Below are 40,679 nucleotides of genomic sequence, written 5' to 3'. Positions count from 1 at the left end.
CCCGCCGGTCTGCACCGTTCTCGGCGTCTGGTCTCCCCTCCATGGGATGCTGCTCCACAGCCGCCACAGGCGGTTGTACGCGTTACTCTTGCTGGCGGCCGAAAGCCCCTAAATCGATGCGTCATGCCCCTGTTGTTGCGGCCGACGCGGCAGCACGCTGCCGCCTTAGCGCACCCGAGGCATTGCAGTTGGCCGACCGAGGGCCTCAGGGGGTACGAGCAGTCAGGCCAAACTAGAGGTCAGACTTGAACGTGCTCCAGGCACGCATCCGCGCGCGCATATCGCGCTGCGGGATGTCCTTGCCGGGAATCAGCCGTGCGTAGGTGGTTTCATCGGCATAGAGGTCGGGGTTGTTGCGCATATCCTCCGCCACCAGTGGTCGGGCCTTGGCGCTGGAGGTGGGATACCCGGTGGCATTACTGATGGCCGCCATGTTCTCGGGACGCATGATGAAATTGATCAGCGCATAGGCATGTTCCGGGTGCTGGGCATCTGCCGGGATGGCCATGGTGTCCATCCAGATGGTGCTGCCCTGAACAGGTATGCGGTAACCAAAGGTAATCTCCGCGCCTGCTTCGTCAGCGGTGCGCTGAGCCTGGGTCATATCACCGCTGTAGCCGAGCGACAGGCAGATCTCGCCATTCACCAACTGCGTGACCGGCTGTGACTGGAACTTGCGGATATAGGGCTTGATGCTTTTCAGCAACGTCAGCGCCTCGGCCAGCTCATGCTCTTTGCCGCTGCGCGGTTCATGCCCCAGGTAATTGAGCACCACGGCCAGCACTTCATCGGGCGAGTCAATCATTGAGATGCCACAGTCGGCGAACTTGGCCGCCAGTTCAGGCTTAAACAACATGTCCAGACTATTGACCGGCGCATTGGGCATGCGCTGCTCAATCATTTGCGTGTTGTAGGTCAATCCGATCGAGCCCCAGGTGTAGGGCACCGTGGCGTGTCGCGAATACGGGTACTGGGTCTGCAGAGTACGCAAGCCAGGCTCGATATCGTCCAGATGCTCCAGCTTGCTCTTGTCCAACTTTTTAAGAGCACCGGCACGCATCAGCCGTTCGGCCACGGTGTCACCGGGGAAAATAAGGTCATAACCGCTGCGTCCGGACATCATCTTGGCTTCCAGCGTCTCACTGCTGTCCATCACGTCGTAGATCACGCGAATGCCCGTTTCACGGGTGAAGTTGGCCAGGGTGTCCTCGGCGAAATAGTCGGCCCAGTTATACAGACGCAGGGTCTTTTCCTCGGCCTGCGCCCAGGCCTGTGAGTACGACAGGGCGAAGCCCAGCGAGCCAATCAATAAGGCTTTTGCAGGTTTCATCATCAGACTCCTTGAGGGTTCCAGCGTACATGGGTGTGCCGTCCGTCCAGACCTAGCAGCGGCCCGTACATTTCCGGCCGACGGTCGCGGTAGACGCCCCAGGTCAGGCGCTCTTCGCGCATGGCTGCCAAGTCCAGTTCACGGACCAGCACACCGCTGGTGTCGCGGTCGGCTTCAGCCAGCAGCTTGCCCTTGTGGTCGGTGATAAAGGACGAGCCGTAGAAGCTCATCTGCAACGCCGGGTCGGTGGTCGCCACTTCACGGCCGACACGGTTGGCGGCAATCACCGGCATGATGTTGGCGGCCGCGTGGCCACGCTGGGTCAGCTGCCAGTGATCACGCGAGTCCAGCGCTGCAGCGCCCGGCTCGGAGCCGATGGCCGTGGGGAACAGCAACACTTCGGCACCCTGCAGGGCCAGGCAGCGGGCCGTCTCGGGGAACCACTGATCCCAGCAGATACCCACGCCGATGCGACCGAAGGCGGTGTCCCAGACACGGAAGCCGGTATCGCCTGGGCTGAAGTATTCCTTCTCCTGATAGCCGATGGCGTTGGGGATATGTGTCTTGCGATACACCCCGAGCAGACGGCCATCGGCATCGGCCACGGTCAGCGAATTGAAGTAGGCATTGCCGGCCTTCTCGAACCAGGACAGCGGCAATACCACACCCAACTCACCAGCCAGCGCGGCGAAGCGCTTGAGCAGCGGACTGCTCTTGTACTCTTCGGCCAGCGCCAGGTGCTTGTGGTCCTGCTCGATGCAGAAATACGGGGTGGCGAACAGCTCCTGCAGCAGGATCAGTTGCGCGCCTTTAGCAGCGGCTTCACGCACCAGGCGCTCGGCGTGGTCGAGGTTCTGCTCCAAGTTCCAGCTGCAGGCAAACTGGGTGGTGGCGACAGTCAGCTTACTCATGACCTCACCCCTTCAACGGCCAGGCCGGCTGCTGCTGGGTAATGCAATGCACACCGCCACCGCCATGGGCCAGTTGGTTGATCTGCACCGGAACCACTTCGCGGCCCGGGAAGGCCATGCGCAGGGTAGCGGCCGCCTCATCATCGGCGGCAATGCCGTAAGCCGGCATGATGATGGCGCCATTGCAGATGTAGAAGTTGGTGTAGGAGGCACAGAACACTTCCGCCTCGGTGTCCACGGCGTCGGTGGCCTCATACAGGTCGATCAGCTCGAACTGACGACCACGGGCATCGGTAGCCAGCTCCAGGGCGCGACGGTTCTCACGCACCACCTCGGCATAGACCGAACCCTTGTCATGGGTGGCGTCGACCAGCAGCGCACCCGGCTTGGCGAAGGCGCACACACCATCCACATGGCCGTCGGTCATGTCGCCGGTGACGTATTGCGGATCGCCCGGCAGCCAGATGGTCTTCTTCACGCCCAGCAGGCGGGTGAAGACCTCTTCCATCTCGGCCTTGCTCATGCCCGGATTGCGGTTGGGGTTGAGCAGTACCGATTCGGTGGTGATCAGGGTGCCCTCGCCATCCACATGGATGGCGCCACCTTCATTGCTCAGCGGTGTGCCGAAGCACTCCAGACCCAGGCCGTTGAGGATGCGCCGGGCCAGGCTCTCGTCCAGATCATGCGCGGACTTGCCACCCCAGGCATTGAAGCGCCAGCTCACACCGGCCAGCCCCAACTGCGGATGGCAGACAAAGCTGGGGCCGGAGTCACGGCACCAGCTGTCATTGATGGCCAGTTCGATCAGCTCGATATTGGCACCACACAGCTCGCGGGCACGCGCCACAGCTGACGGGTCGACCACCATTTTCACCGGTTCGAAGCGCGCAATGGCGTTGGCCACGCGGGCAAAATCAACCTGCACCTCGGCCAGAGTCACGCCCCAGCCCGACTCCCAGAGCGCTTTATTGTGCGGGAAGGCCATCCAGGTGGCGGCATGTGGAACCCATTCGGCGGGCATAAACCAGGAGTTTGCTGCGACTGCGTTATGCTGCATACAAGTGCCTTCAGTTAAGTCATTGTTATCACTTAAAACCGCGAATGCGGAGATGACTTCCATGCTAGGCCTGTAAAAATGCGGCAACAAACGATAGATTTTGCACACTTCTGATTAGCAGGACTTATCAATCATGCTCAAGCACTGGCCACCATTGAATGCCCTGCGCGGCTTCGAAGCCGCCGCACGTCTGGGCAGCTTCCACAAGGCTGCCGAGGAGCTGCACCTGACCCAGTCCGCTATCAGCCAGCAGATCCGCAGCTTGGAAAGCTTTCTCGAACAGCCGCTGTTCTTCCGCAGTGGCCGCAGCGTCAGCCTGACGGATGCCGGGCACGACTTGCTCAGCACCACGCAATCGCTGCTGCAGCAACTGGCCGTGGGCATCCGTCGCCTGGAGCAATACCGCAAGCCCAATCAACTGGTGGTCAACACCACACCTGCATTCGCTCGCCATTGGCTGGTGCCGCGCCTGGGCGAATTCCATCGCCTGCACCCGGAAATCGACCTGTGGCTGTTCACCAGCGATGACGTACCGGACATGGCCGCACAAACCATCGACATCGCGGTGCGCGACGACCTCAGCGCTCAAGCCGAATGCAGCTTTCGCGTACTGCTGGAAGATCGGCTCTACCCGGCCTGCCACCCGGCTTTATGGGCAACGGCGCACAGCGAACGCACCACCTTGCATGGCGAACGGGAAATGGACTGGAGCCATTGGGCGGTTCAAGGTGGCATGGACGTGGGCCAGCAGAGTCACGGGCTGAACTTCTCCGACCCCGGCCTGCTGCTGGATGCCGCCAGCCAGGGCCTGGGCATCGCCCTGGTCAGCCAGTTGCTGGCTGACCAGGTACGGCGTAACGGCCTGCTGCAACCGTTGGTGGAACAGACGGTGCGCGGCCCCAACTGGGCCTGGCTGGTGCACCGCGACAGCGAAAGCGACCCACTGACTCGCAGTTTCTGCATCTGGCTGCAGCAGGCTCTGAGCCACAGCGCAGATTAGCGGAACGGCGGCTCATCAAAGCTGCGCAGCTTGCGTGAGTGCAGCGAGTTGAGCTGGCTGCGCATCAGTTCCAGCGCGGTGATGCCGATGTGCAGGTGCTGGGTCACCGCGCGCTCGTAGAAGGCACCGGCCGCACCGGGCAGCTTGATCTCGCTGTGCAGCGGTTTGTCCGACACGCACAGCAGCGTGCCGTAGGGCACCCGCAGGCGATAACCTTGCGCGGCGATGGTGCCGCTTTCCATGTCCACCGCCACGGCACGGGACAGGTTGATCAACGGTCGTTCCTGCGCCCAGCGCAGCTCCCAGTTGCGGTCGTCATAGGTCAGCACGGTACCGGTACGCAGGCGCTTCTTCAGCTCATCGCCCTCTTCACCGGTCACCAGTTTGGCCGCTTCCTGCAACGCCTGCTGCACCTCGGCCAGCGCGGGTAGCGGGATATGCGGCGGCAATACGCGATCAAGGATGCCGTCGCGGCGCATGTAGGCGTGAGCCAGCACGTAGTCACCGATGGTCTGCGACTGACGCAGGCCACCACAGTGGCCAATCATCAGCCAGCAATGCGGGCGCAGCACGGCCAAATGGTCGGTGATGTTCTTCGCGTTGGACGGGCCGACGCCAATGTTGACCAGGGTGATACCGTGGCCATCGTCTGTTTGCAGGTGATAGGCCGGCATCTGATAACGGTGCCAGATGACGTTCTCGATGATGGCCTGCATCTCGCCTTCGGCCATGCCGCGCTCGATCACCACATTGCCCGGCAGCACCATGCGCGTGAAGCGCGATTCGCCCACCAGCATATCCAGACCATGGCGAATGAACTGGTCAACGTAACGGTGGTAGTTGGTCAGCAAAATCCACGGCTGCACATGCCGCCAGTCGCTGCCGGTGTAATGCACCAGACGGCGCAGGGAGAAATCCACCCGCGCCGCATCGAACAGCGCCAGCGGCAGCGGGTCGGTGTTTTCCCAGTCATACAGGCCGTCGGCGGTGCCATCGGTGGCGGCGGACAGGTCGGTGCTGGGGAATACGCGCGCCAGCTCGGCGGCGGTGACCCCGGAGCCGGCCAGCTCATCGCCCTGCTCGACCACGTACGGATACGGAATGTTCTGCTGGCTGATGCCGACTTCCACGCGCACGGTGAAGTCGCTCATCAAGGGGCGCAGCTGCTCCAGCAGGTATTTGCGGAATGCCGCGGGATGGGTCACGGTGACGCTGTAGGTGCCCGGCACTTGCACCTTGGCATAGGCGCGCACGGTCGTCGGCACTTCGCCCTGACACAGGTAGGTCAGACGTAATTCGGGGTAGCGGAACTGACACTGCTGCGCAGAGTCGGGTTTGCTGCGCTCTTTCAGGTAACGCTTGAGCGCCTGACTGAGCGCGCGGGTGGCCTGCTGGTGCAGCGCGGCGAGGCGGTCCACCGCCTCTTCGGCGGTGGTGGCGACAACGAAGTCATCGGAACAAAGGCTCACAAGGCATCTTCCTGGCTGATCGGACAGGCTCTATCTTGCCCTGATCCGCCGCGTTTGGGATAGCGCAAGATCACCCGTGGACACCCACCCGGCGGCAGCCGCCGGGTCTGGCGTCAGCCTCAGGCAGCCTGATGCAGACGCACGTTGAACAGCGGCCCACGGCTATAAGCGGACAGCGCCTTGGCGGCAGCCAGCACACCCAGATCGACCAGTGGCTCGATCAGAATGACGCTCATATAGGCCAGGCCGAAACTGCCCACGGCGGCCAGGTTCTCGCCGGAGAAACCATTCCCGTAGAACGCCCAGAAGCCGACCCAGGCGACAATGCCACCCTGATAGGCCGTCGACAGCGCCAGTGCCTGCTTGTAGGAAAGGTCCACATAGGCGGTACCCGGCGCGATGATGCGCTTGGCCAGCAGGCTGATCGCCCACAGCGGCACCAGCAGCGTCGTAACGTTCATGCCGTACTGCGGCAAGTCAAATTGAGCGAACAGCAGCCCTTGCAGCAACAGGCCGAACGCCAGCCCCATCGCCGCGGCACCTGCGCCGAACAGCAGCAGCAGGGTCGAACCGAGGATCAGATGCACCTCGGAAACCCCGACCGCGTGGTGCGGAAATACTTCGAAGAAACAGAACACCAGGGCAGTGGTCAGCACGCTGCGTAATGCCAGGGCGGCAGCGCCGCCATTGTTGCGCACGCTGTCGAGCGCAAGCTTGGCACAGAGGCCAAAGGCACCTGCAGCGGTGGCATAACTAAGAAAGATTTTGGCGCCAGTAACGACTTCTGGTTCGATGTGCATTGAGATTCCTGTACCGCGCCCACCGCGCGATGATCCGGATTGAGGGAATGGGCATAAACGCCCGGCTTCGATGGCAGGTCTCCTGGCTCACGGCTTGATACTCCACCCGCCTTCCCAACCTTGCGGTCAGTGGCATCCGGGCGTCGCTCGCCGTTTACAGTTGCGGGGGCAGCCAGGGCATTGGCGACGTGCGCTTCACCCTGTTCCCTTTTCATCCAGTCGCATCACACGAGCTGGAACCATCGGCGGCCACCTTACCCGGCGGCCGTGAGAAATGACAGAGCCCGGCGCAGAGGCCGGGCTCAAGGTGAAACGTTCAAGAAGTCAGTCCGCGCATACCGGCAAAGCAAACGCCTCAGAGCCGGCTTACGATCTAGTGGGCCAGAGTCCTGCAAGGCGTTACGTTAGCAACAGCCAACAGCGGCTCAAAACAGACAAGAAACGCAGCGCAGCAAAGTAACAGCCAACGGCTGGCCCTTAGGGTGAGCGCAGCGAATCAAGCGGACGGGGCTCGCACACGGGTGTACTTTTGTACACGAGCATTACGCGTTTCACTCGCCCTTCGGCGCGCGTTAACCGCACGCGGCCGCCGAGTCTGTTTTTAACGCTGAGGACCTGCACGCAGCAGATCGCAAGTCGGTGCTCAGATCAGGTGCGGTGTACTGCGCGCCACCAGCGCCTCGACATTCACCCCACGCGGCAGAGTGCCGTAGACCCGCCCACCCTGACCGCCCAGGCGGCTGGCGATAAAGGCATCGCTCACCACGGCATTGCCGGCTTCCAGCAGCAGTTTGGCTTGCAGGGCCAGGGCCACGTCTTCGGTCAGTTGCCGGGCGCGGTATTGGATGTCGGCAGTGTCGCGGAAGTCCACCTGGAGTTTTTCGATATGGGCGTTGAGGCGGGCATCACCGTGGCCATTGCCCAACTCGGCAAACAGCGCGTCGAGTACGCCTGGTTCCTTGGACAGCGCGCGCAGCACGTCCAGGCACTGCACGTTACCCGAACCTTCCCAGGTGGAGTTGACCGGTGCTTCGCGGTACAGGCGCGGCAGGATGGTGTCCTCGACATACCCGGCGCCGCCCATGCATTCGGCGGCCTCGTTGATCATGGCGGGCGCACGCTTGCAGATCCAGTACTTGCCCACGGCGGTGACCAGGCGGGCGAACTTGTCTTCCTGCTCGTCATGCGGGTTATCCAGCGCCTTGCCCATGCGCAGGGTCAGCGCCAGCGCCGCTTCGCTTTCCAGCGCCAGGTCGGCCAGCACGTTTTGCATCAGCGGCTGCTCGCTCAGCACGCGGCCACCGACTTGGCGGTGCGCACAATGGTGCGCGGCCTGGGTCAGGGCCTGACGCATCAGGGCGCTGGAGCCGATCATGCAGTCGAAACGGGTCAGCGCGACCATTTCAATAATGGTCGGCACACCCCGGCCTTCTTCGCCGACCATCCAGGCCAGGGCACCGCGGAATTCCACCTCACTGGAGGCGTTGGACCAGTTGCCCAGTTTGTTCTTCAGGCGCTGCACGTAGAACTCATTGCGCGTACCGTCCGGGCGGTGACGCGGCAGCAGGAAGCAGGTCAAGCCCTTGCTGGTGTACGCCAACGTGAGGAAGGCATCGCACATCGGCGCCGAGCAGAACCACTTGTGGCCGACCAGTTCATAAGCTTGACCAGGGCCACCGAAACCCACCGGGTAGGCACGGGTGGTGTTGGCGCGCACATCGGTGCCGCCCTGCTTCTCGGTCATGGCCATGCCGATGGTCGCACCGGTTTTCTGCTCGATCGGCAGGTTGCGCGGGTCGTATTGCGTGGCGAGGATTTTCGGCAACCAACGCTCGGCCACATCGGCCTGCAATTTGAGCGCCGGCACGCTGGCGAAGGTCATGGTCAACGGGCAACCGCTGCCGGCTTCGGCCTGGCTGTGCAGATAGCTCATGGCAGCGCGCGCCACCTGGGCACCAGCGCGCGGATCGGTCCAGGGCATGGACGGCAGGCCGTGTTCAATGGCGGCGCTCATCAGCTGGTGATAGGCCGGGTGAAACTCCACCAGGTCCGCACGGTGACCATAGCGGTCGTGACTCTTGAACACCGGCTTGTTCTCGTTGGCGAGAAAACCAGCGGCCATCAGCTCACCACCGGCCAGCGCGCCATACACATCCAGGCGCTGCTCGGCCCAACCGCCGCCGAAGCGCTTGCTCCACTCCTGCAGCGGCAGGTCAACGCGGTACAGGTTGGCACCATCCAACGGTGGCACCTGGTTGAACACTTCATGGGTTTCGGCGTGTTGACTGGCGTTCATGGCTGAGGCTCCTCTTCGGGCAATGGGGCGCCCACGGCGCGTAGACAAAAGGTGATCAGGGCCTGGCTGACTTCGGCCAGACTGGGGGCGGGATAACCGGCTTCGCGGGCCGCACGGGCGGGCGGCGATAACGGACCGACCAGGGCTTCGGCAATGGCGCCGACCAGGCAGGCAGCGGCCAGGTTGATTGGCTGCACACGGAACACGCCTTGACCGACGCCCTCCTGCAGCAATTCGACGAACAGATCGGCATAGGCTTCGCGGTAGAACAAGCGTTGTTCATCCACCTGCGGATCCACCGGCTCGGCAATCAAAGCGAAGGCCAACTGGCGACTGCCCCAAGCCCGCGCAGCAAACCGCTCCAGCCCATCGGCCAGGCGCTGCACCGGGCTGCCCGGCCCGCGCACGGTGGCCGCCAGGGCATCGACCTCACGTTGACTGGCCACGGCAAAAACTTCCGCCGCCAGCTCGCCCTTGTTCTGCACATGGCGGTACAGGCTACCGGTGGCAATGCCGACATCGTCAGCCAACGCCTGCATGGTCAGTGCGGCAAAGCCGCCGTCGGCGACCCGCGCCAGGGCGGCGTTGATGATGCGCTCGCGCAGCGCCTGATCGCGGTCGACACGCAGTGCAGTGGTACGGTAAGCCATGATCTGAATCCTGATTCACTATTGCGCAAGTGAATCAGGATTCAGAGTTTGGCTAAAGGGCGATTCCGGGCACAACAGCGGGCATATTGGCCAGCTGCTGGCGCATTCAACTCAATAATAAATTTACGACCTCGCGAGCTAGAGCCCTACAAGGCGCTACGTTAGTAACAGCCAATGGCTGGCCCATAGGGTAAGCGCAGCGAATCAAGCGGACTGGGCTCGCATCCGAGCCTGCTTTTAACGCAGTAGGGCCGACGCGCAGCAGAGCGCAAGATCAGGCCTCGCGGCAGAGCACCCAGTCATGCAGCAGGCTGCGCAACTGCTCGAACTTCACCGGCTTGGCCAGGTAATCGCTCATGCCAGCAGCCAGGCAGCGTTCGCGGTCGCCGCTGTGGCTGTGGGCGGTAATCGCCAACACCGGCAGCAACTGGCAGCCGGGCAGGTTGCGCAGCGCCCGACAGGTGGCAAAACCGTCCATCACCGGCATCTGGCAATCCAGCAGCACCGCGTCAATGGTTTCGTTACGCAGCACCTCAAGGGCCTCAGCACCATTATCGGCAGTGCGCACCTGATAACCGAGCTTGAGCAGCATGCCGCGAGTTACCAGTTGGTTGATCGCGTTGTCTTCGACGATCAGTACCGTACATTGCTCCGGCTGCCGCAGCGCCAGGCCCTTACTTCGTGGTGGCCGCGGTGCCGGAGCAGCCACCTGGACCGGCAAAGCCAGCGGCAGATCCAGGCGGAAGCAGCTGCCCTGCCCCGGATGCGACTCATGAGTGAGATCGCCACCAAGCAGATCAACCAGCTGCCGGCAGATCGCCAGGCCGATACCCAGACCGCCATATTCGCGGGTCATCGAGCCATCGAGCTGCTGGAAACGTTGATAGAGCTTACCCTCGGCCGGCACGCTGAAGCCGACACCGGTGTCGATCACCTCGATACGCAATGGCAGGCTCTCGTTGGCCACCCCGCGCCGCGAGACGCGCACCCGCACCTCACCGTGCGGCGTGAACTTGATGGCGTTATCCAGCAGACAATTAAGTGCCTGCAGCAATTTGCTGGCGTCGCCTTCAAGGGTGTCGGGCAAGCTGTCATCCAGCTCCAGGACAAAGCGCAGGCCCTTCTCTTCAGCGCGCGGCGCGTACTGCGCACGCAGGCTGTCAAACAGGCCGCGCAGGCTGAACGGCTCACGGCGTGGGTACAAACGCCCGGCCTGCAATTCGGTGAGGGCGAGGATGTCATTGACCATACGCATCATGTCGCGGGCCGAGCTCGCAGCGGTGCGTTGGTAATGCGCCAGCTCACCGTCGATCTCCAGCATCTGCATCAACTCCAGCGAACCAATCACCCCGTTCATCGGCGTGCGCAACTCGTGGGTGACGGTGGCGAGGAACTCATCCTTGAGGCGGTTGCTGTTGGCCAGTTCCTGGTTGAAGGCTTCGAGCTTGAGCCCGGCCTCCTGGAGGATGCGCGTGCGCTCCTCCTTCATCGCATTGATGCGGTCGGCCAGGGCCAGTGAGAGCAGACCGACCTCAAGCGCCGAGCCAATCTGGCTGGCGTACATGGTGAGAAACATGTTCGGCAGGTAGCCCAGTACCATCAGGGTGTTGATCACCCCTCCGGCCAGAAAGGCGGTCCAGGCAATGATGAAGTAACGCGCCACGCGCATGCCGCGCATCCAGGCAAGGATGCCGGCACTGAAGATCACCACGGTAAAGCCCAGCGCCAGGTAGGTGGCCAAACGCAATGACAGGGCATAACTGGCCGTCAGCGCCAGGGTCATCACCAACACACCAGACCCCATCATCAGCAACAAGGCGCGGTCGACCCAAGGGCTGTGCTCGGCGGTATGCAGAAAGCTGCGGGCGAACTGGCAACCAAACAACGCGGCCGCACCAATCAGAAACGGCGTGGCGGCGTTCGCCCACCAGGGGCTGTTGGGCCAGAAATACTCGATCGCCGCACCGTTGACCGACAGCTGGTAGAAGCCAAACGAGGCGATATACAGGATGTAATACAGGTAGCTGGTGTCGCGTACGCTGAGGAATATAAACAGGTTGTAGATCAGCATCACCAGCAGCACGCCATAGATGATGCCCAGCACATAGATACGCGCTGGCTGTTCTTCCAGGTAGGCGTTGGGCGCCCAGAGGGTCAGCGGCGCCTGGATCGAGCCCTGGCTTTCCAGACGCAGAAAGACACGCTGCGGCTGCCCTGCTGGCAGTTGCAGTTCGAACAGGTAGTTGTGCTGTTTGATCTCGCGGCTGGAAAACGGCAGGGCATCGCCGGTGTGCTGACGCAAGTGATAACGGCCTGCCGCATCAGGCAGGTATAGCTGCACATGGTCGAGCGGCGGGTAAGCCAACTCCAGCAGCCAGGGCTGAGTGACGCTGCCTTGCTGGGGGCGGTACTCAAGATCCAGCCTCAGCCAGAACACCGAGCGCGAATAACCGGCATTCAGTACACCCTTGTCATGCTGGCGAAAGCTGCCCTGCAGAGCGGGCGAGGTGATGTCGTCAATGCTCGCATCGCCTCGCACATCTTCGAACACCGCCATCGCCGTACCGAGCGGCAGGCTGCGGGTATGCTCATCAAAAACCAATGCACCGGCCAACCCTGGTACCAGCAAGAAGAAACACAAAAAGATGTAATGCATGCCGCTCAGCCAGGGTTGGCCAGCCGTGCCGTGACCGGCTGCTGGAACGATGTTTTAAGAAGGTAGGAACTCTAGCATAGGCATTTGCGCCTGAGACTCCGATCACCCGACAGACACTGAGACTTTTTCAACAGCACAAGCGCCCGCCGGCAATCACCGCCCTAGCGCTTTGATGTCGCGTCGGGGTCTGCAAAGCCTGGTTTGGTGGTAAGCTCGCGCACCATGAAAACGCCTACCTCTCGCCCCGTAGTGCTGTGCCTGTCCGGTCATGACCCCAGTGGGGGTGCCGGGCTGCAAGCCGATATCGAAGCCCTGCTCGCCCAAGGCTGTCACGCTGCCCCTACCGTGACCGCGCTGACCGTGCAGGACACCGTCAACGTTTCCGACTTCCGCGTGCTCGACCGCGACTGGGTCTTGGCCCAGGCCAATGCGGTTATCAATGACCTGCCGATCGAAGCGGTAAAGCTGGGCATGCTCGGCTCGGTCGAGATGGTCGAAACCGTACTGGAAATCATGCAGCGCCTGCCAGGTATTCCGCTGGTCTGTGACCCGGTGCTGCGTGCCGGTGGCGGCGGCGCATTGGGCAAGGACGAAGTTGGCTACGCCATGCGCGAGCGCCTGTTTGCCGTCTCGACCATCGCCACGCCCAATCTGCCGGAAGCGCGCATTCTCGCCGAGCTGCCGGACGGCAGTGCGGATGAGTGCGCCGAGAAACTCCTGCCGTATATCCAGCACCTGCTGATCACCGGCGGCCATGGCGATGAGCACGAAGTGCACAACCGCCTGTATTCGCGTGACGGCAGCCGCCACACCTTTACCTGCCAGCGCCTACCCGGCAGCTACCACGGCTCCGGTTGCACCCTGGCCAGCACCCTCGCCGGTCGCCTGGCACTGGGTCAGGAATTGGTCAGCGCCGTGCAGTTTGCCCTTGATTACACCTGGCGCACCCTGCGTGACGCCGAACAACCGGGCCACGGTCAGTACATCCCGCGTCGCCTGCCCCTGGACCTCTATTAATAGTAAGCCGCTGATGGAGTACCCGATGAAACTGCGTGGCCTGTATGCCATCACCGACAGCGAATTGCTCAAGGGCAGGCTGCTGCCCTACGTCGAGGCGGCACTCAAGGGTGGTGCAACGCTGCTGCAGTACCGCGACAAATCCAGCGATGACGCGCGACGCCTGCGTGAAGCCGAAGCCCTGCGTGAGCTGTGCAACCGCTATGGCGCTGCCCTGATCATCAATGACGACGCCGAACTGGCCGCGCGCCTGGGTGTAGGCCTGCATCTGGGCCAAGGCGACGGTTCGCTGTCCGCCGCCCGCGCGCTGCTAGGGCGCAAAGCAATTATCGGCGGCACCTGCCACGCCCAGCTGGAGCTGGCCGAAGCCGCCGCCAAGGAAGGCGTCAGCTATGTCGCCTTCGGCCGTTTCTTCAATTCCACCACCAAGCCCGGTGCACCGGCGGCTGATGTCGAGTTGCTGACGGCGGCGAAAACCAAGGTCAACCTGCCGATTGTCGCCATTGGCGGCGTAACGCTGGACAACGCCCCGGCGCTGATTGCCCACGGCGCCAGTATGGTTGCCGTGGTGCACGGCCTGTTTGGTGCTGACTCCGCCACCGAAGTCGAACGCCGCGCCCGCGCCTTTAGCGCCCTGTTCACCCCGAAATAATCCTTGTCAGGGGCAGCCCGACGCGCCCCAACACCCGCTTGAGAGGCCCTGCCATGTCCCGTTCCGAAACCCTCTTCGCCAACGCGCAAAAACACATCCCCGGTGGCGTCAACTCACCGGTGCGCGCGTTCAAAAGCGTCGGCGGCACGCCGCTGTTCTTCAAGCACGCCGAAGGCGCCTACGTCACCGATGAAGACGACAAGCGCTACGTGGATTATGTCGGCTCCTGGGGCCCGATGATCCTCGGCCACAGCCACCCAGAAGTCCTCGACGCAGTGCGCAACCAGTTGCAACACGGCCTGTCCTACGGCGCACCAACCGCCATGGAAACCGAGATGGCCGACCTGGTGTGCAGCCTGGTGCCGTCGATGGACATGGTGCGCATGGTCAGCTCCGGCACCGAGGCGACCATGAGCGCCATCCGCTTGGCCCGTGGTTACACCGGCCGCGACAACATCATCAAGTTTGAAGGCTGCTACCACGGCCATTCCGACAGCCTGCTGGTAAAAGCCGGCTCCGGCCTGCTGACCCAGGGCGTGCCAAGCTCGGCCGGCGTGCCGGCTGACTTCGCCAAACACACCCTGACCCTACCCTTCAACGACCTGGCGGCCGTCGAGCAGATGCTCAGCGAAGTCGGTTCGAGCGTCGCCTGCATCATCGTCGAGCCGGTGGCCGGCAACATGAACTGCGTGCCGCCTGCGCCAGGCTACCTGCAGGGCCTGCGCGAGCAGTGCGACAAACACGGCGTGGTGCTGATTTTCGACGAAGTGATGACCGGTTTCCGCGTTGCCCTCGGCGGTGCCCAGGCGTATTACGGCGTCACTCCGGACCTGACCACCTTCGGCAAGATTATCGGTGGCGGCATGCCGGTCGGCTGCTTTGGCGGCAAACGCGAAATCATGCATTGCATCGCCCCGCTCGGCCCGGTGTACCAGGCCGGCACCCTGTCGGGTAACCCGCTGGCCATGGCCGCCGGCCTGACTACTTTGCGCCTGATCAAACGCCCGGGCTTCCACGCCGAGCTGACCGACTACACCCGCCGCATGCTCCAGGGCTTGCAAGACCGCGCCGATGCGGCCGGCATTCCGTTCGTCACCACCCAAGCGGGCGGCATGTTCGGCCTGTACTTCAGCGGCGCCGACGACATCGTCACCTTTGAGGACGTGATGGCCAGCGACGCCGAGCGCTTCAAGCGTTTCTTCCACCTGATGCTCGATGGTGGCGTGTACCTGGCGCCCAGCGCCTTCGAGGCCGGTTTCACCTCCATTGCCCATGGTGATGCCGAGCTGAACATCACCCTGGACGCCGCTGAGCGGGCCTTTGCCGAGTTGAAGAACGCCTGATGCAGTACAGCACGGCACTCTCCGATGGCGTGCTGGCTTTAGCCTGCCTGGCCTGCGCAATCGCCATCGGCAAAGCCCGCAAGCAGTATGGCGAGAGCGATCAGCCGGCGTTGTTCTGCGCACTGCTGGGGTTTCTCCTACCGACCGCTGCTGCGACCGTTGGCGTGATTCGCTTTGGCATCGACCCCAGCGCGCAAGCCGCGCACCTGTGGCTAAGCCAGGCCAGCAGCTTTCTCGGCTTGCCGCTACTCGGCGCCGCCGCACTGGCCTTGGGCCGGGGCTGGCAATGGAGTCGCGTCAATTGGGGGCGCATCCTGCTCGGGTTGTGCGCGTTCTTCGAGTTATTCCGGCAGCTGAACCAGCTGGAGGATTACCGCCTGCTGCTCAACCTGGCGACCCTGCTGCTGATCCTCTACGCCGGCGCCATGCAATGGCCTGCACGCGCGCCTCTGGCGGCGGCGCTTGCGGTAGTCGGGTTGTTTCTGCTGGCCGGCCTGGCGGTGGGCACGGATGGATTTATCGGCTCGTTACGCCGGGTAGACCTGTTCCACGCCCTGCTGACGCCGGCCTATCCGCTGCTGGCCTGGCTGCTACTGAGTCTGCCCGCCAGCGCGAAAGATGGCCGCACGGAAGAAAACCGGTAAAGACTTTGTAAGAACGTCGCTGCTTATTTCATAATGTGACGGCTGCCGCGTCCCGGTGGCCAGGCACACCGCCTGTTGTGCATCCCGAGGTAAACGGATTTTCATGAAACGCACCGGCCGCACCCTGTCCCTGGGCTGCCTGTTGCTCCTGCTGCCACTGCTCGCCTCGGCGAGCGGTAACTCCTTGCTGATCCCCGCGCTTGGCAGCTGCTCACTCAACACCGCCCCCGAAGAACTGCCCGCCGCCCTTGAGGCCTGCCAACAAGCAGCGAGCAATGGCGATCTTCAAGCAGAGTTCGAACTGGGCGAGTTCTACTACGACGGCAAGCGCATCGAACGTGATCTCAGCCAGGCGCTGAAATGGTTCGAGCAGGCCTCGTTGCAGGGCCATGCGCAATCGCAGTACCGCCTGGGCATGATGTTCTTCCGTGGCGAAGGCGTACCGGCAAACGCCGTGCAGGCTTATATCGTACTGAAGATGGCGGCGGTGAACGGCTCGGACGAAGCCATGGACAGCGCCGACCTGATCGCCGCGCAGATGCCCCGCGATGAGCTGGAAATCGCCAGCCAGGTGCTCGGGCAGATCTTCCGCAACTACCTGCTGGAGTTGCAGAACGCCGATACCCTTACCTCGCCGTTCGCACCGCTGCCGTAGTCAAACCGTTTGGGCGTGAAGCGTAACGAGCAAAGAGCAGGCAAGGCGCTGCGTTAGTAACAGCCTTCGGCTGATCAAAACTGGCGAGGCAGCGGAATTTACTGGTGTAAATGAGCATGCCGAGCCAGTTTTTAACGCCGCATGGTCGAGCGCTGTAGCTTCACTTGTCAGGCATCGGCATAGGGAAGGGCATCACATTGCCACCGCCCTTGGCATCACTGATCTTCGGCGTACCCAGGCGTTCGACCTCATCGATGCGGATGATCGCATGCATGGGGATAAAGCTGCGTACCACACCGTCGAACTGCGCCTTGAGCTTTTCCTCGCTGGGGTCGACAACCACCTGGGTACGCTCGCCAAAGACGAATTCTTCCACTTCCAGAAAGCCCCACAGATCGCTCTGGAAAATCTGCTTGGCATACATCTCGTACACCTGACCCTGGTTGAGGAAAATCACCTTGTAGATGGGCTCGCGTTTGCTCATGGCTATACAGTTCGTACCGAGGGGGTTAATCGAAAGGGCGCGGATCATAGCATAGCCGCCGAGCAGCCAATGCTAGGAAGGCGCGCCTTCGCCCCCTATAATGCGCGGTTCTTCAACCCCCTTGTTGAGCACGCATGACCAAGAAGCTTTATATAGAAACCCACGGTTGCCAGATGAACGAGTACGACAGCTCGCGCATGATCGACCTGCTGGGTGAACATCAAGCCCTGGAAGTCACCGAACAGGCGGCAGATGCTGACATCATCCTGCTCAACACCTGTTCGATCCGCGAAAAAGCCCAGGACAAGGTGTTCTCGCAACTCGGCCGCTGGCAAAAGCTGAAGATTGCCAACCCCGACCTGGTGATCGGCGTTGGTGGCTGTGTGGCCAGCCAGGAAGGCGCGGCGATTCGTGATCGCGCACCCTACGTCGACGTGGTCTTCGGCCCGCAGACCCTGCACCGCCTGCCGGAAATGATCGACGCCGCGCGCAGCACCAAGATCGCTCAGGTGGATATCAGCTTCCCTGAAATCGAGAAGTTCGACCGCCTGCCCGAGCCGCGCGTGGATGGCCCAAGCGCTTATGTGTCGGTAATGGAAGGCTGCAGCAAGTACTGCACCTTTTGCGTGGTGCCCTATACCCGCGGTGAAGAAGTCAGCCGGCCGATGGCCGATGTACTGGCCGAGATCATTCACCTGGCCGAACACGGTGTGCGCGAAGTCACCCTGCTCGGGCAGAACGTCAACGGCTACCGCGGCGCAACTGCGAATGGGCAGATCGCCGACTTCGCCGAGCTGCTCTACGCCGTGGCCGCCATCGATGGTATTGACCGCATCCGCTACACCACCAGCCACCCGCTGGAGTTCTCCGACGCACTGATCCAAGCCCACGCAGAGATCCCGGAGCTGGTGAAGTACCTGCACCTGCCAGTGCAATCAGGCTCTGACCGCATTCTCGCGGCCATGAAGCGCAATCACACGGTGCTGGAATACAAGTCACGCATCCGCAAACTGAAAGCCGCCGTGCCGGACATTCTGATCAGCTCGGACTTTATCGTCGGCTTCCCCGGTGAAACCGAGAAAGACTTCGAGCAGACCCTGAAGCTGGTCGAGGATGTCGGTTTCGACTTCTGCTACTCCTTCGTCTACAGCGCGCGCCCCGGCACCCCGGCGGCCGACCTGCCCGACGACACCCCGCTGGAGTTGAAAAAACAGCGCCTGGCACTGCTGCAACACCGCATCACCCAGCAGGGTTTCGAGAACAGCCGACGCATGGCTGGCACTGTGCAGCGCATCTTGGTCAACGATTACTCGAAGAAGGACCCCGGCATGCTCCAGGGGCGCACCGAGAGCAATCGCGTGGTCAACTTCCGCAGCGACAACCCACGCCTGATCGGCCAGTTTGTCGACGTGCATATCGACGAAGCCATGCCCAACTCGCTACGCGGTACGCTGATCAGCGAAACCGTCTGCGACTAAAGGTGCAGCGGCCTGAGCTTCCCCCTCGCGGCCGCTGGCGCTATTCTTCAGTCCACTACCCCAGCCGACTGGCGGCCATCACACGACCTTGAACGCGCCCATAGAACCGCTTCGCTTTATCCTTGAACCCTTTGAGGCCCGCCGCTTCGCCAACCTGTGCGGCCAATTTGATGAGCACCTGCGCCTGATTGAACAGCGCCTGGGCATCGAATTGCGCAATCGCGGCAACCAGTTCGAACTGGTCGGTACCGCAGGGCAGACCCGCGCCGCCGAGCAACTGCTGCGCCGCCTCTACCGCGAAACCCAAAGCACCGAACTGTCGCCTGACCTGGTGCACCTGTTCCTGCAGGAATCCGGTATCGAGGAGCTGAGCAACCCGACCGTCGAAGCCAGCGTCGCCCTGCGCACCCGCAAGGGCATGATTCGCCCGCGCGGCGCCAATCAGCAGCGCTACGTCAAAGCCATCCTCGACCACGACATCAACTTCGGCATAGGCCCAGCCGGTACTGGCAAGACCTACCTGGCGGTGGCCTGCGCCGTGGACGCCCTGGAGCGCGAGCAGATTCGCCGCATCCTGCTGGTGCGCCCGGCGGTAGAGGCTGGCGAGAAGCTGGGCTTTTTGCCCGGCGACCTGTCGCAGAAGATCGACCCCTACCTGCGCCCCCTGTACGACGCGCTCTACGAGATGCTCGGCTTTGAGCAGGTGGCCAAGCTGATCGAGAAACAGGTGATTGAAGTCGCGCCGCTGGCCTATATGCGCGGCCGCACGCTGAACAACAGCTTTATCATCCTCGACGAAAGCCAGAACACCACGCTTGAGCAGATGAAGATGTTCCTCACCCGCATCGGCTTCGGCTCCACTGCAGTGATTACCGGCGATATCACTCAGGTCGACCTGCCGCGCGGCACCAAAAGTGGCCTGGCCCACGTGATCGACGTGTTACGTGACGTCCCAGGCATCAGCTTTACCCACTTCAAGCCCAAGGACGTGGTGCGCCATCCGTTGGTGCAACGCATCGTTGAAGCCTACGAGCGCTACGACAGCCGCGCCCAGGGCATGCCAGACAATGGCCAGAGTGATCGCAATGCTTGAACTTGATCTGCAGATCGCCAGCGATGCCGCCACCCTGCCGAGCGAAGCGCAGTTCCGCGCCTGGTGCGAGATCGCCCTGCGCCTGCGCAGCGCTGACTCCGAACTGACCATTCGCCTGGTCGATGAAGCCGAGGGCCGCGAACTCAATCACACCTGGCGTCATAAAGATTACGCCACCAACGTGCTCTCCTTCCCTGCGGATGTACCGGACGAGTTTTTGGATATCCCGCTGCTGGGCGACCTGGTGATCTGCGTACCGGTGGTCGAGCGCGAAGCCCAGGAGCAAGCGAAAACCAGCGAAGCGCATTGGGCGCATCTGGTGATCCACGGCTGTTTGCACCTGCTCGGCTATGACCATATCGAGGATGAGGAAGCCGAAGAGATGGAAGCGCTGGAACGAGAATTGCTGGCTGAGTTAGGGCATCCCGACCCTTACGCCGACCACGAATAAATGCCCCTCTACGCAAACCCAACTGAAATTACAAAAGGTTCCTGAGTAACCACCATGAGCGAAGACCGATCGAGCAACGAGCAGAAGTCCTGGTTTAACAGACTGACCCAGGCTTTTGCTCATGAGCCGAAAAACCGCAAGGAATTGCTGGAAGTGCTGCGCGAAGCGCACCAGAACAAGCTGCTCGACAGCGAAGCACTGGCCATCGTTGAAGGTGCAATTCAGGTCGCCGACCTGCAGGTTCGCGACATTATGGTGCCGCGCTCACAAATGATGAGCATCAAGGCCAATCAGTCGCCCAAGGAATTCCTGCCGGCGATCATCGAAGCGGCGCACTCGCGCTACCCGGTGGTGGGCGAAAGCCTCGACGATGTGGTCGGCATTCTCCTGGCCAAGGACCTGCTGCCGCTGATCCTCTCGGGCGAGCAGCCCAATTTCAATATCAAGGACCTGCTGCGACCGGCCACCTTTGTGCCCGAGTCCAAGCGCCTCAACGTGCTGCTGCGCGAATTCCGCGCCAACCACAACCACATGGCCGTGGTGATTGATGAGTACGGCGGCGTCGCTGGCCTGGTGACCATCGAGGACGTGCTTGAGCAGATCGTCGGCGATATCGAAGACGAGCACGACGTGGAAGAAGACAGCTACGTCAAACCACTGCCCTCCGGCGACTTCCTGGTCAAAGCGCTGACACCAATCGACAGCTTCAACGAAGCCTTCGACACCGCATTCTCCGACGATGAATTCGATACCGTCGGTGGTCTGGTGATGAGCGCCTTCGGCCACCTGCCCAAACGCAATGAAGTCACCGAGATCGGCGAGTTTCGTTTCCGCGTGCTCAACGCCGACAGCCGGCGCATTCATCTGCTGCGCCTGACGCCGATCAATAACTGATCCGCAGCCGGCCATCGACAACGGTGGTCGGCGGGCGACACTTCCCCCGCCTGCGCCTGCGCTTTACCCTTGCGCCACCGCAATCCAAGGATCTGCACCCATGCATTGGATAACTCGACCTGGCTGGCCCGGCACCCTGCTCGCACTTGTAGCAGGGGCGATCACACCACTGGCGCTGGCGCCCTATGACCTGTGGCCGCTGGCGCTATTGTCCATTGCCCTGTTCTACCTCGGCCTGCGTGACCTCACGCCGCGCCAGGCAGCTCTGCGCGGCTGGAGTTATGGCTTTGGCCTGTTCGCCGCAGGCACCAGCTGGGTGTATGTGAGCATTCACGATTACGGCGCCGCCTCGCCCGCACTGGCGCTGCTGCTAACCCTGCTGTTCGTGGCCGGGCTGGGATTGTTTTTTGCGCTCGGCGCATGGGTATGGGCACGCTGGCTGCGTCGAGTAGAAGCCCCGCTGGCCGACGCCCTGGCGTTTGCCGCGCTATGGCTGGCACAAGAGGCTTTTCGCGGCTGGTTTCTCACCGGTTTCCCCTGGCTTTATGCCGGTTACAGCCAACTCGACGGCCCGCTGTCCGGATTAGCGCCAGTGGGCGGTGTCTGGCTGCTGTCATTCAGCCTGGCCCTGAGCGCCGCCCTGCTGGTCAACCTGGCGCAGCTGCGGGCGCGCAAGGCGTTTCTCGCCATCGGTGTTGTGCTGTTAGTCGCGCCATGGATTGCCGGCCTGACGCTCAAGGGCCACGCCTGGACCCAGCCGCTGAGCGAGCCGCTGAACGTTGCCGCCATGCAAGGCAATATCGAACAGAACCTGAAGTGGGACCCCGAGCAGCTCAACGCCCAGCTCGCGCTATACCGCGACATGACCTTCAGTGCCAAGCCAACCGACCTGATCATCTGGCCGGAAACCGCCATCCCGGTGCTCAAGGACCGCGCTCAGGGTTACCTGGGCGTGATCAATCGCTTCGCCAACGAGCGCAATGCCGCGCTGATCACCGGCGTGCCGATTCGCCAGAGCAACGAGCGTGGCGAGCAGCGCTACTACAACGGCATCAGCGTGGTCGGCCAGGGCAGCGGCGATTACCTCAAGCAGAAGCTGGTGCCCTTCGGTGAGTACGTGCCACTGCAAGACCTGCTGCGCGGACTGATTGCGTTCTTTGACCTGCCCATGTCCGACTTCGCCCGCGGCTCCGCCGAGCAGGGCTTGTTGCAAGCCAAAGGTCACGCCTTGGCTTCGCTGATCTGCTACGAAGTGGTCTACCCCGAGTTCGCCGCCAGCCTGGCAGCGCAGAGTGACCTGCTGCTGACCATCAGCAACGACACCTGGTTCGGCCGCTCCATCGGCCCGCTGCAGCACCTGCAGATGGCGCAGATGCGCGCCCTGGAAGCCGGCCGCTGGATGATCCGCGCAACCAACAATGGCGTCACCGCACTGATCGACCCGCAAGGCCAGATCACCACGCAACTGCCGCAGTTCGAGCAGGCGGTGCTCTACGGCCAGGTGCAACCGATGCAGGGCCTCACGCCTTACCTCTACTGGCGCGGCTGGCCGATGCTGATCATCTGCCTGGGGCTATTTGCCTGGGCGCTGCTGGCCAGCCGTATGGCCAAAACCCTGTAGAGACACGCGCAACACACCCACTCGTAGGGTGGGTTAGGCGCATAACCGCAGACTACAAGCTGCCGCTAGCCCGTTGCGCCGCAACCCACCAGGCGGTTGAAAGATCGACTAGCGCTTGGTGGGTTACGCAGCGCTCAAGTCCGCATAGGCCTGCACATCGTGGCCATGCGCGACTAACCCACGCTACAAAAGCGCCTATAAGCGACGAAAAAATCGGTAAAACTCACGCAATTCAGCCTGGGCGTCGCCGATGCTGACCGGGGTGAACCGCAGTGGATGGTGCGCCGGGCATTGCGCCAGACGACCTTGATCGAGCGGATGCAGCCAACCGAGCAACGGGTAACCGCCCATGCTCTGGTGATCGGCCTGCAGGATGATTGGCTGCCCATCCGGCGGCACCTGAATCGCCCCACGACCAACCCCCAATGACCACTGCCGCACGGGCGGCTGCACAGCCTCGCCAAGCAGCCGCGCGCCCATGCGATCGGAGTGCGGGCTGAGCTGCCAGGTCTGGGCGAAAAAGCCCTGTAACTGGTCTTCCTCGAAACTCGCCGCATCGCCGCCGGTAATCACCCGCAGCAAGGGTTTGCAGTGGTAATTCGGCAGATAGGGCCAGGGCACGCTGGCCGCGTGAGTAAAATGCGCGGGGCGACAAGCCAGCAGATCCCCCGCCTGCAAGGCCCGGCCCAGCCCCTCGCGCAGCTGCACGCTGACGCTACCCAGCAGCGCCGCCGCAATAAAGCCGCCAGCCACCGCCAGATAGGCACGCTGGCCGCTGCGGGCAAAGCCCAGACGCAGCCGTTGCCCTTTGCGCAGCGGCAAACGCGTCCACAGCGGCTGCGGCTGATCATCCAGACTTAGCGGCACCTGCGCGCCGCACACCGCCACCCAGGTGTCGACCTCAGCCTGCAACTCGACGCCGCCCAGGGCGATCTCCAGCAGCGGCGTGCCCCAGGGGTTGTTCAGCAGATGATTGGCCCAGGCCGCACCATGCCAATCCAGCGGTCCGGCGGGCGATACGCCCACGTGTTGCCAGCCGCGCCGCCCGGCATCCTGCAGCAGGCTCTGCGGCCCAGGTTTGAGCACCCGCAGGCCGCTCATAACTGACCACCTTCGCCAATAAAGTCACGCTCATCAATGCTGCGAAAGCGCACCTGATCACCCAGCGCCAGCGGGCATGGCGGCGTTCGCCCAGCATCGAACAGCGCCCAGGGGCAGCGACCGATCAGGTGCCAGCCGCCGGGCGAATTGTGTGGGTAGATCGCCGTCTGCCGCTCGGCAATTGCCAGGCTACCGGCCGGCACAGCGATGCGCGGGGTGGCGCGGCGCGGCAATGCAAGGCGCGCATCCAGCTTACCGAGGTAGGCAAAGCCTGGGGCAAAACCAATCGCGCCAACGCGGTACTCGGTCGCCGCATGCAACTCGATCACCTGAGAGACAGTGAGCTGACATAGGCGCGCGACCTCGACGAGGTCTTCACCGTTATACAAGATAGGGACTTGATGCAGCCGCCCGGCCTGCGCGACAAAAGGCTCGGCCAACCAGCGCTCCAGCAGCGGCTTGAGCCGCTCGGCCAGTTGCAGGTGATCGGTACGCAGCAGGTCATAGTGCAACAGCAGGCTGGTCCAGCCCGGCACCAGGTCGGTGAGGTCCTCGTCCAGCTCGCTACGGATGCGCTCGGCCAGCAGGGCGATACGCTGCGGCAGCCGCGCATCCGGCTGTTCGGCCAACACCAGCAGCAGCGCTTCGGCACCGGCCGGTTCGAGGCGGATCATAGAGCGTCCAGGCTGGCCCGCAAGCGCCGCAGCACAGCCAGGGAGTCGGCGTTATCGCCATGTACACAGAGGCTGTCGGCGCGCAGCTGCAGCGGCTTGCCATCGATATCGGCAAACGGCTCGCCTTGGGCAATCGCCAGGGCCTGCTGAAAAATCCGTTGAGGATCATGGTGCACCGCGCCGCTCAAGCGCCGTGGCGCCAACTGCCCGTCGGCCAGGTAGGCGCGGTCGGCAAAGGCCTCGAACATCAACGGCACCTCCGCAGCATCGGCCAGGCGCAGTTCGCGGCTGTTGTCGGCCAGCGCCAGCACCATCAGCGGCAAGCCTTTGCGGTAACTGGCGCAAGCCTCAAGCACCGCATTGAACAGCGCATCATCGCGCACCAGATCGTTGTACAGCGCACCATGCGGTTTGACGTAGGCCAGCTGAGTGCCGGCTGCGCGACAGAAGGCATCCAGTGCGCCGAGCTGATACAGCACCAGCGCAGTGACCTCCTCGGGCGAGCAGGCGATATGCCGCCGGCCAAACCCGAGCAGATCCGGATAGGCCGGGTGCGCGCCAATGCTCACCCCATGCTCTACCGCCAGGGCGACGGTGCGTTGCATGGTCAGCGGGTCGGACGCATGAAAGCCGCAGGCCAGGTTGGCCTGATCAATCAGCGGCATGGCATGCACGTCATCGCCCATACGCCACACGCCGAAGCTTTCACCCATGTCGCAGTTCAGCAGGATTGTTTTCATGCCATCAGCTTAGTGGCGCATTGCCGTGACGGGAAGCCCGCAACGCAGTTCGCGCCGTCATAGGGCAGACCTGATGCCAGGCCGATACGCAACGCCCCAATAGGAATGTATATTGTTTGTAAATAATCCTACTTAGCATTAAAAATTCACTACAATCGCCCTCCCACACACCCACACCTACTGACACGTCGCGTCTATGCCTCATTCCTTCTGGCTCGGCACCCTGCGCCAATGGCACTGGATCAGCTCCGCCTTGTGCCTGGCCGGCATGCTGCTGTTTGCCGTCACGGGCATCACCCTCAACCATGCCACGCAGATCGAAGCAAAACCCCAGGTGATCAGCCATCAGGCGCAATTGCCCGAGGCGCTGCAGGCCGCGCTACAAGACAAACAGCCAAGCCAGGGCCTGCCGCTGAATCTGCGCCAGTGGCTGGAAGCCGAACTGGCAATTCGTCTGGATGGCCGTGACGCCGAATGGTCGGATGGTGAGCTGTATATCGGTTTACCGCGCCCCGGTGGCGATGCCTGGCTGAGCCTGGATATCGAATCCGGCGCACTGGAGTTCGAGTCCACCGACCGTGGCTGGATCGCCTACCTGAATGACCTGCACAAGGGCCGCAACACTGGCACCGCGTGGGCCTGGTTTATCGACGTATTTGCCGTGCTCTGTGTGGTGTTCAGCCTCAGCGGCCTGCTGTTGCTGCAACGCTACGCCGGTAACCGCCCCAGCACCTGGCCGATGCTCGGCCTGGGCCTGGTGCTCCCCGTTCTGCTGGCGCTGTTGTTTATTCACTAAGGACATTGTTATGCCAAAACGCTTGCTATTGCCCCTGTGCGCCCTGTTAAGCGCGCCCGTTCTGGCTGCCGAGTTGCAGCTTGACGTGGAAATCCCACGCCTGCAGGTGGCCGAGTACCACCGCCCCTATGTGGCCATCTGGCTGGAGCAACCGGACCAGACGCATGTCGCCAACCTGGCGGTGTGGTACGACCAGAAGCTCAAGGACAAGGAAGGCGAAAAGTGGCTCAAGGACCTGCGCCAGTGGTGGCGCCGCAGCGGCCGCAGCCTGGAGATGCCCGTTGATGGCGTCAGCGGCGCAACCCGTGCGGTGGGCAAACAGAGCCTGAGTTTCAGCAGCGCCGCGGCCCCCTTCAAGCAGTTACCCGCGGGTGAATACCGCGTGGTGGTGGAAGCCGCCCGTGAAGTGGGCGGCCGCGAACTGCTGCGCCTGCCGTTCACCTGGCCACCCAAGCAAGCCGCCAACCACAGCGCCCAGGGCAGCAGCGAGCTGGGTCAGATCACCCTGCAACTGACGCCTTGAACCTCAGCCCCTTGAATCACTGCCCTTAAGGAAGACCGCCATGCACCCACTCGTAAAATGGACCGCCCTGACCCTGGCCATCTGCCTGCCGCTGTCCGCCCAGGCCCACCGCGCCTGGATGCTGCCGTCGGCCACCGTACTGTCCGGTGAAGACCCGTGGGTCACCGTCGATGCCGCCGTGTCCAATGACCTGTTCTATTTCGAACACTTCCCGCTGCGCATTCAGGGCATCGGCAACCTCGACAGCGCCCCCGCTGGCGGCCCACCCGGGATGCGTCCGCGTCCGGCCGCCGTGCTGCAACTGTTCGCCCCGGATGGCAGCGCCGCCAAAGCCGAGAACGGCAACATTGGCCGTTACCGCAGCACCTTCGACCTGCACCTGACTCAGAAAGGCACCTACAAACTGGCCATCGCCAACAGCGGCCTGTTCGCCAGCTGGAAAGAAGGCCAGGAAAACAAACGTTGGATGGGCAAGGCCGAGGACTTCGCCAAGCAGGTACCGGCCAATGCCGCCGAGCTGAAAGTGGCACAGAACAACAGCCGCATGGAAGTCTTCGTCACCTCCGGCAACCCGACCACTACGGTTCTGAAAACTACCGGCGTGGGCCTTGAGCTGGCACCGATTACCCACCCCAACGACCTGTTCGCCGGTGAAGCCGCCGAATTCACTCTGCTGCTCGATGGCAAGCCGGCCGCTGGTGTTGAAGTCAGCGTGATCCCCGGCGGTAACCGTTACCGCGACGAGTTGGGTGAAATCAAAACCACCAGCGACGCCAACGGCAAGATCAGCATCACCTGGCCGAACGCCGGCATGTACTGGCTGGAAGCCGAGCTGAGCAGCAAGGAAGGCGTCATTGCCCCCGCCACCGAGCGCCGCGCCGCCTACAGCGCAACTCTGGAAGTGCTGGCGCCCTAATGCCCGCCCGAACGCTGTCGCCACCCGGCGGCAGCGCTTTCCAACTCTTGGCTGACGACTCGACTTGATCACCGCCCCGCGACTTCACGCCCTGTGCCACTGGCCCCTGCCAACCTGCCTGCTCCTGGCCGGCCTGTTGTTCTGGCTGCAACCGGCGCGCGAACTCAGCGCGGGACTGATCAGCGCCACCTATCTCGCCCTGTGCCTGCACTATTGCTGGCCACAGCGGCGCATTCCATCCGGCCAAACCGGCGAACTGCTGATTGCCTACGCCAGCCAAGGCGGCCAGGCACTGGCACTGGCCGAACGCAGCTGCGCGCAATTGCGCGATAGCGGCATGCCAGCGCGCTGCATCGCCCTTAACCAACTCGGTGACGCTCAACTGGCGTCCCTCGAGCGCCTGCTATTGGTGGTCAGCACCTACGGCGACGGTGAAGCACCGGATAACGCCGCACGTTTTGAGTGCAGCCTGCTTGAGCAGGCTTCACTGCCACAATTGCACTTCGCCATCCTGGCCCTGGGCGACAGCAGCTACCCGCAGTTCTGCGCCTTCGGCCAACGCCTGCAGCTGCGCCTGCAAGCGCTCAAGGCGCAACCGCTGTTCGACCTGTTGTGTGTCGACAACCTTGATGCCGGCACCCTGCGCCACTGGCAGCAACAACTTGGTCACCTCAGCGGCAACAGCGATTTTGTCGACTGGCAGCCCGCACACTACCGCCCTTGGCAACTGGAGCAACGCCTCTGCCTCAACCCCGGCAGCATCGGCGCACCAATCTTCCAACTGCGCCTGAGCAGCCAAGAGGACGTCACTTGGCGGGCCGGCGATATTGTCGAAGTCGGCCCTCGGCATGCACCGCAGCGCATCAATGCGTGCCTGCAGCAACTCGGCCTTGATCCACAACAGCACTTACCTGATGGCCAGTTGCTGCGCGATGCCCTGAGCCAACGCCACCTGCCCACAACCCGGCCGGATCAACAGAGCATGGCGCAGTGGCTTGCCGAACTGACACCCCTTCCACACCGTGAATACTCGATTGCCTCGTGCCGCAGCAGCGGCAACCTTGACCTGCTGGTACGCCTGCAGCACCAGGCTGACGGCAGCCCCGGACTCGGCTCCGGCTGGCTGTGTCAGCATGCCGAAATTGGCCGCCAGATCGACCTGCGCATCCGCCGCAACCCCGGCTTCCAGGGCCCTGACGCCACGACGCCGCTGATTCTGATTGGCAGCGGCAGCGGCCTTGCCGGCCTGCGCGCGCACCTGCAGGAACGCGCAGCCAATCCACACTCACGCAACTGGCTGCTGTTTGGCGAGCGCCAGGCCGCCCACGACGCCCTGCTGATCGACGAGCTACGCGCCTGGCAGCACAGCGGCCACCTCGAACGCCTCGACCTCACCTATTCGCGCGACGGCCATCCGCAGCGCTATGTACAGGACGCCCTGTGCGATGCCGCCAGCACCTTGCACGCCTGGCTGGCCGACGGTGCCGCCCTCTACCTCTGTGGCAGCCTCGACGGCATGGGCCGCGATGTCGACACCTGCCTGCGTCAACTGCTGGGGGATGAACAGGTGGACCAGCTAAGCCAGAGCGGTCGTTATCGGCGTGATCTGTACTGAAGACAATTGATCGTCCCTCAGTTACCACACACCTCTACAGGCGAAACAGACCGACCTGAACGCTATTGATCAAGCCGCGACGCCAGGGCTTAGCTGCCCCCATCGCTGCACACCGCTGACAAACGGCCACGAACCCTTCGCTCATGCCCAGTGCTGGCAGACTGCAGATCACAGGCCAAACAAACCAGGCAGCACAAGCAATCGGGCAACGTCCGGATGCGCCGCACACCCGCCAGACAAAACAAAACCCCGGTCACTGCTGGCAGTGACCGGGGTCTGCTTTAACTCATTACCACCGTCGCATCGCGTGCGGCGGTGGGTTAGCGTCGCCACTCAGAAGGAGTAGGTCGCCGACAGCACTGCAGAACGTGCAGCACCGTACTCAATGGCCGAAGAACGCGCCGTGGTGGTGCCAGCACCCGCCGTAGTGCCCACTTGCGTTCTCACGCTCTCAACATATTCCTTATCAAACAGGTTGTTGAGGTTGAGTTGCAGATCAAGCTCTTTGTTGACCTTGTAGCCAACCATGGCGTTATGCAGCCAATAGGCATCCAGTTTCACACCGTCATTGGAGGCAGTGAGGTTGCGCTCACTGACATAACGCGCGCCGTAACCCACACGCCAGCCGGCCGGCAGGTCATAGGTAGTCCACAGATTGAGCGAGCGAGGCGGGGTGTTGGCCAACGCCTGACCTTCACGGGCGATACCTGCAGCCGTGTCAGCCGCCTCCAGGGTCTCGCTGTCCAGGAAGGTGTAGTTGGCGTAGACATTCCACTGATCAGTGACACGTCCGGTTGCGCCCAGCTCAAAGCCCTGAACGCGCTGCTTGCCTGCCAGCTGGGTACTGCCATCAACCATGGTTTCGCGGGCATTGCTCTTTTCCACACGGAACAGCGCTGCATCCAGGCCCAGACGGCTATCGAGGAACTCCCACTTGGTGCCCAACTCCCAGGTTTTGTTCTTCTCAGGCTCAAGATCCTGAGTCGCTGCAGACAGGCCGGCACCGCTGGTCGCCAGGTTCTCGGCGGATGGGTTGAAGGAGTCGCCATAGGCCACGTAGATACGCCCATTCTCTGCCGGCTTATAGGTCAGCCCCGCACGCTTGCTCAGATGCTCATCGCTTGAGTTGAAGGACGTCCGGGCATTGGTCGCCAGGGTGTGATCATCGGCATCGCCATCCACCCAGTCGTAACGCAGGCCGAGACTCAGGTCCCAGTAGTCGTTCAGTGCGATGGTGTCGAACGCGTACAGCGCGCGGTCGAGCAGGCGCGTCTCGGTCTTCGCGCTATCAGCCTTATTGGTCGGACCATTCCAACGACCGGGTGGGTTACTCAGGTCATAACCGCTGTCCGGAAACACCAAGTTATAGGCGTAGGTAGTACGGTCATAGGTCTCACGCGACAATTCCACACCGCTGACCAGCGTGTGGGCCAGGCCAAGGGTCTCGAAGTTGGCGGTCAGGTTGGTCTGATTGATCAGCATTTTGCTGGTGACATCACGACCATAGGCCTGTGGACCTGCGGGCAGGTATTTGCCGGCCGCCAGCACTGGACCAACACCCGTTGTCGTTGAACGCCGACGCTCAAGGTTGACATGAGCCGCCGAGACGACCGTGTCACGGTGGATTTCCGAATAGCGGGTCAGATTCTGCAAGCGCAGACTGTCGTTAATGTCATGCTCAAGTTTGACCGTGAAGGCATCGCTCTCGATTTCTTCCTTGTCCAGATTGCGCCAGCCAAAGAAGCTTTCACGGTCCACACCCGCCAGGCGCTTGCCATTGATTGCCGGCACGCCGTAATCAGGCAGGTTGTCGTCCGTTTGGTGGAAGTAACTCAGGGTCAGACGTGTCGATTCGCTCAGCCCCAAGAGCAGCGACGGTGCAATACCCCAGCGCTGGCGATCCACATCATCACGGCCAGGCACATCATTCTCATGGGCCATCAGATTGAGGCGCACGGCGCTGCCGGTGCCCACGCCATCCAGGGTCTGGTTGGTATCCAGAGTCAGGCGGTGATAGTTGTCAGTACCCAGGCTGGCACCGATCTCGGTGAAGTCACGCTGAAGCGGCTGCTTGCTGGCCTGGTTGATGCTGCCGCCCGTTGTGCCGGAACCACCGAATACCGAGTTAGGACCTTTGATGACTTCAACAGCTTCGATATTGAAGGTGTCGGTGCGGTTGTTCTGCGAGCTGTCGCGCAGGCCGTCGATCTGCATGTTGGCGTTGGCGCTGAAGCCACGGATGTTGATGCTGTCGCCCGAGCCACCACCGCCCTCACCGGCGTTGAAGGTGATGCCAGAAACGTTGGCCAGCACTTCTTTCATGCTCAGGGCTTTCTGCTCTTTAAGCAGAGCCTGAGGCACCACGGTGATGGTCTGCGGGGTGTCGAGCAAGGGCACGGCGTACTTGGCCGAGGCTGAACTTTCGGTTTTGTAATCGTCGGCCTGCTGGCCCTTGACCGTTACGCTGCCCAGCTCGACTGGTGTTTTGGCCTTTTGCGGAGCCTGCTCAGCCGCCATGCCAGCCCCTGCCCACGAAGCCACGGCCAGGCCGATGGCTGTAGCCAGAAGACGACGCTGTGGCAGGCTGCCCGCTTTTGTACCCATACCCATGAGAACCATCCCCAAAATTGAACGAGGCGTGATTCTATTTGATAATTATTATCAGGCAACAGGTATTTACACTTTTATTCGTGTTTAGTTCCCGGGCCTGCAATGCTTTACCGGATGCATGCGCCTGTGATGCTGGCCAAATCAGGACAGCCCGTCAGCGCCATGGCCACCTCCAACTCGGCCCGCAGCAGTTGCACCACATGCGCCACCCCGCTGGCCCCAGCAGTAGCCAACCCGTAGACATAAGGCCGCCCGACCAGTACCGCATCAGCCCCCAGGGCTAGGGCCTTGAACACATCCGTTCCACGACGGATACCACCATCTAACAGCAGTGGCACCCGCCCTTGCACTGCGGCGGCAACTTCCGCCAGCACCTCGATGCTCGCCGGTTGGCCGTCGAGCGTACGCCCGCCATGGTTAGAGACAATTAGACCGTCGATACCCTCAGCCACCGCGCGTTGCGCATCCTCGGCAGTCATCACGCCTTTGAGCAGAATTGGCAAGCGCGTCAATGAGCGCAGCCATTGCACATCCGCCCAGCCAGGTGCAGCCGCAAGCAATGCACCACCGAGCAGAAGACCACCACTGGGCGGCGCTCCCTCATGCAACGGCTGCATGCCGCGCAGATTGACGGCTTCAATCCCCCCCGGCAAAGAAAAGCCCGCGCGCTGTTCACGGTTGCGCATGCCATTCACCGGCGCATCCACCGTCAGCACCAGCGCTTGATAACTCGCGGCTTCGGCGCGCCTGACCAACGCCTCGGTAAACGCTCGATCAGGCTGGATATACAGCTGAAACCACAGTGGGCTATGCGCTTGCTCGGCCACCGCCTCAAGGGCCACGCTGGCCTGGGTGCTCAGCACCATGCCCGCCTGCACGGCCGACGCGGCCAACACCGTCGCCAGCTCACCGTCAGCATGCGCCAACTGCTGATACGCCACCGGGGCGAGGAAAATCGGGTGAGCAAAGGCCTGGCCGAACAACTGCAGATGGGTGTTACCACCACTGAGGTCGGCCAGCACCCGCGTGCGCAGACGAATACGCTGAAACGCGGCCTGATTCTCCGCCAGGGTCAGTTCATCAGCCGCCCCGCCCGCGATGTAGGCCCAGGCTTGCGTGCTCATGCGCTCACGGGCCAGGGGTTCGTAGTCCGCCACAGCCGCGAGACTCGGCGGGATCTGCGTCAGTTTTGGCAACGGCATGCCGGTCATGTGTTGGCCCACTGGCGCAGCAGGTTGTGATAAACCCCAGTCAAACGCGCCAGCTCGGCCGATTCGGGCACGTCAAGGGTGAGCGCCTGTATCGCACGATCCAGCTCCAGCAACAGACCGCGCTGAGTGTCATCACGAACCAGGCTCTGAATCCAGAAGAACGCCGCATAGCGCATGCCACGGGTTACCGGGTTGACGCGGTGCAGGCTGCTGCCGGGATACAGCACCAGATGTCCGGCTGGCAACTTGACGCTGTGGCTGCCGTAACTGTCCTCGACCACCAGCTCACCGCCCTCGTACTCATCCGGATCACTGAAAAACAGCGTGGCCGACAGGTCGCTGCGCACCCGATGCAGCGTACCCGGCACACTGAAAATCGCATTATCGATATGGTTGCCGTACGTACCGCCGTCGGTGTACCGATTGAAGCGCGGCGGCAACACCTTCAGCGGCAAGGCGGCCGAGACAAACTGCGGATGGTTGCCCAGACGCTGCACAATAAAGTCGCCAATCTGCACCGCTAAAGGATCATCCTGGGCCAGTTGCTGATTGGCCTTGGCCTTCACGGCCTGATGACCGGCGGTCAAGCGACCGTCCTGCCAACTGGCAAGCTCAAAGGCCTGACGGCACTCACGCACCTGCTCGGGCGTCAGCACATCGGCAATGCTCAACATCATGACTGGGTTCCCCTGAAACCTGACCGCACACTTAATTGCAAATGATTCTAAATAGCCAGACGCGACTATGACAGCGCCATTTAGTCGCTTCATTGACCCAGGCCAATGGTTGCAAAACAAATATCCACGCCAGAAACGAGCAAGGCGCTCATAAACATGAGCGCCTTGCTGGACAGCCGAACCGCTGCAGAGCTTACAGGTAGAACGACTTCAAGGGTGGGAAGCCATTGAACTCCACGGCGCTGTAGCTGGTGGTGTAGGCACCGGTGGACAGCCAGTACAGGCGGTCACCAATCGACAGGTTGAGCGGCAGGCCGTACTTGTAGTTCTCGTACATGATATCGGCGCTGTCGCAGGTCGGTCCGGCGATCACCACCTCCTCCACCTCCCCCTTCTTCTCGGTCCAGATCGGGAACTTGATCGACTCGTCCATGGTTTCGATCAGGCCGCTGAACTTGCCCACATCCACGTAAACCCAGCGCTCCACAGCCGTGCGCGACTTGCGCGCCACCAGCACCACCTCGCTGACCAGAATGCCGGCGTTGGCGATCAGCGAACGGCCCGGCTCGAGGATGATTTCCGGCAGGTCATCACCGAAGTCTTCCTTGAGGAAACGAATGATCTCTTCCGCGTAGGTTTCCAGGCTGTTGGTGCGGGTGATGTAGTTGGCCGGGAAGCCGCCGCCCATGTTGATCAGCTTGAGTTCGATGCCGTCTTCTTCTTTCAGGCGCTCGAAGATCACCTTGACCTTGGCAATCGCGGCGTCCCACACCGAGATATCGCGCTGCTGCGAACCGACGTGGAAAGAGATGCCGTAGGGCACCAGGCCCAGATCACGGGCGAGGATCAGCAGGTCCATGGCCATGTCGGTCTGGCAACCGAATTTGCGCGACAGCGGCCAATCGGCGGTGGTCGAGCCTTCGGTGAGGATGCGCACATAGACTTTCGCGCCCGGCGCGGCCTTGGCGATGTTGCGCAGGTCGGCTTCCGAATCGGTGGCATACAGACGCACGCCCTTCTCGAAGAAGTAGCGGATGTCCTTGGATTTCTTGATGGTGTTGCCGTAACTGATGCGATCAGGCGTTACGCCTCGGCTCAGCACTTTATCCAGCTCATAGATCGAGGCGATGTCGAAGCTGGAGCCTTTGTCCTTGAGCAGGTCGATGATCTCGACCGCCGGGTTGGCCTTGACCGCGTAGTACACCTTGGCGAACTCAAACCCGGCGCGCAGGTCGTCGTAGGCCCGGCTGATGATCGACGTGTCGATCAGCACGAACGGGGTTTCCTGGGTATCAGCGAAGGCTTTCATGCGCTGAAAAGTGGCGGGTGCGTAATAGTCTTCGACCTTGATCGACATGCGGGGACTCCAGTGGGCAGAACCAGTTAAAACACATTCAGCGGGCGAGCACTGCAACACAGTCGCTCACCCACCATCAGGGAGACCTGGCGGCCAGTCCGCACAGGCAGAACGTCTGATCAGTTTCCCCACTTTGGTTCGCCTACTTCCCAAGGCATGTCGCCGAGGATTGTCTGTATAGAGGACAACCTCTCGTCGTCAGTACTTGAGCCGGATGGATCGTTGCCAGCATGGACGTTCGGGCGCGAACTTTAGGGCCACAGGAAGCCGAGATCAATCAAAAAATGCCGTAGTTTTGACCCCCTTTGTCGCCTTATTGATTGAACGTTTTATATTCAAAACAAACCGTTATGGAATGCTGCACAAACCACGCAAAAACTCCGCTTTGCACCCCTGACTACAGGTCGCCGCGCGGGCCGACGTTTACCGTTATAATCGCCGCCTTTTTTGACAGACCGACTCTTCAGTCGACGGATTCCGCACAATGACCCTCCAGGCCACCGAAGTCGGCAAACGCCGCACATTCGCGATCATCTCCCACCCCGACGCCGGTAAAACCACCATTACCGAAAAGCTCTTGTTGATGGGCAAGGCGATTGCCGTGGCCGGCACGGTGAAGTCGCGTAAATCCGACCGCCATGCCACGTCCGACTGGATGGAAATGGAGAAACAGCGCGGGATCTCGATCACCACCTCGGTGATGCAGTTCCCGTATCGCGAGCACATGATCAACCTGCTCGACACCCCCGGCCACGAAGACTTCTCGGAAGACACCTACCGCACCCTGACCGCAGTGGACAGCGCCCTGATGGTGCTCGACGGCGGTAAAGGCGTTGAGCCACGCACCATCGCCCTGATGGACGTGTGCCGGCTGCGCGACACGCCGATTGTCAGCTTCGTCAACAAACTCGACCGTGATATCCGCGACCCGATTGAGCTGCTCGACGAGATCGAAGCGGTCCTCAAGATCAAAGCCGCGCCGATCACCTGGCCGATTGGCTGCTACAAGGATTTCAAAGGCGTCTACCACCTGGCCGGCGACTACATCATCGTCTACACCCCCGGCCACGGCCACGAGCGCACCGAAACCAAGATCATCGAAAAACTCGACTCGGATGAAGCCCGCGCTCACTTGGGTGATGAATACGATCGGTTCCTTGAGCAGTTGGAACTGGTTCAGGGTGCCTGCCATGAGTTCGACCAAGACGAATTCATGAACGGCCAACTGACCCCGGTGTTCTTCGGCACCGCGCTGGGCAATTTCGGCGTCGACCATGTGCTCGACGCAGTGGTCGACTGGGCACCCAAGCCGTTGCCACGGGCGGCTCATGAGCGCACGGTGGAGCCGGTGGAAGAGAAGTTCTCCGGCTTCGTGTTCAAGATCCAGGCGAACATGGACCCCAAGCACCGCGACCGTATCGCCTTTATGCGCATCTGCTCGGGCAAGTACAGCCAGGGCATGAAAATGCGCCATGTGCGCACCGGCAAAGATGTGCGCATCGGTGACGCCCTGACTTTCTTCTCCAGCGAGCGGGAAATGCTGGTGGAGGCCTTTGCCGGCGACATCATCGGCCTGCACAACCACGGCACCATCCAGATCGGCGACACCTTCACAGAGGGTGAAGCGCTGGGCTTCACCGGTATTCCGCACTTCGCCCCGGAACTGTTCCGCCGCGTGCGCCTGAAAGACCCGCTGAAATCCAAGCAACTGCGCCAGGGTCTGCAACAGCTGGCGGAGGAAGGCGCAACTCAGGTGTTCTTCCCCGAGCGCAGCAACGACATCATCCTTGGTGCGGTCGGTGTACTGCAGTTCGACGTGGTCGCCAGCCGCCTGAAAGAAGAATACAAGGTCGAATGCGCCTACGAGCCCATCACCGTATGGTCAGCGCGCTGGATCGACTGCAGCGACAAGAAAAAACTTGAGGAATTTTCCAACAAGGCCGTGGAAAACCTCGCCCTGGATGGCGGCGGCCACCTCACCTACCTGGCCCCGACACGGGTCAACCTGAGCCTGATGGAAGAGCGCTGGCCGGACATCAAATTCCGCGCCACCCGCGAGCATCACTAAGATATCGCCGCCTCTGTAGAAGCTTGCTTGCTGGCGCCAGCAAGCTGGCCCACACACGCAACCCGGCGGCGTATGATGTGACCATGCGCCTGATCGACACCCACACCCACCTGGACTTCCCCGACTTCGATGCTGATCGCGGTGAGCTGCTGGCCCGTTGCCGCCAGCTTGGCGTCGAGCGACTGGTGGTGCTGGGTGTGCATCAGGCCAACTGGCAGCGGGTGTGGGATCTGGTGCACGCCGAAGACAGCCTCTACGCGGCGTTTGGCCTGCACCCGGCTTACCTGGATGAACACCGCACCGCACACCTGAATGAGCTGAGTGAGTGGCTGACCCGCTGCGCCGATCAGCCCAAGTTCTGTGCAGTGGGCGAGATCGGCCTGGACTACTTTCTCGAACAGCTTGATCGCGAGCGGCAGCAACAGCTGTTCGAGGCGCAGCTCAAACTCGCCATCGAATTCGAGCGGCCCGCACTGCTGCATGTGCGCCGCGCTCATGCGGCAACCATCGCCACACTCAAACGCTTAAAGCCCGCCCGTGGCGGCATCATTCATGCCTTTGCCGGCAGCACTGAAGAAGCCCGCGAATACCTCAAGCTCGGTTTCAGACTCGGCCTGGGCGGCGCACCCACCTGGTCACAGGCACTGCGGCTGCGCAAGGTGGTGGCGCAACTGCCACTGGAGGCCATCGTGCTGGAAACCGACTCGCCCGACATGGCCCCCGCCATGTACCCCAACCAGCGCAATAGTCCGGAATATCTGCCGGACATTTGCACGGCCCTGGCCGAACTACGCGGCATTAGCGCGGATGAACTGGCCAGCGCCAGCAGCCGCAACGCAGCCGAGTTATTTGGTTGGAACATTGATGCTCCACGCATGGAATGATGCAATTCGGTCACAACACGCAACCGCCCCAACATCACCAAGACGCAGCAAAAGGCGATTGCAAGCCCAAAAAAAGCCCGCCAATGGCGGGCTTTGCCGGACAGCCGCTGATCAGACGCGGAACGCACCAATCAGCTGCTTCAGGCGCGCCACCAGCACGGAAAGCTCACGACTGGCCTGCTCAGTCTGGCTGGCACCTTCGGCGGTACGCTCACCGGCCTGGCTGATCTCGACGATGTTCTGGTCGATATCCTGCGCGACGGCTGTCTGCTCTTCGGCGGCGGTAGCGATCTGCTGGTTCTGATCGACGATCATGCCCACCGCACCGAGGATATTCTCCAGCGCCTGCTGCACCTTGCCTGATTCATTGACGGTGTTGTCCGCCATCTGATGACTGGTGCTCATCGCCTTGACAGCCGCGCCGACACCACTTTGCAGCTTGGCGATCATCGATTCGATTTCTTCAGTGGACTGCTGCGTACGCTTGGCCAGGTTACGCACTTCGTCGGCCACCACGGCAAAACCGCGCCCCTGTTCGCCGGCACGCGCGGCCTCAATGGCGGCGTTGAGCGCGAGCAGGTTGGTCTGTTCGGCGATGCCCTTGATCACGTCCAGCACCTGGCTGATCGACGCACTATCACTGGCCAGCTTGTTGATCACCACCACCGACTGATCGATCTCCCCTGCCAGACGCTGGATACTGCCCACCTGGGACTCAACCAGCGCACGACCGCTGACCGTTTCATCATTCACACTCTGCGCGCTACCCACTGCGGCCGCGGCACTGCTGGCAACTTCCTGGGCGGTAGCTGACATTTGATTCATCGCCGTGGCGATGAGGTCGATCTGCCCGCGCTGACCAGCCACTGCCTGGTTACTTTCACCAGAGACCTGCTGCACGCGCTCTGCCTGACGCTCAACCTCGGCCACAGTCAGCCCCACGCGCTCAATCAGCTGATGGATCTTACCCACCGTTTCATTGAACACCTGGCCAAGCTCACCCAGTTCGTCCTGACTCTGCGCCTTGAAGCTGACAGTCATATCGCCCGCAGCCACCTGAGTCATCACCTGGCCAAGCGCTTTCAGCGTGGTGCGAATCGACACATAGAAGCCGCTATAGAGATAAACGATCAGCAGGAATACCACCACGAGCGCCGACACCAGCAACACCATCTGCGCTCGGTTATCGATCAGTCGTACTTCCAGTTGTTTATCGAGGAACTGCAGCACCGCGGTGTTGAGCTGATAGGTATGCTCCATGGCCGCGCTGACATCGCTGTAATACTGTGCCCAAGGCGTATCCAGCGAGTCAGCCACCACGACCTTGTCTTCGAAGAACACTGCACTGGTTTTCAGGCTCTCCAGGCTGCTGGCGGCCTGATCAGCCAGCACAGCGCGCGCCTGAGCACTGCTGTTAAGCGAAGACTGCAGCGTCAGAGCGTATTCGCCGTGCAACTTTTCCAGTTCCAGCAGCAACTCATCAAAGGCAGTGCTGGCAGATGAGTTAAGGAACCCCTGAGCCAGCGAGTAAGCACCAATTGCCCGCCCCTCGCTCAGGGACGCCGTGACTTTCGGGGTTTCAACTGTAACCAGTTCGACCATCTGCCTTACGTCGCCATCGCGGTCCTGACTGAGGCCCGCCTGGCTGGCGACAAGCTTGATAAACACCTGGGAAGATCCCAGCAGTTTTTCCGCCAGAACAATCTTGCCGCTCAAGGACGTCTCATCCTGAACCGCGGCCAGTTCAGCAATCAGCGCATCACGCTTGCTATTGAACTCTTCGATCTGCTCTGCCTCGTGCACCACTGCAGCCAGGCCTTGCAATTCATCACCAATTTCAGCCTGCAGCTTGCTTAGGCGCACTTCTAGGTCGCCCGCCTGGCCGGATTGACCGATCATGGCGTTGATTTCAACAAGGTCCACAAAATCTTCAAGGTTACGCCGCAGCGCCAAGCTCTCACCGAGCAAATCAATGCTCTCGATGGCCGCTTGAGTACTGATGAACTGCCGGTAGGAGTCTCGTACCAGATAGAAGTTGGTGACCAGCATGGGCAGAAAGAACAGAACACTGATCAGACTGAACTTAGTGCCGAAGCTGAGGCGATTCATTAGCGCGATGGCCGGATACAACACGGTCTTCACAGGACGTCTCCAGTTCTAATTATTGTCGTGTCAGGCTACATAGTGGCCGCGCAGAATGGCAAATGGCGGCTTGCATGTCCCTGGCTGCTCGACCTACGGCACATGGATCAACACGCTTAATACAGGCAGATTAGCGTGATCAATGTCACAAATTTATGGCCGAACAGGGGCTCCATGTATACCTCTTATCGACCTCAACCTGTGTAACTTAAGGTTAATGATGCGCACATCAATGAAGCTGGGTATTGATCTGGGTGGCAGCAAAATCGAGATCATTGCCCTTCAAAAGGGTCAGCAAGTACTGCGACGCCGAGCACCGACCCCACAGGGGGACTATCTAAAAACGCTCAGTCTGATTGTCAGCCTAGTTGAAGATTGCGAGCGCGACCTGGGCCAGCAGGGCAGCCTGGGGGTCGGTATCCCCGGCACTCGATCGCCCGATCATGGACGCATCAAGAATGCCAATTCACAGTGCCTGATTGGCGAGGATCTGCAGGCCGACCTTGAGCAGCGCTTACAGCGCCCGGTCCGGCTGGCCAATGACGCCGACTGCTTTACCCTTTCCGAAGCCTGCGACGGCGCAGGCGAGGCTGCTGCAAGCGTTTTCGGGGTTATTCTGGGAACAGGCGTCGGGGGTGGATTAGCCCTGAACAAGCAACTGTTAGGCGGCCCGAATGCGATTACCGGTGAGTGGGGCCACAACCCTCTGCCCTGGCGCCGCGCCGAGGACGGCCCGGTACGGCGCTGCTATTGCGGCCAGGATGACTGCATCGAAACCTTTCTCAGCGGCCCAGGCTGGGCCACACGCAGCGACCTGGGCCTTGAAGCCAGCGCGATTGTGCTTGCCGCACGAAGTGGCAATGC

Annotated in this window: 35 protein-coding genes, 1 pseudogene and 1 riboswitch; of the genes and pseudogenes, 18 read left to right on the top strand and 18 right to left on the bottom strand. The window is 61.8% G+C overall.

Going from position 1 to position 40,679, the window contains the following annotated elements:
• Nucleotides 1-232 precede the first annotated feature (232 nt).
• The 3 genes from DBR00_RS06385 to DBR00_RS06375 are packed head-to-tail and all read right to left on the bottom strand — an operon-like array spanning nucleotide 233 to nucleotide 3,298.
• On the bottom strand, nucleotides 233-1,330 hold the full coding sequence (locus DBR00_RS06385; protein WP_108488447.1) for an extracellular solute-binding protein: 1,098 nt from the start codon (nucleotides 1,328-1,330) through the stop codon (nucleotides 233-235).
• Nucleotides 1,331-1,332: 2 nt separating this feature from the next.
• Nucleotides 1,333-2,241, bottom strand: a complete 909-nt coding sequence (gene aguB / locus DBR00_RS06380) for an N-carbamoylputrescine amidase (RefSeq protein ID WP_108488448.1) — start codon at nucleotides 2,239-2,241, stop codon at nucleotides 1,333-1,335.
• A gap of 4 nt (nucleotides 2,242-2,245) precedes the next feature.
• On the bottom strand, nucleotides 2,246-3,298 hold the full coding sequence (locus DBR00_RS06375; protein WP_108488449.1) for an agmatine/peptidylarginine deiminase: 1,053 nt from the start codon (nucleotides 3,296-3,298) through the stop codon (nucleotides 2,246-2,248).
• A 133-nt stretch (nucleotides 3,299-3,431) separates the two neighbouring features.
• Between DBR00_RS06375 and DBR00_RS06370 the strand changes: the two genes are divergently transcribed.
• Entirely contained in the window at nucleotides 3,432-4,298 is an 867-nt protein-coding gene (locus DBR00_RS06370) for a LysR substrate-binding domain-containing protein (RefSeq protein WP_108488450.1), read from the top strand.
• Here the strand turns inward: DBR00_RS06370 and amn are convergent.
• The 5 genes from amn to DBR00_RS06345 form a co-directional block, all read right to left on the bottom strand.
• Nucleotides 4,295-5,767, bottom strand: coding sequence for an AMP nucleosidase (gene amn, locus DBR00_RS06365; RefSeq protein ID WP_108488451.1), 1,473 nt, complete (start codon nucleotides 5,765-5,767; stop codon nucleotides 4,295-4,297). The two genes, DBR00_RS06370 and amn, sit on opposite strands and share 4 nt — an antisense overlap.
• Nucleotides 5,768-5,886: 119 nt before the next feature.
• Complete coding sequence (locus DBR00_RS06360) at nucleotides 5,887-6,567, bottom strand: energy-coupling factor ABC transporter permease (protein ID WP_108488452.1); 681 nt, start codon at nucleotides 6,565-6,567, stop codon at nucleotides 5,887-5,889.
• A gap of 54 nt (nucleotides 6,568-6,621) precedes the next feature.
• Nucleotides 6,622-6,826: riboswitch (cobalamin riboswitch) on the bottom strand.
• Between the two features lie 384 nt (nucleotides 6,827-7,210).
• Entirely contained in the window at nucleotides 7,211-8,863 is a 1,653-nt protein-coding gene (locus DBR00_RS06355; protein ID WP_108538026.1) for an acyl-CoA dehydrogenase family protein, read from the bottom strand.
• Nucleotides 8,860-9,513: a TetR/AcrR family transcriptional regulator gene (locus DBR00_RS06350; RefSeq protein WP_108486970.1), complete on the bottom strand. Its 654-nt coding sequence runs from the start codon at nucleotides 9,511-9,513 to the stop codon at nucleotides 8,860-8,862. Before DBR00_RS06350 ends, DBR00_RS06355 begins: the two co-directional genes overlap by 4 nt.
• Before the next feature lie 274 nt (nucleotides 9,514-9,787).
• A complete protein-coding gene (locus tag DBR00_RS06345; RefSeq protein ID WP_108486969.1) occupies nucleotides 9,788-12,169 on the bottom strand; it encodes a hybrid sensor histidine kinase/response regulator in 2,382 nt (793 codons plus the stop codon).
• Between the two features lie 222 nt (nucleotides 12,170-12,391).
• Between DBR00_RS06345 and DBR00_RS06340 the strand changes: the two genes are divergently transcribed.
• The 5 genes from DBR00_RS06340 to DBR00_RS06320 all read left to right on the top strand — a co-directional run bounded on the left by DBR00_RS06340 (nucleotide 12,392) and on the right by DBR00_RS06320 (nucleotide 16,480).
• Nucleotides 12,392-13,186, top strand: coding sequence for a hydroxymethylpyrimidine/phosphomethylpyrimidine kinase (locus DBR00_RS06340; RefSeq protein ID WP_108486968.1), 795 nt, complete (start codon nucleotides 12,392-12,394; stop codon nucleotides 13,184-13,186).
• 25 nt (nucleotides 13,187-13,211) lie between these two features.
• Entirely contained in the window at nucleotides 13,212-13,838 is a 627-nt protein-coding gene (thiE, locus tag DBR00_RS06335) for a thiamine phosphate synthase (RefSeq protein ID WP_108486967.1), read from the top strand.
• A 53-nt stretch (nucleotides 13,839-13,891) separates the two neighbouring features.
• Nucleotides 13,892-15,181, top strand: coding sequence for a glutamate-1-semialdehyde 2,1-aminomutase (gene hemL / locus DBR00_RS06330; protein WP_108486966.1), 1,290 nt, complete (start codon nucleotides 13,892-13,894; stop codon nucleotides 15,179-15,181).
• Nucleotides 15,181-15,825 (top strand): hypothetical protein, encoded by a 645-nt coding sequence (locus DBR00_RS06325; RefSeq protein ID WP_108486965.1) that lies wholly within the window; start codon nucleotides 15,181-15,183, stop codon nucleotides 15,823-15,825. The genes hemL and DBR00_RS06325 overlap by 1 nt, the downstream gene beginning before the upstream one ends.
• Before the next feature lie 103 nt (nucleotides 15,826-15,928).
• The gene (locus DBR00_RS06320; RefSeq protein WP_108486964.1) at nucleotides 15,929-16,480 is read left to right on the top strand and encodes a tetratricopeptide repeat protein; all 552 of its coding nucleotides are present in this window, start codon (nucleotides 15,929-15,931) and stop codon (nucleotides 16,478-16,480) included.
• A gap of 160 nt (nucleotides 16,481-16,640) precedes the next feature.
• Here DBR00_RS06320 and DBR00_RS06315 read toward each other — a convergent pair whose 3' ends face one another.
• Complete coding sequence (locus DBR00_RS06315; RefSeq protein WP_108486963.1) at nucleotides 16,641-16,964, bottom strand: DUF1820 family protein; 324 nt, start codon at nucleotides 16,962-16,964, stop codon at nucleotides 16,641-16,643.
• Between the two features lie 134 nt (nucleotides 16,965-17,098).
• Here DBR00_RS06315 and miaB point away from each other — a divergent pair, with 134 nt between their 5' ends.
• From miaB to lnt, 5 genes are all read left to right on the top strand, one after another.
• Nucleotides 17,099-18,442: a tRNA (N6-isopentenyl adenosine(37)-C2)-methylthiotransferase MiaB gene (gene miaB, locus DBR00_RS06310; protein ID WP_108486962.1), complete on the top strand. Its 1,344-nt coding sequence runs from the start codon at nucleotides 17,099-17,101 to the stop codon at nucleotides 18,440-18,442.
• A gap of 88 nt (nucleotides 18,443-18,530) precedes the next feature.
• Nucleotides 18,531-19,535 carry a PhoH family protein gene (locus DBR00_RS06305; protein ID WP_108486961.1) on the top strand — a complete coding sequence of 335 codons (1,005 nt, stop codon included), beginning with the start codon at nucleotides 18,531-18,533 and terminating at the stop codon, nucleotides 19,533-19,535.
• Nucleotides 19,528-19,986, top strand: coding sequence for an rRNA maturation RNase YbeY (gene ybeY, locus DBR00_RS06300; RefSeq protein WP_108486960.1), 459 nt, complete (start codon nucleotides 19,528-19,530; stop codon nucleotides 19,984-19,986). The genes DBR00_RS06305 and ybeY overlap by 8 nt, the downstream gene beginning before the upstream one ends.
• Nucleotides 19,987-20,040: 54 nt before the next feature.
• Nucleotides 20,041-20,880, top strand: a complete 840-nt coding sequence (locus tag DBR00_RS06295) for an HlyC/CorC family transporter (protein ID WP_108486959.1) — start codon at nucleotides 20,041-20,043, stop codon at nucleotides 20,878-20,880.
• A gap of 100 nt (nucleotides 20,881-20,980) precedes the next feature.
• Nucleotides 20,981-22,501: an apolipoprotein N-acyltransferase gene (gene lnt, locus DBR00_RS06290; RefSeq protein ID WP_108486958.1), complete on the top strand. Its 1,521-nt coding sequence runs from the start codon at nucleotides 20,981-20,983 to the stop codon at nucleotides 22,499-22,501.
• Between the two features lie 195 nt (nucleotides 22,502-22,696).
• Here the strand turns inward: lnt and DBR00_RS06285 are convergent, their stop codons facing one another.
• From DBR00_RS06285 to DBR00_RS06275, 3 genes are read right to left on the bottom strand one after another with little or no spacing between them, the layout of a single operon-like run.
• A complete protein-coding gene (locus DBR00_RS06285; RefSeq protein WP_108486957.1) occupies nucleotides 22,697-23,602 on the bottom strand; it encodes a biotin-dependent carboxyltransferase family protein in 906 nt (301 codons plus the stop codon).
• Nucleotides 23,599-24,276, bottom strand: coding sequence for a 5-oxoprolinase subunit PxpB (gene pxpB, locus DBR00_RS06280; RefSeq protein ID WP_108486956.1), 678 nt, complete (start codon nucleotides 24,274-24,276; stop codon nucleotides 23,599-23,601). The genes DBR00_RS06285 and pxpB overlap by 4 nt, the downstream gene beginning before the upstream one ends.
• Nucleotides 24,273-25,016, bottom strand: a complete 744-nt coding sequence (locus DBR00_RS06275; RefSeq protein ID WP_108486955.1) for a 5-oxoprolinase subunit PxpA — start codon at nucleotides 25,014-25,016, stop codon at nucleotides 24,273-24,275. The genes pxpB and DBR00_RS06275 overlap by 4 nt, the downstream gene beginning before the upstream one ends.
• A gap of 196 nt (nucleotides 25,017-25,212) precedes the next feature.
• On the opposite strand from DBR00_RS06275, the gene DBR00_RS06270 reads away from it, so the two are divergent.
• The 4 genes from DBR00_RS06270 to DBR00_RS06255 all read left to right on the top strand — a co-directional run bounded on the left by DBR00_RS06270 (nucleotide 25,213) and on the right by DBR00_RS06255 (nucleotide 28,866).
• Complete coding sequence (locus DBR00_RS06270) at nucleotides 25,213-25,812, top strand: PepSY-associated TM helix domain-containing protein (RefSeq protein ID WP_108486954.1); 600 nt, start codon at nucleotides 25,213-25,215, stop codon at nucleotides 25,810-25,812.
• 10 nt (nucleotides 25,813-25,822) lie between these two features.
• Nucleotides 25,823-26,335 (top strand): DUF2271 domain-containing protein, encoded by a 513-nt coding sequence (locus DBR00_RS06265; protein ID WP_108486953.1) that lies wholly within the window; start codon nucleotides 25,823-25,825, stop codon nucleotides 26,333-26,335.
• Between the two features lie 40 nt (nucleotides 26,336-26,375).
• Nucleotides 26,376-27,251 carry a DUF4198 domain-containing protein gene (locus DBR00_RS06260; RefSeq protein ID WP_108486952.1) on the top strand — a complete coding sequence of 292 codons (876 nt, stop codon included), beginning with the start codon at nucleotides 26,376-26,378 and terminating at the stop codon, nucleotides 27,249-27,251.
• A 64-nt stretch (nucleotides 27,252-27,315) separates the two neighbouring features.
• Complete coding sequence (locus tag DBR00_RS06255) at nucleotides 27,316-28,866, top strand: sulfite reductase subunit alpha (RefSeq protein WP_256582940.1); 1,551 nt, start codon at nucleotides 27,316-27,318, stop codon at nucleotides 28,864-28,866.
• A gap of 333 nt (nucleotides 28,867-29,199) precedes the next feature.
• Here DBR00_RS06255 and DBR00_RS06250 read toward each other — a convergent pair whose 3' ends face one another.
• The 4 genes from DBR00_RS06250 to DBR00_RS06235 all read right to left on the bottom strand — a co-directional run bounded on the left by DBR00_RS06250 (nucleotide 29,200) and on the right by DBR00_RS06235 (nucleotide 34,721).
• Nucleotides 29,200-31,470 (bottom strand): TonB-dependent siderophore receptor, encoded by a 2,271-nt coding sequence (locus DBR00_RS06250; RefSeq protein ID WP_108486982.1) that lies wholly within the window; start codon nucleotides 31,468-31,470, stop codon nucleotides 29,200-29,202.
• A gap of 113 nt (nucleotides 31,471-31,583) precedes the next feature.
• Nucleotides 31,584-32,678, bottom strand: a complete 1,095-nt coding sequence (locus tag DBR00_RS06245; protein ID WP_108486951.1) for an alpha-hydroxy acid oxidase — start codon at nucleotides 32,676-32,678, stop codon at nucleotides 31,584-31,586.
• A 5-nt stretch (nucleotides 32,679-32,683) separates the two neighbouring features.
• Nucleotides 32,684-33,364 carry a Fe2+-dependent dioxygenase gene (locus DBR00_RS06240; protein WP_108486950.1) on the bottom strand — a complete coding sequence of 227 codons (681 nt, stop codon included), beginning with the start codon at nucleotides 33,362-33,364 and terminating at the stop codon, nucleotides 32,684-32,686.
• A 193-nt stretch (nucleotides 33,365-33,557) separates the two neighbouring features.
• Nucleotides 33,558-34,721, bottom strand: coding sequence for a type III PLP-dependent enzyme (locus tag DBR00_RS06235; RefSeq protein ID WP_108486949.1), 1,164 nt, complete (start codon nucleotides 34,719-34,721; stop codon nucleotides 33,558-33,560).
• 484 nt (nucleotides 34,722-35,205) lie between these two features.
• Between DBR00_RS06235 and DBR00_RS06230 the strand changes: the two genes are divergently transcribed.
• Nucleotides 35,206-36,789 carry a peptide chain release factor 3 gene (locus tag DBR00_RS06230; RefSeq protein ID WP_108486948.1) on the top strand — a complete coding sequence of 528 codons (1,584 nt, stop codon included), beginning with the start codon at nucleotides 35,206-35,208 and terminating at the stop codon, nucleotides 36,787-36,789.
• A gap of 83 nt (nucleotides 36,790-36,872) precedes the next feature.
• Nucleotides 36,873-37,673, top strand: coding sequence for a TatD family hydrolase (locus tag DBR00_RS06225; RefSeq protein ID WP_108486981.1), 801 nt, complete (start codon nucleotides 36,873-36,875; stop codon nucleotides 37,671-37,673).
• A gap of 111 nt (nucleotides 37,674-37,784) precedes the next feature.
• On the opposite strand, the gene DBR00_RS21405 is transcribed toward DBR00_RS06225, so the two are convergent.
• Nucleotides 37,785-38,489 (bottom strand): methyl-accepting chemotaxis protein, encoded by a 705-nt coding sequence (locus DBR00_RS21405; RefSeq protein WP_371920634.1) that lies wholly within the window; start codon nucleotides 38,487-38,489, stop codon nucleotides 37,785-37,787.
• Between the two features lie 153 nt (nucleotides 38,490-38,642).
• Nucleotides 38,643-38,846, bottom strand: a pseudogene (locus DBR00_RS21400) (HAMP domain-containing protein); the annotation flags it as partial.
• 1,189 nt (nucleotides 38,847-40,035) lie between these two features.
• On the opposite strand from DBR00_RS21400, the gene DBR00_RS20775 reads away from it, so the two are divergent.
• Nucleotides 40,036-40,679: ROK family protein (locus DBR00_RS20775; protein WP_108538048.1), on the top strand; the 644-nt coding region annotated here is incomplete at its 3' end.

The organism is Pseudomonas sp. HMWF032 (assembly GCF_003060885.1).
GTDB lineage: Bacteria > Pseudomonadota > Gammaproteobacteria > Pseudomonadales > Pseudomonadaceae > Aquipseudomonas.
Note: the sequence above shows the minus strand (reverse complement) of the source record. Positions and strands in the feature narration are given on the sequence as shown.

What these genes read in the sequence shown, in the direction of transcription:
- DBR00_RS06385 (WP_108488447.1), bottom strand. Translation starts at nt 1,330, where the DNA reads ATGAAACCTGCAAAAGCCTTATTGATTGGCTCGCTGGGCTTCGCCCTG.
- aguB (WP_108488448.1), bottom strand. Translation starts at nt 2,241, where the DNA reads ATGAGTAAGCTGACTGTCGCCACCACCCAGTTTGCCTGCAGCTGGAAC.
- DBR00_RS06375 (WP_108488449.1), bottom strand. Translation starts at nt 3,298, where the DNA reads ATGCAGCATAACGCAGTCGCAGCAAACTCCTGGTTTATGCCCGCCGAA.
- DBR00_RS06370 (WP_108488450.1), top strand. Translation starts at nt 3,432, where the DNA reads ATGCTCAAGCACTGGCCACCATTGAATGCCCTGCGCGGCTTCGAAGCC.
- DBR00_RS06360 (WP_108488452.1), bottom strand. Translation starts at nt 6,567, where the DNA reads ATGCACATCGAACCAGAAGTCGTTACTGGCGCCAAAATCTTTCTTAGT.
- DBR00_RS06355 (WP_108538026.1), bottom strand. Translation starts at nt 8,863, where the DNA reads ATGAACGCCAGTCAACACGCCGAAACCCATGAAGTGTTCAACCAGGTG.
- DBR00_RS06350 (WP_108486970.1), bottom strand. Translation starts at nt 9,513, where the DNA reads ATGGCTTACCGTACCACTGCACTGCGTGTCGACCGCGATCAGGCGCTG.
- DBR00_RS06345 (WP_108486969.1), bottom strand. Translation starts at nt 12,169, where the DNA reads ATGCATTACATCTTTTTGTGTTTCTTCTTGCTGGTACCAGGGTTGGCC.
- DBR00_RS06340 (WP_108486968.1), top strand. Translation starts at nt 12,392, where the DNA reads ATGAAAACGCCTACCTCTCGCCCCGTAGTGCTGTGCCTGTCCGGTCAT.
- thiE (WP_108486967.1), top strand. Translation starts at nt 13,212, where the DNA reads ATGAAACTGCGTGGCCTGTATGCCATCACCGACAGCGAATTGCTCAAG.
- hemL (WP_108486966.1), top strand. Translation starts at nt 13,892, where the DNA reads ATGTCCCGTTCCGAAACCCTCTTCGCCAACGCGCAAAAACACATCCCC.
- DBR00_RS06325 (WP_108486965.1), top strand. Translation starts at nt 15,181, where the DNA reads ATGCAGTACAGCACGGCACTCTCCGATGGCGTGCTGGCTTTAGCCTGC.
- DBR00_RS06320 (WP_108486964.1), top strand. Translation starts at nt 15,929, where the DNA reads ATGAAACGCACCGGCCGCACCCTGTCCCTGGGCTGCCTGTTGCTCCTG.
- DBR00_RS06315 (WP_108486963.1), bottom strand. Translation starts at nt 16,964, where the DNA reads ATGAGCAAACGCGAGCCCATCTACAAGGTGATTTTCCTCAACCAGGGT.
- miaB (WP_108486962.1), top strand. Translation starts at nt 17,099, where the DNA reads ATGACCAAGAAGCTTTATATAGAAACCCACGGTTGCCAGATGAACGAG.
- ybeY (WP_108486960.1), top strand. Translation starts at nt 19,528, where the DNA reads ATGCTTGAACTTGATCTGCAGATCGCCAGCGATGCCGCCACCCTGCCG.
- DBR00_RS06295 (WP_108486959.1), top strand. Translation starts at nt 20,041, where the DNA reads ATGAGCGAAGACCGATCGAGCAACGAGCAGAAGTCCTGGTTTAACAGA.
- lnt (WP_108486958.1), top strand. Translation starts at nt 20,981, where the DNA reads ATGCATTGGATAACTCGACCTGGCTGGCCCGGCACCCTGCTCGCACTT.
- DBR00_RS06285 (WP_108486957.1), bottom strand. Translation starts at nt 23,602, where the DNA reads ATGAGCGGCCTGCGGGTGCTCAAACCTGGGCCGCAGAGCCTGCTGCAG.
- pxpB (WP_108486956.1), bottom strand. Translation starts at nt 24,276, where the DNA reads ATGATCCGCCTCGAACCGGCCGGTGCCGAAGCGCTGCTGCTGGTGTTG.
- DBR00_RS06275 (WP_108486955.1), bottom strand. Translation starts at nt 25,016, where the DNA reads ATGAAAACAATCCTGCTGAACTGCGACATGGGTGAAAGCTTCGGCGTG.
- DBR00_RS06270 (WP_108486954.1), top strand. Translation starts at nt 25,213, where the DNA reads ATGCCTCATTCCTTCTGGCTCGGCACCCTGCGCCAATGGCACTGGATC.
- DBR00_RS06265 (WP_108486953.1), top strand. Translation starts at nt 25,823, where the DNA reads ATGCCAAAACGCTTGCTATTGCCCCTGTGCGCCCTGTTAAGCGCGCCC.
- DBR00_RS06260 (WP_108486952.1), top strand. Translation starts at nt 26,376, where the DNA reads ATGCACCCACTCGTAAAATGGACCGCCCTGACCCTGGCCATCTGCCTG.
- DBR00_RS06250 (WP_108486982.1), bottom strand. Translation starts at nt 31,470, where the DNA reads ATGGGTACAAAAGCGGGCAGCCTGCCACAGCGTCGTCTTCTGGCTACA.
- DBR00_RS06245 (WP_108486951.1), bottom strand. Translation starts at nt 32,678, where the DNA reads ATGCCGTTGCCAAAACTGACGCAGATCCCGCCGAGTCTCGCGGCTGTG.
- DBR00_RS06240 (WP_108486950.1), bottom strand. Translation starts at nt 33,364, where the DNA reads ATGATGTTGAGCATTGCCGATGTGCTGACGCCCGAGCAGGTGCGTGAG.
- DBR00_RS06235 (WP_108486949.1), bottom strand. Translation starts at nt 34,721, where the DNA reads ATGTCGATCAAGGTCGAAGACTATTACGCACCCGCCACTTTTCAGCGC.
- DBR00_RS06230 (WP_108486948.1), top strand. Translation starts at nt 35,206, where the DNA reads ATGACCCTCCAGGCCACCGAAGTCGGCAAACGCCGCACATTCGCGATC.
- DBR00_RS06225 (WP_108486981.1), top strand. Translation starts at nt 36,873, where the DNA reads ATGCGCCTGATCGACACCCACACCCACCTGGACTTCCCCGACTTCGAT.
- DBR00_RS21405 (WP_371920634.1), bottom strand. Translation starts at nt 38,489, where the DNA reads ATGTCAGCTACCGCCCAGGAAGTTGCCAGCAGTGCCGCGGCCGCAGTG.